Genomic DNA, 51,053 nt, shown 5'->3' with positions numbered 1-51,053 from the left:
GGGCTGCGCAGCAGCCCTGAAAACCCAAGGTAATCCCCAGGACTGCGGCGCAGCCCAACGCGGGGCAAGCCCGCTCGCCACAACTCTCTATCATTTCCCACAGGATTGGGTCCAACCAGCAATGTTGCAGTTGAGCAGGGCCTGCGATGAGGCCAGTACAGGCTTGCTCAGCGCCTGCGCCATCAACTGATACGCGTCCCCAGCACCTTCAAGAACGCCGCCAGCCACGCCGGGTGCGCCGGCCAGGCCGGGGCTGTAACCAGGTTGCCGTCTACATGGGCCTGGTCCACGGCAATGTCGATGAAGGTGCCGCCCGCCAGACGCACCTCTGGCGCGCACGCCGGGTACGCGCTGCACTCACGCCCCTCCAGCACGCCCGCCGCCGCCAGCAGCTGCGCACCGTGGCACACCGCAGCAATCGGTTTGCCGGCTTTGTCGAATGCACGCACCAGGCCCAGCACTTTGTCGTTCAAGCGTAGATATTCAGGCGCTCGGCCACCGGGAATCAGCAGCGCGTCGTAGCTTTCGGCGCGCACCTGGACGAAGTCGAAGTTCAGGGCAAAGTTGTGCCCAGGCTTCTCGCTGTAGGTCTGCTCGCCCTCAAAATCGTGGATCGCGGTGCGCACCGTCTGCCCCGCGACTTTGTCCGGGCACACGCTGTGCACGGTATGGCCGACCATGGTCAGGGCCTGGAACGGCACCATCGCCTCGTAATCCTCGACGTAATCACCGACCAGCATGAGAATCTTCTTCGCCATCATCGCATCCACTCCTTCCAGTGCAGGGGAACAACCCAAAGCACCTTAGTCCGCTTTGCCGATTGGCGATATACGCCGCTAGTCGCGTCGGTCCAGCAGGTTCGCGACCAAACGGTCCAGCCAGCCCCACACGCGTTGCTTGACCCGCCGCCACAACGGCCGGGAATTCCAGCGGGCCAGGTCGACCTCAAGGCTCTGCTCGAAATCGCGCGCAAAGCTCGCGGCAACGGCTGCGGTCAGTGCAGGGTCCAGCGCCTCGACGTTGGCCTCCAGGTTGAAGCGCAGGTTCCAGTGGTCGAAATTGCACGAACCCACGCTCACCCAGTCATCCACCAGCACCATCTTCAGGTGCAGGAAACACGGCTGGTACTCGAAGATCCGCACCCCCGCGCGCAGCAGGCGTGGGTAGTAACGGTGGCCGGCGTAGCGTACCGCCGGGTGGTCGGTGCGCGGGCCAGTGAGCAGCAGGCGCACATCGATGCCTTTCTGCGCGGCGCGGCGCAGCGAGCGGCGCACGCTGAAGGTCGGCAGAAAATACGGTGTGGCCAGCCAGACGCGCCGCTGGCCGCTGTTTAGCGCACGTACCAGCGCGTGCAGGATGTCCTTGTGCTGGCGAGCATCAGCGTAGGCCACCCGGCCCAACCCCTGGCCCTCGACCGGGACCCGTGGCAAACGCGGCAGGCCGAAGTTCTCTGGCGGGCGCCAGGCGGTGCGGCGCTGGTTGGCGTGCCACTGGCGGTCGAACAACAGCTGCCAGTCGCTGACGATCGGCCCCTGCATATGCACCATCACCTCGTGCCATTCGCTTACCGGCTGCTGCGGTTGCCAGAACTCGTCGGTAACCCCGGTGCCGCCCACCACCGCCCAGCGCCCGTCTACCAGCAGCAGCTTGCGGTGGTCGCGGTACAGGTTGCGCAAACCGCGCCGCCAGCGCAGGCGGTTGTACCAGCGCAAGTACACGCCAGCTGCGCTCAGGCGCTCGCGCAAAAGTGCCGGGAAGGCCAGCGAACCGTAGTCATCGAACAGGCAGCGCACCCGTACGCCACGGCGCGCCGCCTGCTCCAGCGCTTCGACCACCGCCTCGGCGCACGCTCCACCTTCGACCAGGTACAGCTCAAGGTCCACCTGGACCTCGGCAGTGGCGATGGCCTGCAGCATGCGCGGGAAGAATTCAGGGCCGTCGATCAGCAGTTCGAAGCTGTTGCCATCGCGCCACGGGAAGATCGGCCCCGGCATATCAGCGGGCGTTGAAGATCAGCACCGCATTGACCGGCACCGACGGGTTGATCGACTTGAGCCCGGCCAGCTTGCGCAGCTCGGCAAGCCCCGGCAGCAGGCCGAAGTCTTCGGCGCGCAGCACCAACGGTTCCAGGGTCACTACCTGGAAGCGCCGCTCATCGAGCCGGGTCGCCAGCAGCAAGGTGCTGTAGCTGTGGGTCTGGCCATGGAGGGTGACGCTCACCGGCAGGCGCAGCTCCAGCTGGGCGCCGTCGGCCAGGTCGTTGATCGGGCGCAGGTCGATCTGTGCCTGCACCTTGCCTTCGGCAAAGCGCTCTACTTCGAACAGGTTGTCGCGCATGCGCTCATCGCGCAGCGGGATACCGCTGCTCACCGAGTCCATCTCGATGCTGAGCTCGGCCGCGCCTTTGCGGTCTACCTTGCCATGCAGCACCAGGAAGCGGTTGACCTCGGCAATTTCGCCGTTCTTGCCAGTAATAAAGGAGAGCCGCGACGACTCACCGTCCAGGTGCCAGTTGGCCTGGGCAGGCGAACCGGCAAGCATGAACAGCGGCAGCAGCAATGCGGGTAACAGACGGGACGGCTTGAACATGTGAAATCCTGTGACACAAGGCCGCCAACATTACCCGCACGGTTTCACGGCAGCAAGCTGCCGATCCTGCGCCGAGGGCCTGTCACGCAAGCATCACCAAAGGTTCACGGGGGTGACACCGGGTCTACCTAGGCTGACTTTGCACAACGAAGCCGACCGGCCGCACCCCTTTGGCTGGCCCATGGAGACTCGCAATGACTCGGATCGCTCGCTCTGGCGACAACAGCCCTGAACGCCGTCTGCAAGCCGAACGCCTGGTCGGCGTAGACGCGCTGCAGGAAGCACAAGCACTGCGCTTCAACGTATTCAGTGGTGAATTCAAGGCCAGGCTCAAGGGCGCAGAACTGGGCCTGGACATGGATGACTACGACATCCACTGCCGCCACATCGGGGTGCGCGACTTGGCCAGCGGCCAACTGGTCGCCACCACCCGTCTGCTCGACCACCAGGCCGCCAGCAGCCTGGGCCGCTTCTACAGCGAAGAAGAATTCAGCCTGCATGGCCTGCGCCAGTTGCAAGGGCCGATCCTGGAACTGGGCCGCACCTGCGTGCACCCGGACTACCGCAACGGCGGCACCATCGCGGTGCTGTGGGGCGAGTTGGCCGAGGTGCTCAACGAAGGCTGCTACAGCTACCTGATGGGCTGCGCCAGCATTCCGATGCAGGACGGCGGCATCCAGGCCCACGCGATCATGCAGCGCCTGCGCGACCGCTACCTGTGCAACGAGCACCTGCGCGCAGAGCCGAAAAAACCGCTGCCTACCCTTGCCCTGCCCGGCAATGTCATCGCCGAGATGCCGCCGCTGCTCAAGGCCTACATGCGCCTGGGCGCGAAGATTTGTGGCGAGCCGTGCTGGGACGAAGACTTCCAGGTGGCCGACGTGTTCATCCTGCTCAAACGCGACGAACTCTGCCCGCGCTACGCCCGCCACTTCAAGGCGGCGGTCTGATGCCGGGCCTGCGGGCCTGCGCCCGCCTGCTGCGTTTGTTTGCGGTACTCAGCTTGGGTACCGGCATGGCCAGTTGCATCGCCATGGGCGAGCGCCTGGGCCTTAAAACCCCATTTGAACGGCGCCAACGCTGGAGCCGCTGGTTCATGCAACGGCTGGTGGCGGCGCTGCCATTCGAGGTGAGCGTGCACGGCGCGCTGCCGCAACGGCCAATGCTGTGGGTCAGCAACCACGTGTCGTGGACCGACATCCCGCTGCTCGGCATGCTCGCCCCGCTGTCGTTTCTGTCCAAGGCTGAAGTGCGCCAGTGGCCGTTGGCCGGTTGGCTGGCGGAAAAAGCCGGCACGCTGTTCATCCGCCGGGGCGGTGGCGACGGGCAGCGCCTGCGCGAGCAGATCAGCGCGCAGCTAGCCGAGCAACGCCCGCTGCTGATATTCCCTGAAGGCACCACTACCGACGGCCGCTCCCTGCGCACTTTCCATGGCCGCTTGCTGGCAGGCGCCATCGACCAGGGCATCGGCGTGCAGCCGGTGGCCATCAGCTACCTGCGCGATGGGCAGAGCGACCCGATCGCTCCGTTCATTGGCGATGACGACCTGGTCTCGCACCTGCTCAGGCTGTTCGCCCAGCCCCGTGGCCAGGTGCGCATCGAACTGCTGCCCGCGCTCGCCAGTGCCGGCAAGGAACGTGCGGTGCTGGCCTTGCAGGCACAGCAGGCCATTGACCAGGCGCTGTTCGGTGCCGAGCAGCTGGCACCGCGGCCGCGCAGTCACGCCAAGGCGGCGTGACGCGCCGCCGCAAATGCCTGCAACTGCGGGTAGAACTCGCGAAAATCCCCCAGCAAAGGCTGGTACAACCGCTCAAGCTCGGCCATCACCCCGGCCAACCCTTCAGGCCGCGACAGCCGCCGGGCAATGCCACGGAACACCTGCTCAAGCGTTGCAAAATCGCCGTAGGCGCCCAACCAGTCATCCGCGGCCATATAGGGCGCAATACGCGCCAGGCGCTCTGGCAACTGCGGTTCGGCAAGCAGCACCCGGTAAAAGCGCCCAGTAAAATCCGCCAGCGGCTGGTCGGCGTAATCGTGCCAGTGCCGTGCAAGGCAGTGGTCAAAAAACACATCCAGCACAATACCGGCAAACCGCCGCCGCTCACTGGGGAAGCGCGCCAGCGCTGCCAGCACCAGCGGGTGGCTGTCGGTGTAGCTGTCGATATGCCGATGCAGGCGGATAGCCGCTTCTAGCTCTGGGGTAAAACGCCCCTGCAGCGTGCCTTTGACGAAATCGCCATACAGGCTGCCGAGCAGTTGTTGCGGCGCCGGGCCGCCGAGGTGCAGGTGTGCGAGGTAATTCATGGGCGCAGTCTAGCATCGCCATCGACTATATCGTTATAACGCGATATACCGATTGAAGCTGAGATCAGAACCTCTGGGTATTTGTATATCGGCAACCATCGATATAGATTTCGCCTTATCGCGATATACCGCACCCCACGAGCCGCACGTCATGGCACCCGATCTCGACGAAATCATCAAAGCGCTGGCCCACCCGCTGCGCCGCGAAATCCTAAGTTGGCTGAAAGACCCAGCCACGCAGTTCCCCGACCAGTACCACAGCACCGAAAACGGCGTCTGCGCCGGCCAGATCGACCAACGCTGCGGGCTCTCGCAATCGACCGTATCGGCGCACCTTGCGACCTTGCAGCGTGCCGGGCTGATCAGCAGCCAGAAGGTCGGCCAGTGGCACTTCTTCAAACGCAACGACGACACCATCCAGGCGTTTCTCGAACAACTGCGCCAAGCGCTTTGACAAGGCAGGTAACCGTAATGACCACGCTTTTCGACCCGATCAAGATTGGCGACCTCGAACTCCCCAACCGCATCATCATGGCGCCGCTCACCCGCTGCCGTGCCGACGACGGCCGCGTGCCCAACGCGCTGATGGCCGAATACTATGTGCAGCGCGCCAGCGCCGGGCTGATCCTCAGCGAGGCCACTTCGGTGACGGCGATGGGTGTGGGTTACCCCGACACGCCGGGTATCTGGAACGACGAGCAGGTGCGCGGCTGGCACAACGTGACCAAGGCGGTACACGCAGCGGGCGGGCGGATCTTCCTGCAGCTGTGGCATGTGGGGCGTATTTCCCACCCTTCGTACCTGGGCGGCGAATTGCCGGTGGCGCCTAGCGCGATCCAGCCCAAGGGCCATGTCAGCCTGGTGCGCCCGTTGAGCGATTACCCAACGCCCCGTGCGCTGGAAACCGAAGAAATCGCCGATATCGTCGAGGCTTACCGCAGTGGTGCCGAAAACGCCAAGGCGGCGGGTTTTGATGGCGTCGAGATCCACGGCGCCAATGGCTACCTGCTTGATCAGTTCCTGCAAAGCACCACCAACCAGCGTACTGACCGCTACGGCGGCTCGCTGGAAAACCGCGCACGCCTGCTGCTGGAGGTGACCGATGCGGTCATCGATGTGTGGGGGGCCGGGCGAGTCGGCGTGCACCTGGCGCCACGCGCCGATGCCCATGACATGGGCGATGCGAACCGCGCCGAGACCTTTACCTATGTGGCGCGCGAGCTGGGCAAGCGTGGCATTGCGTTTATCTGCTCGCGCGAGAAACAGGCAGACGACAGCCTTGGCCCGCAGCTCAAGGCGGCGTTTGGCGGGGTTTATATCGCCAATGAGAGCTTCGACAAAGCCCGTGCCAATGCCGCGTTGGCAGCAGGCACGGCAGATGCCGTGGCCTTTGGCGTGCCGTTTATCGCCAACCCGGACTTGCCAGCGCGGCTTGAGGCTGATGCGCCGCTGAACCAGGCCCGACCGGAGACGTTTTATGGGCGCGGGGCTGTGGGGTATATCGATTACCCGCGGTTGTGATCACGGGCGTCACGGGTTTGCCGCCTGGGTTCTGCGCCTCCTGAAACACCGGAAGCTCGGCCTTCGTGGCAAGCGGGCTTTGTGGCGAGCGGGCTTGCCCCGCGTTGGGCTGCGAAGCAGCCCTGATGGCTGCAGAAAAACATCCAGCGGCTACGGGATACAGCAGTTCGCAGCGTTTGTGCGCACGCTTTGAAGATGATGGGTTTCAGGGCTGCTGCGCAGCCCAACGCGGGGCAAGCCCGCTCGCCACGAGAAGATGTGTCGGAGTGCGAAACGGTGTAGATACCTATGCCGCGATCAGGCAAGCAGGCCGAGTTGGGTTGCCTGATCTGGCAAAAACGCGGTGTTTCGGCACTCCGAGCAAGCCAGCCCTCAAGGCCGTGCGTTGATCTGCTGCTGAAGGTTCTGGATCTGGCTCTGCAGCGTGCTGATATTGCGCGTCGTCTGCCCACGGAATGCATCGAACTCCTGCACCGAAGCGCCGCTGGCGTTGGCCGCAGGGCGGTTCTCCAGTTGCGTCTTGAGCACCAGCACATCCTGCTCGAGGCTTTCGATCGCCGCAGTCGGGTTGCTCTTCTTCAACGCCGCCAGCTCAGTGCTCAGGCTCTTTACCTGGCCATCGAGCTTGCCGCCATCCAACTGCCCGGACTTGAGCGCCGCAAGCTCGGCATTCACTGCCTTGAGTTGGGCCTGCAACTGGCTTTGCAGCTCAGTCACCGCTTTTTGCTGCGCACGGGTATCAGCCAGCACCTGCTCCAGGCGCTTGCCCAGGTCACCGGCCTGACCAGCAACGCCCTGCTGCTGCTTGTTCTGCTCGGCAAGGCTGGCCTGCAATTGGCGGATTTGCAGCTTCAACGCTTCGCTGCCGGTGCTGCTGCTCGACTCACTGGCTTCGACCTTGCCACTGATCGCTTGCAAGCGCCCGGCGGCGTCTTCGCTGATACGGGCAAAACTCTCCTGGGTGGCAACCAGCTGCTGCTCCATCAGCGAAATCTGCTGAAAGCTCCACCAGCCAAGCCCGCCCAGGGCGATGAACGCTGCGCCCAGCAACGCCCACAGCGGGCCGTTGCTGCGCGGGCGCGCCGCTTGCTGGCGGCTGCGCGCAACGTGGGCAGGCAGCAACTCGTCGTCATCGGGGGTGCCGGCACGCAGCGCAGGCACATCGTCAAAATCGTCTCGGGCGTCGTTACGCATGGGCATTCAACCACGGTGATAGCAAAGAGGCATAAGTATAAACCGCCGAAGCGGCGCACTTATGAACATCATCCAGGCAGGTGGTTCAGCGCCTGCCCGCCTGCGCCTGCCACCAGGTGCAGAATTCATCCACCGCGGCCCAGATATCGGTACGCGGACGATAGTCCAGATGCTGCCGGGCGCGGCTGATATCAAGGGTGAAATCGCGGCTCATGACCTGCATGGCGGTGCGGCTCAGGGACGGTTGCGGGCGCCCAGGCCAGAGCATGCACGCCGCCTCGTTGAGCGCCGCAAGGCTGTAGCCCAGCCCGTAGCTGCGGTAACGCGTGACCTGGGGCAGGTTCATGCGCCGCATCACGTAATTGACCACGTCCCACAACGGCAACGGGTGGCCGTTGCTGATGTTGTAGGCCTGGCCCAACGCCTGTTCATCGGCGAACAGCGCGCTGAGCAAGGCATCGTTGAGGTTATGAATACTGGTGAAATCGACCTTGTTCAGGCCATTGCCGATGATCGCCACACGGCCCTTCTGCTGCATCTGCAACAGCCGCGGAAAAATGCTCGCATCGCCTGCGCCGGTCACCAGCCGCGGGCGCAGCGCCAGCACCTCAAGGCCGAACTCCTGGGCACCGAAGACTTTCTGCTCGGCCAGGCGCTTGGTCAGCGCGTAGTGGCCGTGAAAGCGCCGTGGCAGTTGCTCCTCGGCAATATCCGTGTGTGAGCGGCCGGTGAAATACACCGAAGCCGATGACAGGTGCACCAGGCGCCGCACATGCTCCTTTATGCAGCCTTCGACGACGTTCTCGGTCACCACCACGTTGCCCTGATGGAAATCCTGATAGCGCCCCCAGGTGCCCACCGCACCGGCACAATGCACCACCGTGTCGACGCCCTGGCACAGGCGCCGGGCAAGCTCGGCATCGCCAAGGTCGCCTGGGATGAACTGCGCGCCACGCTTGACCAGGTGCTCGACAGCCTCCGTGCGGCGGCCGTTGACCCGCACCTCAAGGCCCTGCTCCAGGGCAAAACGCGCAAAGCGCCCGCCAATGAAGCCGCTTGCGCCGGTGACCAGAATTCGCATGTACCACTCCGCCTTGCCAGATTTCAGATGCTACTGACGCCGGCTACGCCTGCAACGGCACCAGCCAGTCGCGCGCGGCGTGGCGCAGGTGTTCGGTCAGTTGCGCGAGCAATTGCCCGCCGTTGCGCCAATGATGCCAGTACAACGGCACATCGATGGGGGTATCGCGGCAGATTTCCACCAGTTGACCACTGGCCAACTGCTCACGGGCCTGCAACTCCGGCACCAGCCCCCAGCCCAGCCCTGCCTCGGTCATGCGCAGAAAACCTTCGGAGGACGGGCACAGGTGATGCAGGAAACCGTCCTCGATGCCCAGCGACGCCAGGTAGCGGTGCTGCAGGAAGTCGTCCGGGCCGTAGACGATGGCCGGGGTACGCGCCAGCCGGGCAACGTCGAACCCCTTTGCAAAATGCCGCGCCATGAACGCCGGGCTGGCCAAGGCGCGATAACGCATCGCCCCCAGTGCCAGGCTACGCGCACCTGCCACAGGCCGCTCGCTGCCGCACAGGCACGCCGCCACTTCACCGGCGCGCATGCGCCTGAGGCCGACGTCCTGATCCTCGACCACAAGGTCGGTGAGCAGGCGCTGTTCGGCGCAGAACGCACCCACCGCCCCCGCCCACCAGGTGGCCAGGCTGTCGGCGTTGAGGGCGATGCGCAGGCGTTCCGGCATGCCCTCCTCGTCCAGCGCCGGCACCTGGCGCTGCAGGTCGCGTTCGAGCAGGCGCACCTGCTGGACGTGGTTGAGCAACTGCCGGCCGACGTCGGTCGGGCTGGGCGGGGCGGCGCGTACCAGCACCGGCTGGCCGACCCGGGCTTCGAGCAGCTTGATGCGTTGGGAGATCGCCGACTGCGAAAGCCCGAGCACCTGGGCGGCACGCTCGAAGCCGCCTTGTTCGATCACCGCAGCCAAGGCGGCGAGCAACTTGTAGTCAAACATTAATTTCTCTAATGCCGGATCAGCTCTATTTGTTTTTCTTATACAGGCCGCCCCGCCACAATGGCCAGCATCTTTTGTGGAGTATTTCGCCATGTGGCAAAGCTATTTGAACGGCATGCTGGTGGCCTTCGGCCTGATCATGGCCATCGGCGCGCAGAACGCCTTCGTGCTGGCGCAAGCCTTGCGCCGTGAACATCATTTGCCGGTGGCTGCGCTGTGCATCATCTGCGACGCCATTCTGGTAGCGGCCGGGGTGTTCGGCCTGGCCACCGTGCTGGCGCACAACCCGACCTTGCTGGCCGTTGCCCGCTGGGGCGGCGCGGTGTTCCTGATCTGGTACGGCGCCAAGGCGCTGCGCAGCGCCTGCTCGAAACAGAGCCTGCAGCACCAGCAAGGCCAGGGTGTGCGCTCGCGCAGGGCGGTGTTGTTGAGCGCGTTGGCGGTCACCCTGCTCAACCCCCACGTCTACCTGGACACCGTGCTGCTGATCGGCTCGCTCGGTGCCCAGCAGAGCATGCCGGGGGCCTATGTGGCGGGCGCCGCCAGCGCCTCGCTGGTGTGGTTCTCGACCCTCGCCCTGGGCGCTGCCTGGCTCGCGCCGTGGCTGGCGCGTCCCACCACCTGGCGGCTGTTGGATTTGATGGTGGCGGTGATGATGTTCGCGGTAGCAGCGCAACTGATCTTCTCGTGACCTGCAAGCTTCAAGCGGCAAGCCCCGGCGAACGCGCGTGCAACGTGCAGCTAGCCGCTTGCCGCTCGCATTAATCCCTATAGTTGTTGCGTGGTTATGCGCCTACCCCGGTGCTATGATCGGGCACTTGCGTCGCAAAGAGTACAAACTCGCCGACGTTCATACAGGCCACCCGTGAGGCCTGGCGCAACCCGCAAACAGACCTGAATCAGGAGAGACACCATGGCTTTTGAATTGCCGCCGCTGCCGTACGCCCACGATGCCCTGCAGCCGCACATCTCCAAGGAAACCCTGGAGTTCCACCACGACAAGCACCACAACACCTACGTCGTGAACCTGAACAACCTGGTCCCGGGCACCGAATTCGAAGGCAAGACCCTGGAAGAAATCGTCAAGACTTCTTCGGGTGGCATCTTCAACAACGCAGCCCAGGTCTGGAACCACTCGTTCTACTGGAACTGCCTGGCCCCGAACGCTGGCGGCCAACCAACTGGCGCCCTGGCTGAGGCCATCAACGCCGCCTTCGGTTCCTTCGACAAGTTCAAGGAAGAGTTCACCAAGACTTCGGTTGGCACCTTCGGTTCCGGCTGGGGCTGGCTGGTCAAGAAAGCTGACGGTTCCCTGGCCCTGGCCAGCACCATCGGCGCTGGCTGCCCGCTGACCAGCGGCGATACCCCGCTGCTGACCTGCGACGTCTGGGAACACGCCTACTACATCGACTACCGCAACGTCCGTCCGAAGTATGTCGAGGCGTTCTGGAACCTGGTCAACTGGGCGTTCGTCGCCGAGCAGTTCGAAGGCAAGACCTTCAAAGCCTGACGCACAGCGTGCCATGCAAAAACCCGGCTTCGGCCGGGTTTTTTTTCGCCCTTTATCCACCTTCAAAGGCTTGCTCAGCGCGCAGAGCGCGCTAACATCAATTTTCTGGAAAGCTGACGCAGCGCACTCAAGTCGCACGGCCACTCAACCGATACAGAGCCAAGGGCAACGCCGCCGACGGGCGAGTTGCCCGCAAGCGCAATCGGTCGATACCCTGATGCCACAGTTAATGGCAAAATAATGGCATGCGCATGGATTAAGGAATCCCCTTTGAAGCTGGAATTTCGCAACAGCTTGTCGGTGAAGTTGCTCAGGGTGGTGTTGCTCTCGGCATTGGCAGTCGGCGTGGTGCTTAGCTGCGCGCAGATCGTCTATGACGTCTACAAGACCCGCCAGGCAATCAACAGCGACGCGCAGCGTATCCTCGACATGTTCCGCGACCCGTCTACCCAGGCGGTGTACAGCCTCGACCGCGAAATGGGCATGCAGGTCATGGAAGGCTTGTTCCAGGATGAGTCGGTGCGCATGGCCTCCATTGGCCACCCCAACGAAACCATGCTGGCCGAAAAATCCCGCCCGCTGCGTGACATGTCCATGCGCTGGCTCACCGACCCGATTCTGGGCCAGGAACGCACCTACACCACGCAACTGGTCGGCCGTGGCCCTTACAGCGAGTATTACGGCGACCTCAGCATCACCCTGGACACCAGCGCCTATGGCGAGGGCTTCTTGATCAACGCCGTGATCATTTTCGTCTCTGGCGTGCTGCGCGCCCTGGCCATGGGCCTGGTGCTGTACCTGGTGTACCACTGGCTGCTGACCAAGCCGCTGTCAAAGATCATCGAGCACCTGACCAACATCAACCCGGATCGCCCCAGCCAGCACCAGATCCCGTTGCTCAAAGGCCACGAACGCAACGAACTGGGCCTGTGGGTAAACACCGCCAACCAGTTACTGGCCTCGATCGAGCGCAACACCCATTTGCGCCACGAAGCCGAAAACAGCCTGCAACGCATGGCCCAGTACGACTTCCTCACTGGCCTGCCCAACCGCCAGCAACTGCAGCAGCAACTGGACAAGATCCTCACCGACGGCGGCCGCCTGCAACACCGGGTGGCGGTGCTGTGCGTCGGGCTGGACGACTTCAAAGGCATCAACGAACAATTCAGCTACCAGGTGGGCGACCAACTGTTGCTGGCCCTCGCCGACCGCCTGCGCGCCCACAGCGGCCGCCTCGGCGCCCTGGCCCGGCTGGGCGGCGACCAATTCGCCCTGGTGCAGGCCAACATCGAGCAGCCCTACGAGGCCGCAGAGCTGGCGCAAAGCATTCTTGACGACCTCGAAGCGCCGTTCGACCTCGACCACCAGCAAATTCGCCTGCGCGCCACCATCGGTATCACGCTGTTCCCCGAAGACGGCGACAGCACCGAAAAACTGCTGCAAAAAGCCGAGCAGACCATGACCTTGGCCAAGGCCCGTTCGCGCAACCGCTACCAGTTCTATATCGCCAGCGTCGACAGCGAAATGCGCCGGCGCCGCGAGCTTGAAAAAGACCTGCGCGAAGCCTTGCCGCGCAACCAGTTGTACCTGGTGTACCAGCCACAGATCAGCTACCGCGACCACCGCGTGGTCGGCGTCGAGGCCCTTCTGCGCTGGCAGCACCCGCAGCTTGGCCTGGTGCCGCCGGACCAGTTCATCCCACTGGCCGAGCAGAACGGCAGCATCATCGGCATTGGCGAATGGGTCCTCGACCAAGCCTGCAAGCAACTGCGCGAATGGCACGACCTGGGTTTCAGCGAGCTGCGCATGGCAGTCAACCTGTCCACGGTGCAACTGCACCACAGCGAGCTGCCACGGGTGGTCAACAACCTGTTGCAGGCTTATCGTCTGCCGCCGCGCAGCCTGGAGCTGGAAGTCACCGAAACCGGCCTGATGGAAGACATCAGCACCGCAGCGCAGCACCTGCTGAGCCTGCGCCGCTCCGGGGCGATGATCGCCATCGACGACTTCGGCACCGGCTACTCGTCGCTGAGCTACCTGAAATCGCTGCCGCTGGACAAGATCAAGATCGACAAGAGCTTCGTCCAGGACCTGCTCGACGACGATGACGACGCCACCATCGTTCGCGCCATCATCCAGTTGGGCAAGAGCCTGGGCATGCAGGTAATCGCCGAGGGCGTCGAAACCAGCGAGCAGGAAACCTACATCATTGCCCAGGGCTGCCATGAGGGTCAGGGCTACCACTACAGCAAGCCGCTGCCGGCGCGCGAGCTGACTGCGTTCCTGCGCCAGGCGCAACGCAACCAGGTTTCGGTCCTGTAACCCCCCGTCCTTATTGCCCTTGGTGTAAACGGGCGTTTGCGTGAAATGCGCCAGCGCCCCTTTACAGCAAATGCAAATCTTTCGCATGATGTTGTAGTTTCGCGTGCCAAGGCGCACGGCCCAACCCTCTGGTCCAACCACACGACGCAGGAAACCCACAATGATTCGTATGCCTCTGGCCTCCGCCAGTCTGCTGGCCATCGCCATCGCCCTCGCCGGTTGCGGCGAGAAGGACGACAAGGCTGCTGCCCCGCAAGCCCAGGCCCCTGCTGCTGCCAGCACCACCGCTGCAGCCCCTGGCGCGGTCGATGAAGCCGCTGGCAAGGCCGTGGTCAAGCATTACACCGAGATGGTCTACGCCGTTTACAGCGACTCGCTGAGCACAGCCAAGGCCCTGCAAAGCGCAGTGGACGCCTTCCTCGCCAAGCCGAGCGAAGAAACCCTGAAAGCCGCCAAAGAGGCTTGGGTCGCTGCCCGCGTACCGTACCTGCAAAGCGAAGCGTTCCGCTTCGGCAACACCATCATCGACGACTGGGAAGGCCAGGTTAACGCCTGGCCCCTGGACGAAGGCCTGATCGACTACGTCGACAAGAGCTACGAGCACGCCCTGGGCAACCCGGCGGCCAGCGCCAATATCATCGCCAACACCCAGATCCAGGTGGGCGAAGAGAAGGTCGACGTCAAGGACATCACCCCTGAAAAACTGGCAAGCCTGAACGAGCTGGGCGGTTCGGAAGCCAACGTTGCGACCGGCTACCACGCCATCGAATTCCTCCTCTGGGGCCAGGACCTCAACGGCACCGGCCCTGGCGCTGGCGCACGCCCGGTGTCTGACTACCTCGAAGGCAAAGGCGCAACTGGCGGGCACAACGAACGCCGCCGCGCCTACCTGAAGGCGGTCACCGAGCTGCTGGTCAAAGACCTCGAAGAGATGGTCGGCAACTGGGCACCGAACGTCGCCGACAACTACCGCGCCACCTTGGAAGCGGAGCCTGTCAACGACGGCCTGCGCAAGATGCTGTTCGGCATGGGCAGCCTGTCGCTGGGCGAACTGGCCGGCGAGCGCATGAAGGTCTCGCTGGAAGCCAACTCGCCAGAAGACGAGCAGGACTGCTTCAGCGACAACACCCACTACTCGCACTTCTATGACGCCAAGGGTATCCGCAACGTCTACCTGGGCGAATACACCCGTGTCGACGGCAGCAAGCTGACCGGCCCGAGCCTGTCGTCGCTGGTGGCCAAGGCCGACCCTGCGGCAGACGCCACGCTGAAGGCTGACCTTGAAGCCACCGAGGCGAAGATCCAGGTCATGGTCGACCACGCCCTCAAAGGCGAGCACTACGACCAACTGATCGCCGCCGACAACACTGCTGGCAACCAGATCGTGCGCGACGCCATCGCTTCGCTGGTCAAGCAGACCGGTGCCATCGAACAGGCCGCAGGCAAGCTGGGCATCTCCAACCTGAACCCGGACACCGCTGATCACGAGTTCTGATCCACGCGGTGGTGGTTTAACCACAGAGGCGGCCTTCGGGCCGCCTTTTTTGCGCTCAGCGGCCACGCGGATGCCATGTAGGAGCGGCCTTGTGCCGCGAAAGGGCTGCGCAGCGGCCCTAAGGATTTCGGCTTCATGCAAAATCGTCGGGGCTGCTGCGCAGCCCTTTCGCGGCACAAGGCCGCGCCTACGCAGTGGGCCAATCGCTAGCGATTTCATCCAGCAATTGCAAATTGCTCTTATTCAACGCCCCCCACTTTGCTAAGCTTGCACGCCGGTTTTTCGCCCTCGCCCAGGATCACCGATGTCCTTGCTCCGCCTAAGCCCCCTGCTACTGGCACTCGCCCTCGCCGCCTGTGACGACGCGCCGCGTTTCACCCAGGCCGAGCCCGGTGAAGCCCTTTCCGGTGGCCAGGCAACGGTGCAGCGCAGTGATCGCAATGCCTATTCATTGCCTTCTGCCAACCTGTCGCCAGAACGGCGCCTGGATTTTTCCGTGGGCAACAGCTTCTTTCGCAGCCCTTGGGTGATCGCCCCGAGCACCACCACCGCCCGCGATGGCCTGGGGCCGCTGTTCAATACCAACGCCTGCCAGAACTGCCACGTGCGCGATGGCCGTGGCCACCCGCCAGCGCCTGACGACAGCAACGCGGTATCCATGCTGGTGCGCCTGTCGATCCCCGACCAGCCCTACCTCGCCCGCGAAATCGAACGCATCGGCGTGGTCCCCGAGCCGGTCTATGGCACCCAGTTGCAGGACATGGCCATCCCAGGCGTGGCCCCTGAAGGCAAGGTGCGGGTGAGCTACGACAGCCTTACGGTCACCTTCAAGGATGGCCATAACGTCGAACTGCAACGCCCGACCCTGCAGATCACCCAGCTCGGCTATGGCCCGATGCACCCCGACACGCGCTTTTCGGCCCGGGTAGCGCCACCGATGATCGGCCTTGGCCTGCTGGAAGCCATCCCCGAAGCAGACCTGCTGGCCAACGAAGACCCGGACGACCGCAACCACGACGGCATCCGTGGCCGCGCCAACCGGGTGTGGGATGACGCCCAAGGCAAGACCGTGGTCGGGCGTTTCGGCTGGAAGGCCGGGCAACCCAACGTCAACCAGCAGAACGTGCACGCCTTCGCCGGCGACATGGGCCTGACCAGCACGCTGCAACCCAAGGACGACTGCACCCCGGCGCAGACTGACTGCCTGGCAGCGCCCAACGGCGACGGGCAGGATGGCGAGAAGGAAGTCAGCGACAACATCCTGCGCCTGGTCACCTTCTATACCCGCAACCTGGGTGTTCCGGCCCGGCGCAACGTCGACGCGCCGCAAGTGCTGGCTGGCAAGAACCTGTTCTTCGAGGCCGGTTGCCAAGGCTGCCACACCCCGCAGTTCACCACCGCTGCCGACGCCCGTGAGCCAGAACTGGCCGGCCAGGTGATCCGCCCGTACAGTGACCTGCTGCTGCACGACATGGGCCCGGGCCTTAGCGATGAGCGCACCGAATTTGCCGCCAATGGCCAGGACTGGCGCACCGCCCCGCTGTGGGGTGTGGGCCTGTCCGAAACCGTAAGCGGGCACAGCCGTTTTCTGCATGACGGGCGCGCCCGCAACCTGCTCGAAGCCGTGCTCTGGCACGGCGGCGAAGCCCAGGCGGCGCGCGACCAGGTTCTGACGTTCAATGCCGAGCAGCGCGCCGCGCTGCTGGCGTTTCTGAATTCACTTTAAAACGCACAAGGAGCCGGGCATGTTCCGACCCAAGCTGTTGTTCACCAGCCTCGCCGCCCTCGCCCTGGGCGCCTGCTCGCCGCAGGACCCGCAGGCCGTCACCTCCTCGGCCATCGCCAAGCAGGTGATCCTGCCGACCTACAGCCGCTGGGTCGAAGCCGACCGCGCCCTGGCCGCCAGCGCCCTGGCCTATTGCGAAGGCAAGACCACGCTGGACAGCGCCCGCGCCGACTTCCTCAACGCACAGAAAGCCTGGGCCGAGCTGCAGCCGCTGCTGGTGGGCCCGCTGGCCGAAGGCAACCGCGCGTGGCAGGTGCAGTTCTGGCCCGACAAGAAAAACCTGGTGGGCCGCCAGGTCGAGCAACTGGTCAACGGCGACAAGCCGGTCGACAAGGAATCGCTGGGTAAAGCCAGCGTGGTAGTGCGCGGCCTGTCGGCCTACGAGTACATCCTGTTCGACAGCAAGCCCGACGTCGCCAGCGCCGAGCAAAAGGCTCGCTACTGCCCGCTGCTGGTGGCCATCGCCGAGCACCAGCAAGCCCTGGCCGAAGAGATTCTCAAAGGCTGGAACAGCACCGACGGCATGCTCTCGCAGATGACCAAGTTCCCCAACCAGCGCTATGCCGACTCCCACGAGGCCATCGCCGACCTGCTGCGTGCCCAGGTAACTGCGCTGGACACCCTGAAGAAAAAGCTCGGTGCCCCCATGGGCCGCCTGAGCAAGGGCATCCCACAGCCGCTGCAAGCCGAAGCCTGGCGTAGCCACTCGTCGCTCAAAAGCCTGGAAGCTTCGCTCAAAGCCGCCCAGGCCGTTTGGGTCGGAGTCGACAACCAGGGCCTGCGCGGCCTGCTGGGCAAAGACCAGGCGCCACTGGCGCAGAAGATCGACGACGCCTACGCTGCGGCCTTCAAACTGCTCGATGCCAACCAGCAGACCCTCGGCGAGCTGTTGGCCGATGACGTCGGCCAGCAGAAACTCACGCAAATCTACGATAGCCTCAACGTCGTCCATCGCCTGCATGAAGGTGAACTGGCCAAGGCGCTGAATATCCAGCTGGGCTTCAACGCCAACGACGGTGACTGATGATGCTGCGACGCCAGGCGATCAAACTCGGTAGCGTTGTGCTCAGTGCCCTGACCCTGGGGGGCTGGAGCCTGCTGCGCAACAAAGGCAGCGAGCCCCTGCTGCTCTCGGCGCGGGACGATGCCGACGGCAAGCACTACGCCGTCGGGTTTCGCCTGGACGGCAGCCAGGTGTTCAGCACCGAGGTCGGCCAGCGTTGCCACGCGATCATCAACCACCCCACGCAGCCCATCGCGTTGTTCGTGGCCCGCAGGCCTGGCACAGAGAGCTACCTGCTCGACCTGCGCGACGGCCGCCTGCTGCAGACTCTCACCGCGCAACCGCAGCGTCACTTCTACGGCCATGCCGTTATCCACAAGGATGGCGAATGGCTGTACACCACCGAGAACGACACCACCGACCCCGGGCGTGGCGTGCTGGGTGTGTACCGCTTCGAGGGAGAGCGCCTGGTGCACAGCGGCGAGCTGTCGACCCATGGCATAGGCCCGCATGAACTGGCCTGGCTGCCCGACGGCGAAACCCTGGTAGTGGCCAACGGCGGCATCCGCACCGAGGCCGAGAGCCGGGTGGAAATGAACCTCGACGCCATGCAGCCGAGCCTGGTGCTGATGCAGCGTGATGGCACGTTGTTGAGCAAAGAGACGCTGGCCCAGCAGATGAACAGCGTGCGCCACCTTGCGGTGGGCACTGATGGCACCATCGCCGCCTGCCAGCAGTTCATGGGCGGTGCGCACGAAACGGCCGAGTTGCTGGCGATCAAGCGCCCGGGCGAGCCGTTCAAGGCCTTCCCGGTGCCCGAGCGGCAGTTGCAGGCGATGGCCCAGTACACCGCCAGCGTCGCCATCCACAGCGACCTGCGCCTGGTGGCGCTGACTGCGCCACGGGCCAACCGGCTGTTTATCTGGGACCTGGACAGCGGCGCGGTGAAGCTTGATGCACCGATGCCCGACTGCGCCGGGGTGGGGGCGGTGAAAGATGGTTTTGTCGTTACCTCCGGGCAAGGGCGCTGCCGCTACTATGATTGCCGCAAGCCTGAGCTGGTCGGGCAACCGCTGAACCTGCCTTCGGGGTTCTGGGATAACCATCTGCATCTGGCTTGATGGCAACACCGCAACCGCTGGGGCCGCTCTGCGACCCTTTCGCGGCACAAGGCCGCTCCTACACCGACCGCGTGGCCTGACCGGCCTTATTTCGCGAACGCCAGCAACGCCCTCCCCTTTTCCTGAATCTGGACAATACTTGCCCCATCACCCGTGGGCAGGACGCCCCGTGCTCGTGCCTCGCCCATAGCAATTCCATCGCCAAGGAACCGGACCATGCTGCGCCGGCGCATGCTGATCATGTTGGCCATCGTCGTGCTGATCGTGTTGATTCTGGGGGCCATCAAGGGCTTCTCCATCTACCAGCAGATTCAGCAGTTCTCCCAGCCCAAGCCGCCGGTGAGCGTGGCTGCGGGCGAGGCGCAGTTGCGCCAGTGGCAGCAGCGCCTGCCGGCGGTGGGTAGCCTGAAGGCCTATCAGGGCGTGGAACTGAGCCTGGAAGTGGCAGGCACGGTCAAGTCACTGCATTTCGAGTCCGGCCAGCAGGTCAAGGCTGGCCAGTTGCTGTTGCAACTGGACAACGAACAGGAAACCGCGCTGCTGGGCACCGCCCAGGCCGACCTGGGGCTGGCCAAGGTCGACTACGGGCGCGGCAGCCAACTGGTCGGCGACTCGGCCATCTCCCGCGGCGAGTTCGACCGCCTCAGCTCCCAGTACCGGCGTAACCAGGCCGTGGTCGACCAGCTCAAGGCGTCGCTGAAGAAAAAGAGCATCAGCGCGCCGTTCAGCGGCACCATCGGCATCCGCCAGGTCGACGTCGGCGCCTACCTTGCCAGCGGCACGGTGATCGCCACCCTGCAGGACCTGTCGAGCCTGTACGTCGACTTCAACGTGCCCGAGCAAGCCCTGCCGCAACTGAGCCTGGGCCAACAGATACAGGTGCAGGTGGCCGCCTACCCCGGCCAGACCTTCCCGGCCAGCCTCAGCGCGATCAACCCCAAGGTCGAGGAAAGCACGCGTAACCTGCTGCTGCGCGCCACCCTGGCCAATCCCGATGGCAAGCTACTGCCCGGTATGTTCGCAAGCCTGCAGGTGCTGCTGCCCGACCCACACCCGCAAGTGGTGGTACCGGAAAACGCCATTACCTACACCCTGTATGGCAATTCGGTCTATGTGATCGGCGCTAAAAAGGACAAGGACGGCAAGCCAGACACCAGCGCCGACGGCCAGGGGCAACTGGTTGCCGAGCAGCGCACCGTGCAAACCGGCGAGCGCCGCGATGGCTGGGTGGTGGTAACCAAGGGCTTGCAGGCCGGCGACCGGGTGGTTACCGCAGGCCAGCTCAAGCTGACGCCTGGGGCCGCCATTCGTATCAGCGACCAGCCCGCTCTTGAACCCGCCGCGCCTGGCGCCAACTGAGGAGCCCCGGCATGGCGTTCACTGACCCGTTCATCCGCCGCCCGGTGTTGGCCTGCGTGGTCAGCCTGCTGATACTGCTGCTGGGGTTGCAGGCCTGGAGCAAGCTGCAGATTCGCCAGTACCCGCAAATGGAAAACGCGCTGATCACGGTGACCACCGCCTACCCCGGCGCCAACGCCGAAACCATCCAGGGCTATATCACCCAGCCGCTGCAACAGAGCCTGGCCAGTGCCGACGGCATCGACTACATGACCTCGGTAAGCCGGCAGAATTTTTCGGTGATTTCGGTCTACGCACGGGTCGGCGCCGACAGCGACCGCCTGTTCACGCAACTGCTGGCCAAGGCCAACGAGGTGCGCAACAAACTGCCGCAAAATGCCGAAGACCCCGTGCTGAGCAAAGAGGCTGCCGATGCTTCGGCGCTGATGTACGTCAGTTTCTACAGCACCGAAATGAGCAACCCGCAGATCACCGATTACCTGTCGCGGGTGATCCAGCCCAAGCTTGCCACCCTGCCCGGCATGGCCGAGGCAGAGATTCTCGGCAACCAGGTGTTTGCCATGCGCATCTGGATCGACCCGGTAAAGCTTGCAGGCTTCGGCCTGTCGGCGCTGGATGTCACCGATGCAGTGCGCCGTTACAACTTCCTTGCCGCCGCCGGCGAGGTCAAAGGCGAGTACGTGGTCACCAGCGTCAACGCCACCACCGAGCTGAAATCCGCCGAGGCGTTCGCCGCGCTACCGGTCAAGACCCGCGGCGACAGCCGCGTGTTGCTGGGCGATGTAGCACGCATAGAAATGGGCGCCGAAAACTACGACACGGTCAGCTCGTTCGACGGCACGCCGTCGGTGTACATCGGCATCAAGGCCACTCCGGCCGCCAACCCGCTAGAGGTGATCAAGGAAGTGCGGCGGATCATGCCGCAACTGGAAGAACAGCTACCGTCGAGCCTGAAAGTGTCGATTGCCTACGACGCCACGCTGTTCATCCAGGCCTCCATCGACGAGGTCATCAAGACCCTGGGCGAGGCCGTGCTCATCGTCATCGTGGTGGTGTTCCTGTTCCTCGGCGCGCTGCGCTCAGTGCTGATCCCGGTGGTGACCATTCCGCTGTCGATGATCGGCGTGCTGTTCTTCATGCAGATGATGGGCTATTCGCTGAACCTGCTGACGTTGCTGGCCATGGTGCTGGCTATCGGCCTGGTGGTGGACGACGCCATCGTGGTGGTGGAGAACATCCACCGCCATATCGAGGAGGGCGAGCCACCCTTGGAGGCCGCGCTGCACGGCGCCCGGGAAATTGCCGTGCCGGTGGTGTCGATGACCATCACACTGGCTGCGGTGTATGCGCCCATCGGTTTTCTGACCGGGCTCACCGGTGCGCTGTTCAAGGAGTTCGCCTTGACCCTGGCGGGCGCGGTGGTGATTTCCGGCATCGTGGCGCTGACCCTGTCGCCGATGATGTGCGCCCTGCTGTTGCGCCCGGAGCAGTCCGACCACGGCCTGGCACACCGCCTGGACCGCATTTTCGACAGCCTCAAGGGCCGCTACCAGCGGCTGCTGCACGGCACGCTGAACAGCCGCCCGGTGGTGCTGGTGTTCGCCGTGTTGATCCTGTGCCTGATCCCGGTGTTGCTGATGTTCACCCGCAACGAACTGGCGCCGGATGAAGACCAGGGGGTGATCTTCATGATCAGCAGCGCGCCGCAGACCGCCAACCTGGACTACCTGAACGCCTACACCGACCAGTTCACCCCTATTTTCAAGCGCTTCCCCGAGTACTACTCTTCGTTCCAGATCAACGGGTTCAACGGCGTGCAGAGCGGCATCGGTGGTTTTCTGCTCAAGCCCTGGAACGAGCGTGAGCGCACGCAAATGGAGCTGCTGCCACAAGTGCAGGCGCAGCTTGAGCAGATTGGCGGGCTGCAGGTGTTCGGTTTCAACCTGCCGTCACTGCCGGGCACCGGCGAAGGCCTGCCGTTCCAGTTCGTGATCAATACCGCAGGCGACTACCCGGCGCTGCTTGAGGTGACCCAGCGCATCAAGGAACGCGCCCAGGCCTCGGGCAAGTTCGCCTTTCTGGATATCGACCTTGCCTTCGACAAGCCTGAGGTCATGATCGACATCGACCGCGCCAAGGCCGCACAGATGGGCGTTTCGATGGATACCCTCGGCAGCACGTTGGCTACGCTGCTGGGCGAGGCGGAAATCAACCGTTTCACCCTGGAGGGACGCAGCTACAAAGTGATTGCCCAGGTCGAGCGGCCCTACCGCGCCAACCCCGGCTGGCTGAACAGCTACTACGTGAAAAACGAACAGGGCCAGCTGTTGCCGCTGTCGACGCTGATTACCCTCAGCGACCGCGCCCGGCCACGGCAACTCAACCAGTTTCAGCAGCTCAATTCGGCGATCATCCAGGGTTTCCCGCTGGTCAGCATGGGCGAAGCCCTGGAGACCGTGCGCAGCATCGCGCGCGAGGAGGCGCCGGAAGGGTTCTCCATGGACTATGCCGGCACGGCACGGCAATTCGTGCAGGAAGGCAGTGCGCTGTGGATGACCTTTGCCCTGGCCCTGGCGATGATCTTTCTGGTGCTGGCGGCGCAATTCGAGAGTTTCCGCGACCCGCTGGTGATTCTGGTCACGGTACCGCTGTCGATCTGCGGGGCCTTGCTGCCGTTGTTCCTCGGGGTGTCGAGCATGAACATCTACACCCAGGTGGGGCTGGTGACGTTGATCGGGCTGATTACCAAGCACGGCATTCTGATCGTCGAGTTCGCCAATCAACTGCGTGAAGAGAAGGGCCTTGAGGTACGTGCGGCCATCGAAGAAGCGGCAGCGATTCGCTTGCGGCCGGTACTGATGACGACCGCCGCCATGGTATTCGGCATGGTGCCGCTGATTCTGGCCAGCGGTGCGGGGGCGGTGAGCAGGTTCGATATCGGCGTGGTGATTGCTACGGGGATGTCGATCGGGACGTTGTTCACGCTGTTTGTGTTGCCTTGTGTGTATACGGTGCTTGCGCATCGGGGGCGCAGTGCAGGCGAGCCTGGCATTGGCTGATGGGTTTGCTGCCAGGGCCCCATCGCAGGCTGGCGCCAGCTCCCACAGAAGCCGCGCACAGGCTCACTCTAGAGGTGTGACCCAGATCCCTGTGGGAGATCAGCCAGCCCTTCGGGCTGCGCTGTTGCGCAGACAACTGGGCGTGGGAGCGAGCTTGCCCCGCGATGCGATGTTGGCAGTGCTGTCGCTATCGCGGGGCAAGCCCGCTCCCACGTTTCGATGTAAATCAGTCAGTTAGCGTTTGTTCTGTGGGAGCTGGCGCCAGCCTGCGATGAGGCCCTCGGGTCAACCGAACGGCCGCAGGCCTTGCCGCATGCCGAAGAGGAACAACAGCAGGTCGTGGTCAGGTTCGGACCGGACCTGCTCGACCTTGGCCAACCGGGGCATCGCGCATTCACCGGTGATGTCGGCCTTGCTGAACACCGTAAGCCCAGGCTGTTCCCAGGCAGCAAAGGCTACCGTCGTGACGGCCAGCGCCCCGACCAGAAACAAACCTCGAGCGATTTCTAGTTTCATTGCTCTAACCCTTTGACCGCGCTGCCAAACGCCATCTGGTAAAAGTAGAGCAAGGTCTGCCACTGCGCGTCGTCGAACGACGAATGGCGGCGCAATTGGCGCAAGTCGTTATAGGCCGCCCGCTGGCAACTGATGCGCCGACGGCACTTCTCAAGGTCCAACAACGCCACTTCGACCTGAGCCTGCTCACCTTCGCCGATCACCTTGACGAACACATGCTTGCCATACAGGCAGCCATGCTGCCAGTGGCCCAGGTGCATGCGCGCAAGGTTCTCGGCCAGGTCCTTGAGCATGCGCTCATGCACGAGCTGCGGGTAGCGTTCGCGCGCGCCTTCGGCAAACCAGGTGTCAAGGTCGACAAAGCCGTCGAGCGCCTCACTGACCAGCAAGGCATACCACTGGTGGTCGGCATCGTCGCGCTCGGCGCCCGCAAAAACGATACGCGGCACCCGCACGCCGAGCTGCTCGAAGCTTTGCAGGGCATCCAGTTCACGCAGCACAGTGGGGCGGCCAAAGGGGTGCAAAAAGCTGCGGTAGATATGCCCGACCTGGCGCTTGGCATACAGCACCTGGCCCGTGACGTCGCACAGGCGCTGCACACCGCTTTCGCCACCACGGCGCTGGTTGGGTTCTTCTACCCATTCACCCTGCTGTTGCCAGTAATACTCGAACTGCTTTGATCGACTCTGGGCCGCGGCCATCGGTTTCTACCCCTTGCGTAATACATAGACTCGCCACATGGCATAGAACGGCAGGAAGTCCAGGCGTTCCTGAATTCTGAAACCGGCTGACACAAATTCTTGCTCTACTGTGTCGGCGGGTAACACGAAACGGTTCTGGTAACTGCCTGGCTCTTGTTTGGTGCTGCGCCGGGCCTCCAGCTTGCGCCGGCGCCACGCCTTGAAATTACCATCGACCCACAGCGAAACGATCACGCTATCACGGCTAACACGCTGAAACTCCGAGAGAATCTTCATGCGATGCGCAGCGTCGCCAATATGGTGGAACAAGCGCATGCAGAAAATGCTGTCCACGGCATTGTCGGGCAGGTCGATGGCGAAGGCAGATGTTTGCAAGGGGCGTACCCGTGCGACCACCTCTGGCGGTTGTGCCGCACAGGCTGTCTCGATCATCGCGGCCGAGTTGTCGGCGCCAATAATCACACGGTTGGGCTTCTCGGCCAGCATGGGCCAGAAACGCCCGGCGCCGGACGGCAGGTCCAGCACCAGACCTGGCTCGCCGGCCAGGGCCAGGGCGCGCCGGGCCAGTTGCAAGTCGCGTTGGTGGGACAGGCGGCGGGCCAGGCCATCCTGGTGTTTGATGAAATAGTCGCGGGCGTGGGCCTGGTCGTACTTTTCCGAAAACGCGAGTTTGATGGGGCTACGCATGGGCATCTCCTGAATCCAATGCGCCAACCTTAAGCACCCAAGCGTTGGAAACTGGTCATGCCGATGTGAAAAATCCGTCAGCCATTCAGATGAATGGTTGAAGCCTGGGGCTGCTGTGCAGCCCCAGGCTTACTGGAGCTCACGATCATCGCTGTCGTCGAGCACCAGGCTGCCTTGGCTAAGGTCGACCTGGAACCGGCAGCCATGGGGCAAGGTGGTGGTCAGGGTCACTCGCCAGCCCTGGTCATCACAGATGCGCTGCACCAGCGACAGCCCAAGCCCCAGGCCCTCACCACGGCGCTCGTCACCGCGCACGAACGGCCGGAACATCGCCTCGCGCTGCTCCTCGGGGATGCCCACGCCACTGTCCTCGACGCTGAAGCCATTGCTTTGCAGGCTCAGGCGGATATAGCCGCTGTCGGTGTAATGCGCGGCGTTGCGCAGCAAGTTGCCCATCACCGACTGCAAGAACGTGGCGTTGTACAACACCGAACTGGCACTGACGCGCCCGTCGTAATGCAGCGCCAGGCCCTTCTGCTCGATGGTGTCGCGCCATACGCCGATCAGGTCGTCAGCCACTTCGCGCAGCGTCGCCTGCGAAGCCACCGCCCCCTGGTCGCGCTGGGCGCGGGCAAGCATCAGGAAGGTCTTGACCAGTTCGCGCATTTCCTCGGTAGCACGCGCAATGCGCTCCACCTGGTTGCGTGAACGGGTGTCGAGGGTGGGGTTCTCGATCAGCAACTCGCACGAGGTGGCCAGCACCATCAGCGGCGTGCGCAGCTCGTGGCTGACGTCGCTGGTAAACAGCCGCTCACGGTTCAGGGCATCACGCAGGCGGCCGAGGGTGTCGTCGAAGGCAACCGCCAGCTGGCCCACTTCGTCGGCTGCGTAGTCGGGCGCCAACGGCGGCGCCAGGCCAAGCAACTGGTCGCGATGGCGCACCTGGCGCGCCAGGCGAATCACCGGTGCCATCACCCGCCGCGCCAGCAACCAACCAAGCAAGGTCGCCAGGGCCAGGCTGAGGACAAAGCCCACCACCACCACTGCAAACAGCAGCCGTTCGCGCTCCTCGAAGTCGCTCTGGTCTTGCAGCAGCACGTAGCGACGCCCGTCGACCACCTCGACCATGGCGTGGTACGAGAGCTGGTCGCGGAATACCTCATGGAAGCCTGCGTCGAGGTGGCGCAGGTCCTTGGGCAGTTCGAACTCGTCACGCCCGCCGCTGAAGTAGAACAGTTGGTCCGGGCGCGGGCGATGGCTCCAGTCGCTGACGCTGTCCATGCGCAGCAGGCGCTGCAGGTCGCCGCCCAGCACCGACGAGATAAGACGCTCTTCGACAAGGTGTACGGTTGCGACAATGCCAAAGGCGAAGGCCCCGGCCACCAGCGCGCTCATCAACGCAAAGGCGATGATGATGCGCTGGGCAAGGCTCTGCTTAAACTCCATCGCGGCCCTCGGCGAGGCGATAGCCGACGCCATGGACGGTATGCAGCAGGGGCTTTTCGAACGGTTTGTCGATCACTTGGCGCAACTGGTGCACATGGCTGCGCAGGCTGTCGCTGTCAGGGCAGTCATCACCCCACAACGCCTCTTCGAGCACCTCGCGGCGCAGCACGTGGGGGCTTTTCTGCATCAATACGGCGAGCAGCTTGAGGCCGACCGGGTTGAGCTTGAGCAACTTGCCCTGGCGGGTGACTTCGAGGGTATCGAGGTCGTAGTCAAGGTCGGCAACCTGCAGCGTACGCCGCCCGCCACCTTGGGCACGGCGCAATACCGCTTCGATGCGCGCGGCAAGTTCGGACAGCGCAAAGGGTTTGAGCAGGTAATCGTCAGCGCCGGAACGGAAGCCCTGCAAGCGGTCGTCCAACTGGTCGCGGGCGGTGAGCATGATCACCGGGGTGTCGCGGCGGGCGTCTTCACGCAGGCGTTTGCACAGCGTATAGCCGTCGATGCCGGGCAGCATGATGTCGAGCACGATCAGGTCGTAGTGTTCGGTGGCGGCCAGGTGCAAGCCCGACAGGCCATCCTGGGCGCAATCAACGGTGTAGCCTTTCATGCCGAGGTAGTCGGCAAGGTTGGCGAGAATATCGCGGTTGTCTTCAACCAAAAGAATGCGCATCGGGGTCTCCTGTGCGGCACTTCGCAGGGCGCGGCAGGCGCAGCTTAAGGCCAATGCCGGGGCTGTGCCAGCCCTGGATGGATATCTGCGAAGTTGACGGATTTTTCACTGATCCTTCACGCACACAGAATAGCGGCCGGCTGACAATGCACGCCCTTTTTTATGCTTTCTGGAGCCGCCATGGCGCAAACCCTCCGCCCTCGCCCACTGAACCTGTGGCTGTATCTGGGCATCCCTCTGGCCACTGTGGTGGCGTTGTTGCTGCTTGAGATGACCTCGCTGGACATGAATGTGGCCGACTTGTTCTTCGACCAGAGCGCCGGCCAGTTCATTGGCCGGCACAGCTATGTGCTGGAGAACATTCTGCATGATCGGGTCAAACAGGGCGTGATCCTGTTCGGCCTGCTGTCGATCGTCGGGTTTGCCGCAAGCTTCGTGTTCAAAGGCCTGTATGGCTGGCGTCGGGAGCTGGGCTACCTGGTGTTGGCACTGGGCCTGTCCACCGCGTTCGTCACCCCCCTCAAGCAACTGACCCAAGTACAGTGCCCGTGGAGCCTGACCGAATTTGGCGGCAAGGAAACCTACAGCAAGCTGCTCGACGTGCGCCCGGCTACCGACAAACCTGGCCTGTGCTGGCCCGGCGGGCATGCTGCAACCGGTTTCTGCCTGTTCGCGCTGTTCTTCGTGCTGCGTGATCGCAAGCCCCGCGCTGCCCGTGCGGCACTGGTGCTGGCGTTCGCCGCAGGCTCGCTGCTGTCGCTGGGGCGCATGATGCAAGGGGCGCATTTTCTGTCGCACAACATCTGGACAGCCGTGTTCTGCTGGACGATCGCTCTTAGCTGCTATTACCTGGTGCTGTATCGCCCGGCCATGGCGCACGCCCCCGGCAGAACAGGCGCCGGCCTTGCCCAAAGCCGCTGAACAAAGCCTAATAAAAAAAGCCCCGCACTAGGCGGGGCTCTTTGTTACAGCTGGGGGTAAGGCTGGCTTACATCATGCCGCCCATGCCACCCATGCCGCCCATGTCTGGCATGCCGCCAGCGGCCTTGTCTTCCGGCAGGTCGGCAACCATGGCTTCGGTGGTGATCATCAGGCCACCAATCGAAGCTGCAGCTTGCAGAGCCGAACGGGTGACTTTGGCTGGGTCCAGGATGCCCATCTCGATCATGTCGCCGTATTCGCCGGTAGCGGCGTTGTAGCCGTAGTTGCCCGAACCTTGCTTGACCTTGTCAGCGACAACGCTTGGCTCGTCGCCGGCGTTGGCAGTGATCTGGCGCAGCGGCGATTCGACAGCGCGACGCAGCAGGGCGATACCGACGTTCTGGTCTTCGTTGTCACCTTTGAGGTCAACGATGGCCGACAGGGCGCGCACCAGGGCAACACCACCGCCAGGTACCACGCCTTCTTCGACGGCTGCACGGGTAGCGTGCAGGGCGTCTTCAACGCGGGCTTTCTTCTCTTTCATTTCAACTTCGGTGCCAGCACCGACCTTGATCACGGCAACACCGCCAGCCAGCTTGGCCAGACGCTCTTGCAGCTTCTCACGGTCGTAGTCCGAAGAGGTCTCTTCGATCTGGGCACGGATCTGCTTGACGCGACCCTGGATGTCGTCTTCGCTGCCAGCACCGTCGATGATGATGGTGTTTTCCTTGGACAGGGTGACGCGCTTGGCGTTGCCCAGGTGTTCCAGGGTAGCGGTTTCCAGGGACAGGCCGATTTCTTCGGAGATGACCTGGCCGCCGGTCAGGACAGCGATGTCCTGCAGCATGGCCTTGCGACGGTCGCCGAAGCCCGGTGCCTTGACCGCTGCAACCTTGACGATACCGCGCATGTTGTTGACTACCAGGGTCGCCAGCGCTTCGCCTTCGACGTCTTCGGCAACGATCAGCAGAGGACGGCCGGCCTTGGCAACGGCTTCCAGAACAGGCAGCAGTTCACGGATGTTGGAGATTTTCTTGTCGACCAGCAGCAGCAGCGGGCTTTCGAGCTCGGCAACCATGGTGTCTGGCTTGTTGACAAAGTACGGCGACAGGTAGCCACGGTCGAACTGCATGCCTTCTACGACGGACAGTTCGTTTTCCAGGCCCGAGCCTTCTTCAACGGTGATGACGCCTTCTTTGCCTACTTTTTCCATGGCTTCGGCGATGATTTCACCGATGGAGCTGTCGGAGTTGGCAGAGATGGTACCGACCTGGGCGATGGCCTTGGAGTCGGTGCATGGCTTGGCGAGGTTCTTCAGCTCGGCAACCACAGCAGCGGTGGCTTTGTCGATACCGCGCTTGAGGTCCATCGGGTTCATGCCGGCAGCGACGGCTTTCAGGCCTTCGTTGACGATGGACTGAGCCAGAACAGTGGCGGTGGTGGTGCCGTCACCGGCAGCGTCGTTGGCCTTGGAAGCAACTTCCTTGACCAGCTGGGCGCCCATGTTCTCGAAGGCGTCTTTGAGTTCGATTTCCTTGGCGACGGAAACGCCGTCCTTGGTGATGGTCGGGGCGCCGAAGCTCTTGGCCAGGACCACGTTACGGCCTTTCGGGCCGAGGGTCGCTTTAACGGCGTCAGCCAGTACGTTCACACCAACCAGCATTTTCTTGCGAGCGGAGTCGCCGAATTTTACGTCTTTAGCAGCCATGATCGTTTAATCCTTGGAATTCTTTGGAGTAACGGGAAGTCGGGGAAATCAGCCTTCAACAACGGCGAGGATTTCGTTTTCGGCCATGACCAGCAGGTCTTCGCCATCGACTTTCACGGTGTTGCTGCCCGAGTAAGGGCCAAAGACCACTTTGTCACCGACTTTAACGGCCAGCGCACGGACTTCGCCGTTGTCCAGAATGCGACCGGTGCCGACGGCGACGACTTCACCGCGGTTTGGCTTTTCAGCGGCCGAACCTGGCAGAACGATACCGCCAGCGGTTTTCGATTCTTCTTCGCTGCGACGGATAACGACGCGGTCATGCAGAGGACGAAGCTTCATTGTCGATCTCTCCCAAATAGTGGTTTTCATCGGCCGGTGTCGACACCGGCGGGTTAATGCAGTCCGGCGTTGCCGGGGTGGCCCGCTTGCGGCGAACCACCTGTGTAATGACTGGTGAAAACACCAGAAACCTTGCGGTGACCACATACATGAGGCCGCCGCTTCCGATTACAAGGTTTGCTACAGAAAATTTTTTTAGCACACAGAACGGCGCGCAGCGTTTACTTGTCGCGGCGCTCGTACTCGCCTTCGATCACATTGGGGCGCTGACCCGAGTCACGCGGCTGGGCCTGGAACGGGTCGTCCTGGAACGCACGCTGGCGCATGGCCTGTTCTTCGGCGCGGCGGCGCAGCCGGTTGGCAACCAGTTTGCGGGTGAACGGCAGCAGGCACAGCAGGCCCAGCACGTCGCTGATGAAGCCGGGTATAAGCAGCAGGCCGCCACCGACCGCCAGCATCAGGCCCTGGAACATTTCTTCGGCAGGCAACTCGCCGCGCTGCAGGCTCTCGCGGGCACGCAGGGCCGTGGCAAACCCGGCCACGCGCATGACCAGCACGCCAAGTGCGGAGCCGGCGATGATCAACAGCAGCGCCGGGAAGAAGCCGATGGCCGAGCTGACCCGCACAAAGACGAACAGCTCAAGCACTGGAAAAATCAGTAACAGCAGTAGAAAAGCACGCATCAAGGGTTCCTCGACGGAAGATAACCTTCCTGTAAGACCATCACATGGATGCGTGTTCGCGCTTTTTCAACCCTCACCCACCTGAGCGGCCGGCCACTGCTGCGCGCGGGCAAGCAGCACAAGGGCTTCGCGCACTTGTGTCGGCGTATTGCAGGGTTCGGGGAAGGCTAGCCAGTGAATACCTTGGCCGATACGCAGGTGCATGCCCTCGCTGTCGATACCCACCAGCTGTGCGGGGGCGCTGCGCGACAGCCCGGCAAGCTCGACGTAGTGGGCGATAGCGTTGGCGTGATCGCTGTTCATGTGCTCGATCATGCTGGCTTCGGACGCCCCGGCGAACGGGTTGGCCAGGGTCACCTGATCGAGCCAGTGGATGGCGCCGAAGCCGCCAATATAGCGGTGGCGCACAGGCTGCAATACCCAGAAATCGAAATCGTGGGCCTTGTGGTAGTTGGCGGACTCCGGGAAAAAGCGGTAGTAGCGTGCAGCAGCAGCGTCTATTGCCTCAGGTTCGGCGAGCTTGTGCGCTTGGGCCATCAACGTCAGGCGCCCGACAGCTTGCACGTCGTCGGCGTCGCGTTCACCCACCAGTAGCGAGCACTTCGGGTCTTTGAGCAGGTTGTGGGTGTGCTGGGCGATGCGGCTGATGAGCAGCACCGGGTGGCCGTCGGCGTCGAGGCAGTACGGCACCACCGAGCCAAACGGGTAGCCGGGCATCGACTTGGAATGGGTGGACAACACCCCGCGGTATTCCTTGAGCAGCAGTTCCCGGGCGGGGCGAAGGGCTTTGGTACTCATGGGGGCTAGGTTCCTGGCAATGGCACGATGGCTGACAAGATAAACAGGATCGTCAGCGGGGGCTATCTATCCAGATGGGGCGGTGCGCAGTCTGAGTAGGAGCGGCCTTGTGTCGCGAAAGGGCTGCGCAGCAGCCCCGGCGATTGCGCGTGAGGCCAAGATTCTGGGGCCGCTGCGCAGCCCTTTCGCGACACAAGGCCGCTCCTACACAATCAAAAGCGATTTGCCTAAAAAACCGCGCACAGTCCCAAGACTGAGGTTTTGCCCCGCAACCCGCCCTACCAGGCGACGCCGAAACCTGCGGTATAGCGGGTTTTGGACAGGTCGCTGTCGCTGGTGCCCTCAATCAGGTTTTTCTCGGCCTTGAGGTTCAGCGACGCCCAGTCGGTCACCTTGTAACGCAAGCCCAACTCGGCATCGAGGGTGTAATCGGCAACACCACCGAACGGTCGGCCCACTTCGCCGTTGGTGAAGAACTCGACCTTCTTGCCGATCAGGTAGCGGTTGTAGTCCCATTTCAAGGACGCGGCATAGAAGTTGTCCTTGCCGCCGTCACGGTACTCGTAGTCGCTGCGGTTGATCAGCGAACTCAGCGAGAACGCGCCCAGTTCGTCATCCCAGAACTGGTAACCCGGGCCGGTACCCACGGTGCGCTGACGAGCCAGGTCTTCGATCTGGTCACGCTTGTATTCCAGCCTGCCCTGCCAGAACCACTTTTCGGTCAGGAAGCGGTCCAGCGCGTACTCCGCCGCCCAGTTATTGGTGGTGGTGATGTCGTCCTTGGTCTCGCGGTTGTATTCGGCTTCGGCGTTGTGCCGCCAGCGGCCATGACGGGCCTTGGTCTTGAAGCCGACGTCGTAGTCGTCGGTGTCGTTTTCGGCACGCTTGTAGTCCAGCGCCACATCGACGTTGCCTTTCCACATGAAGTCCTCGACCAGCGGGCGCGGTTTCATGATCTGCTCGATGCTTGCAAGCTCCACGGTCTTGGGCGCTTCACCATTGGCCAGCGTGACCTTGCCGGGCTCCGCCGCCTTGAGCGACTTGGCTTTCTCGCCGCTGTAGGCATCCTGCTTGACCAGCAGTTCCTGGTCGCTCTCCAAGGTCTGGACCTGTTTCCAGTCCAGCGCGATGGCGCCACCGTAGGGCGTTTCGAGCAGCAGCTTGCCGCCGTCGAAAACCTTGATCTTGCCGCTCAGCTTGTCACCGTTCTTCATCCAGACGGTGTCGGCGAGCGCAGGGGCGCAAAGTGTCGCAGCAATCAGGCACAGCAGGGTTCTTGAGGGCATAAGCAGAGTACGGATTCGATTCGGGGAATAAAGCCGGGCATTATTCGCCTGCCAGGCCCTGAGCAAGGACAGACCCAGCTCAGGGCGATGAGTTCCGCTCTCATTTACCGCAACCGCCTGTCTGGTTTCATCCGCAGGCCAGGGATTCGCTGATGTCCGAGCTTTATCCACCGCCGCCGCAAGACGCCGAAGCCCGACGGATGGCGCTGTATTCGGTGCTGGGCCAAGTGCCTTCAGGCAAGGTGGTCAGCTACGGCCAATTGGCTGAACTGGCGGGCCTTGGCCGCGCCGCACGCTGGGTTGGGCGCACCCTGGGGCAGTTGCCGGACGACACCCGCCTGCCCTGGCACCGCGTGCTCGGCGCGGGAGGTCGGCTGAGCCTGGCGCTGGGCACCCCATCTGGCGACGAACAGCGGGCGCGGCTGCGCGCAGAAGGGGTGAATGTAGCCAATAATCGTGTGGATATGGCACGCCATGGCTGGCGTCCGATGGAGCACAGCGGTTAGAGTGCGCGCTTTGTTTTCGCTAACCTGAGGCAGATGTTGGCCCATGCCCCGTAAAACCTGGCGCGCTGCGCTCGCTGCCTATGCCAGCCCGTCAACCCTGGTGCTTCTGCTGCTCGGCTTCGCCGCCGGCATGCCTTACATGCTGGTGTTCTCCACCCTTTCGGTATGGCTGCGCGAAGCTGGCGTGGCCCGTGAAACCATTGGTTACGCAAGCCTGATCGGCCTTGCCTACGCCTTCAAGTGGGTGTGGTCGCCCTTGCTCGACCAATGGCGCCTGCCGCTGCTGGGCGGCATGGGCCGGCGCCGATCCTGGCTGCTGCTGTCGCAGGTGCTGGTGGTGGTAGGCCTGGTCGGCATGGGCTTTTGCGACCCGCAGCAGCATCTGTCGTGGCTGATCGCGCTGGCGGTGCTGGTGGCCTTTGCCTCGGCAACCCAGGACATCGCCGTCGACGCCTACCGCCTGGAAATCGCCGACGACCAGCGCCAGGCCGCGCTGGCCGCCAGCTACATGGCCGGCTACCGGGTTGCTGCCCTGTTGGCCACCGCAGGCGCGCTGTTCTTCGCCGAATGGTTCGGTTCGACCGGCTTCAGCTACCTGCACAAGGCCTGGACCGGCACCTACGTGCTGTTCGGCATCTTGATGCTGCCAGCGCTGTTCACCACGCTGATCATGCGCGAGCCACCGGTGCCGCTGCGTACGCAGTTGTCGGCGGCGCGCTACGGGCTGATGCATCAGTTGGTGTCGGTGTTCGTGCTGATCATCCTGCTGGTATCGGTGCCGGCAAGCTTTACCCAGATGTTCAACACCGACTGGGGCAGCGTCGCATTCGGTGATGCCACCCTGCTTGACCTGCTGCTCGACGACCGCGCCTTCATGCGGCTGATTCTCTACGCCTTGCTGACCTGGGCGTGCCTGTCGTCCATGGGCCGTCGCGGGCTGGCGCCGGTGCTCACGCCGATCAACGATTTCATCGTGCGCTATCGCTGGCAGGCGCTGCTGCTGCTCGGGCTGATCGCCACCTATCGGATGTCGGACACGGTGATGGGCGTGATGGCCAACGTGTTCTACATCGACATGGGCTTTACCAAGGACCAGATTGCCAGCGTCAGCAAGATCTTTGGCTTGATCATGACCCTGCTCGGTGCGGGGGTCGGCGGTTTGCTGATCGTGCGCTTCGGTATTTTGCCGATTCTGTTCATTGGCGGGGCGGCATCGGCGGCTACCAATATTCTGTTCGTGATGCTGGCTGACATGGGCCCGAACATCGAAATGCTGGTGGTCACCATCTCGCTGGACAACCTCAGTTCAGGGTTGGCCACCTCGGCCTTCGTGGCCTACCTGTCGAGCCTGACCAACCTCAAGTTCTCGGCCACGCAGTATGCGTTGCTCAGCTCGATCATGCTGCTGTTGCCGCGGTTGATTGGCGGGTATTCCGGGGTGATGGTGGAGAAGTTCGGCTACCACAACTTCTTCCTGATCACCGCCATGCTCGGGGTGCCGACGCTGATCCTGATAGCCCTGCACTGGCGCCAGGAAGCGGGCCGGGGCAAGCCTGATGCACCGGTTGGCAAGCAGCCTTCCGAGGCTTGATGGGTAGATCTCAGCTCCCACAGAGCTCGCCCATCCCCATATCGATGCCGTCTACGCGGTCAGCGTAGGAGCGGCCTTGTGTCGCGAAAGGGCTGCGGAGCAGCCCCAGGATCTGAGCACCCACCAGAATCGCTGGGGCTGCTTCGCAGCTCTTTCGCGACACAAGGCCGCTCCTACACAATCAAAAGCGACTTGCCCAGCCCCAAGCTTAACGCTGCCAAATGATGGCAACAGGACATAGTGCCCCGCTTCCGGCACCCGTAGCAAGCGGCGTCATCAGGCGTGCCCGCTGCTGTTGACGATCCGCAGGCACAGCGCCTCGTAAGGGTCGAGGTTGATAAGCAACTGGCCGTCTTCAGTCAGGTCGCCCTCGACCGTCTCGTTGATCATGTCAACCACTGGCCCCGGCGTGAAGCCCGCCAACAGCAGCGTTTCGCTGATCGGCTCGGCACCGAAGTTCAGCGCGCTGATCTGCGTGCCACGCCCCGCTGGCAGCTCGTGCACCATCACCAGCAGCCCAGGGCTGACCACCTCTGGCACCAGCACCTGACGGCTGGCAGCAATCCCGTAGGCCTGGCGCACGGCCAGCAGCTTTTTCACCTGGCTGGCAAACGAATCGGGCCGCTCCAACTGTTCTTCCAGGCTGCCGTACAGGCTTTGCGCGCGCGGCATGCCGCGCAGCGAGGCTTCGGCCTCTGGCGCAAGGTTTGCCAGGTCATAGCCGCCGCGGTGGATCCAGCGCGTATCGCCATCAGCCATGCGCTCGGCCACCGCCTGCGCCGGCAAGGGCAGGGCGCCTACCAGGTCCCAGCCCGACAGCGCGACCACACCCGGCTGCATGGCGTTGTACATCACCAGCAGCAGGTGCACCTTCTGGATGAGGTCGCGGTCAGCGGCGCTGATCTGGTCAAGGTCGCGGATGCCCAGGGCTGCGGTGATCAGGCTGGCCGTGGTACAGGAGATGCCGTTGGTCACGAAACGCAGGTTGTAGGGTGCGTGCTCGCCCGACAGGCGCTCGTAGATTTCCTCGCGCACGTGCTCGCGCAGCACGCTGCCGGGAAGGCTTTGGCCCTTGTAGAGGTACATGTCGTGGGCGTGCAGGGTCCAGAAGTGCACCAACTCGACGGTCAGTTCGTCATGGTTTTGCAGCGCATGGATCAACGAGGCGGGGTCGATGCCAAAGCTGTGCATCTCTTTGAGCATCAGGCGCAGGAACTCGGTATCACCGGTCAGCAGGGCATGTTGATAGGCCGGGCGGGTAATAAAGTCGTAGGACAGGTCGGCGCCGCCCTTGGACATCTGGGCGATGTCATCCAGGGTCAGGTTCAGTTCCTGGAAGCTGAAGCCGCCGGCCTTGCGGATCATGCCGCCAATCAGCTGGTTGCCGGTGATCGACAGCGGATGGCTCTCGGACCACGCCGGGCCGTTGGCACGCGCCTCGACGCCCAGAAAGCCGTTGGCGTCCAGGCGCAGCCCGCGGGCGCCGAGGCAGTCCAGGGCATGCAGGGCATCGCCGATGATCATCTGCTGGGCGCTGAAGGTCGGGTCGAGCCAGTTCAGCGAGGGCTGGCCCTCCTTGAAATAGTGCAGGTACACCCAGCGCCGGGTCTTGCCATCGACGCCGACGATGGGCGGCGTGGCGCTCCAGTCGGTGTCCTTGATGCCGGGTTCGAAGAAAATCACCCGTTGCAACTGGCCGACGATGTAGTGGCGCAGCTTGAGCTCGTCGCAGGTGGCCGGTGGCAGGTTTACCGCATCGCGCCCGGCGGGTACGTCTGGCAGCAGGGGCCAGTCTTCCTCACGGATTTCGACCATGTGGTAGAGCCCGGGGTAACAACCATGGGCGAGTTCCGCCAGGCGAAAATCGGCGCCCTTGCCGGTGTGCGAGGGGATCAGGTCGTCGATGGTCACGGCGTTGTGCGCTGCGGCCAGGCGGCTCATTTGCACCAGTTCCTGTTCGCTGCCGTAAAGCGGGTCGATGTCAAAGCTGATGCGGTCGAAGTTGCCGTCGATGCTTGGCGTGGTCTGGCGCCCGCTGATGCCCCCGGATTGCTTGATCGGCCCGGTGTGTACGCCCTGTATGCCCAGCTCCGACAGCCGCTTCCACAGCGTTTCATTGCCGAGGGCCGCCAGCACGCTGCTGCCTGCTGGCGCGATGATGGCGTCTGGGTAGACCGTCAGCCACACCGAGGCGATTTCGGTGGCGCGGCGCGGCTGGGCCTCGGCATAGGCGTTCTGCCACAACCGCGGCTGGCCGGCGTAGGTGAGGGCGCGTTGCTGCGAGGCACGCAGCATCGAGCGCGCTTCGAGCCATTCGATATAGGCGTCATCGGGTCGGGTCATGCGGGATACCTCGGCATCGTCCGTGGGCTGTGTGGTTATGATGGCCTGGCGCTGGAATCGTTCTGCCGGCGCGTGGTCTTCATGCGCCTCGAAGCGCTTTGAACCACTCCCCCGGGCGACGCCTCCAAACTGAACACCAGCAGGAGGATTGCACCATGCAGCCCAAAACCGAAGGCCTTGAAGAGCAGGGCCCCAGTGGCGTGCCTTATATCAACGACCCGCAAAAACCCACCTCGCCGCCGCTGAATGATGCAGATGCCACCGAGGCGGCAGAGGCCGAGGAGGGCATCGAGGAGGATGGTGATGTGCTGTAACACTGGTAGCCGGTATCGCGTCGGCCAGGGCAGCCTAACGCCGCCCGCCGGCCTCATCGCGGGGCAAGCCCGCTCCCACAATCATCTAAGATCGCTGCGCGATTCTTGCTTCTAAGCGCGCAAATGCCCACAAAACAAAAGGGGCCCTCACGGCCCCTTCAGTTGATTCAACTTCAACCCTCAGTTAACAGCCACCTTGGCACTTTCCCTGCGGCTTGCCTCATACGCCTCGCGCTCCATTGGCTTGGCTTTAGGGTTACCGAGGTCTTCCATGGCCAGCCGATGGGTCTCCGGCGCCAGGTATGCCGCAAGCGCGCATACGCAGGTAATGAAGAACGCCAGCCCACCCACCACCAGTGGAATGTTGTCCGAGCCAGGCGGTGCAACCGCGGCGAACAGCGCCGGCAGCATGGCGGTGAACATGGTGCCGATGTTCTGCGCAATGGCCATCGCCGAAACCCGGTAGCGGGTCTGGAACAGCTCAGGGTAGAAGCTTGGGAACACCGCGTTGTACCCCTGGTACACCAGGCCCCACATCACTATCGAAGCCGCGAATGCCAGTGGCACGCTCTGAATGCTGATCGCGTAGAGATAGACGAACGCCAGCAGCCCAGAACCCAGGCAGCCGGCGATCATGGTCGGCCGGCGGCCAATCTTGTCCGACAGGTTGCCAACGAACGGAATCACCAGCACCGCGACGATGTTGCCCACCACCGGGATCCACAGGTACACGCTCTTGTCGAAGCCGATGCCATAGGCCGGCTGCACCGCGTAGGCTGCGCCGAAAATGGTCGCCACCACCGGGATCACGTTCATCAAGGCCATGAACATCACCAGCACCATGTGCCGGCTGCTGTGTCGCAGCGCTTCGCTGACCGGCGACTTGGCCACCTTCTCCTGCTTCTCCTCTTTGACGAAGGCCGGCGTCTCGTGCACTTCCTTACGGATGATGAAGCCTGCAATCAGCACCACCGCGCTCATCAGGAACGGAATGCGCCAGCCCCAGTCGTTGAACGCCTCGCTCGGCATGAAGTAGGCCAACGGCAGGAACACCGCCGCCGCCATCACTTGGCCGGCCTGAACACCCTGCAAGGTGAAGCTTGCGTAGTAGCCACGGCGCCCGAACGGCGCGTGCTCCATGATCATGGAGCTGGCCCCGGAAATCTCGCCGGCCACCGCAAAGCCCTGCACCAGACGCAGCACAACCAACAGCGCTGGGGCCAGCAGGCCGATGTCCTTGTAGGTCGGCAGCAAGCCAACCGCCATGGTCGAGATGCCCATCAGGAACATGCACAGCAGCAGTACGTTCTTGCGTCCGCGGGTATCACCCCAGTGGCCGAGCACGATGGCGCCAACCGGGCGGGCCAGGTAGCCCACGCCGTAGGTGGCCAGCGAAGCGATGATGGCCATTTTCGGGTCAGTGGAGGGGAAGAAGATCTGCGGGAAGATCAGCGCCGCCGCCTGGGCGTAGATAAAGAAGTCGTAGTACTCGAGGGCAGAGCCGATCCAGCCGCTGGCAGTGGCTTTCTTGGCTTGGGAGCTTGATTTGGCCATGTTGTCTCCGTTGTTCTTGTCAGGTTCCGGGTATCAGCGGGCGCGTCGGCTGTGCGGCGCGGCTGGGCCCGGGCTGTGGGGAGAAGACGAACGAGGCGAGGCGAAGCGCAGGGCGAGGGAGGTGTGCATAGGTCGGTACCCGTTTTTATTGAACTTATTATGTGGTGAAACTGGGCCTTGCGTCACAGGCCCTGCCCAGTACCTGCGTGGCAGCAAATTGGGCGAGGGGCCTGCAACTGGTGATCATGGTTGTTCACGGGGATGAGTGAATCAATTCGTTGAAACCGGTTTTGTGCGGTTATCGAACAAAAACTAACTGTTTCGTACAAAGTACATTGCGAGGGTGACTTTACCTGCGAATAATCGATCTTGCCAGGTGACAAGGCCCGGTCCGCGCGCAGGTGTGCGGCGCCGTGCGACTCCCAATAACAAGGAACTCCCCCATGCAGCGTTCGATTGCCACCGTTTCCCTCAGCGGCACCCTGCCAGAGAAGCTCGAAGCCATCGCCGCCGCAGGCTTTGACGGCGTCGAGATCTTCGAAAACGACCTGCTGTACTACGCCGGCAGCCCTCGCGAAATCCGCCAGATGTGCGCTGACCTTGGCATCGCCATCACTTTGTTCCAGCCGTTTCGTGACTTCGAGGGTTGCCGGCGCGACCGCCAGCAGAAAAACCTCGACCGCGCCGAACGCAAGTTCGACCTGATGCAGGAGCTGGGCACGGACCTGGTGCTGGTGTGCAGCAACGTGCAGCCCGATGCCCTGGGCGATGAACAACTGTTGGTGGATGACCTGCGTCTGCTGGGCGAACATGCCGGCAAGCGCGGCCTGCGGATTGGCTACGAAGCGCTCGCCTGGGGCCGCCACGTCAATACCTACCAGCAGGTGTGGAACCTGGTGCGCCAGGCGGACCACCCGGCGCTGGGGGTGATTCTGGACAGCTTCCACACCTTGTCGCTCAAGGGCGACCCGGCGGCCATTCGCGACATCCCCGGCGACAAGATCTTCTTTGTGCAGATGGCCGATGCGCCGATCCTGGCCATGGACGTGCTGGAGTGGAGCCGGCATTTCCGCTGCTTCCCTGGCCAGGGCGAAATGGACCTGGCGGGCTTTTTGGCGCCGATTCTGCAAACCGGCTACCGCGGGCCGCTGTCGCTGGAAATCTTCAATGATGGTTTCCGTGCCGCGCCCCCTCGGCAAAATGCCGCCGACGGCTTGCGCTCGTTGCTGTACCTGGAAGAAAAGACCCGTTTGCAACTGCAACGCGAAGCCCATCAGGTCGAGGCGGGCGTGCTGTTCGCCCCGGCTGCGGCCAGCAGTTACGACGGCGTCGAGTTTCTGGAGTTTGCCGTCGATGAGGCGGTGGGTGCGCGGTTGGGGTCATGGCTCAAGCGCCTGGGCTTTGCCGAGGCCGGCGGGCACCGCAGCAAGGCCGTGAGCCTGCTGCGCCAGGGTGATATCAATATCGTGCTCAATGCAGAACCCTATTCGTTTGCCCACAACTTCTTCGAAGCCCATGGCCCGTCGCTGTGCGCCACCGCCTTGCGGGTCAAGGACGGCAACGCCGCGCTGCAACGTGCGACTGCCTACCGGGGGCAGCCGTTCCGGGGCCTGGTTGGCCCTAACGAGCGTGAGATCCCAGCAGTGCGTGCCCCGGATGGCAGCCTGTTGTACCTGGTGCAGCCTGACGGCAGTGGCCCGACCATCTACGACACCGACTTCCGCCTGGACACCGCAGCCCCTGCAAGCGGCGGGTTGCAGCGTATCGACCATATGGCGCTGGCGCTGCCTGCTGAAGCGCTGGACAGTTGGGTGCTGTTCTACAAGAGCCTGTTTGACTTCACCGCCGACGATGAAGTGGTGCTGCCTGACCCGTACGGGCTGGTAAAGAGCCGAGCCCTGCGCAGCCACTGCGGCACGTTGCGGGTGCCGCTGAACATTTCGGAGAACCGCAATACCGCCATCGCCCACGCGCTGAACAGCTACCGGGGCTCGGGCGTACACCATATCGCCTTCGATTGTGCTGATATCTTCCGCGAAGTGGCACGGGCCAAAGAGGCCGGGGTGCCGTTGCTGGAGATCCCGCTGAATTACTACGATGACCTGGCCGCACGCTTTGATTTCGATGACGAGTTTCTCAGCGAACTGGCGTACTACAACGTGCTGTATGACCGTGACGCCCAAGGCGGCGAGCTGTTCCACGTCTATACCGAGCCGTTCGAGGGGCGGTTCTTCTTCGAGATCTTGCAACGTAAAGGCGGGTATGCGGGTTATGGGGCGGCCAACGTAGCGGTGCGCTTGGCCGCCATGGCCAAGGCACGCAGTGGGGCTGCGCGCTCGACCAAGCTCTGACAGGCCCTTTCAGCCCTGGGGCGAGCGGCGCAACATCGCCCCGGTGAAGTTGAACAGCCGCAGGTCATCCAGGTGCCCGAGGCTGTGCTCGACCCGCCCGATCAGCGCCGCGCGCTGGCGAACCGGGTCGAAGCCCCTGCGCAGTAGCGGCGTGCAGGCATCCTGCGCCCGCTGCCACAGGCCTTGATCGGCATACAACTGCGCAGCGGCCTTGGCCAGCCCTTCGGCGGTGCCTTCGATGCTGCCAGGCCATGCTTGCTGGCCGCCAAAACCCTGCGCCCCAAGTGGGGTGGTCACGCTCGGCGTCGCGCAGCGCAACGCCTCAAGTAATTGCCTGTCAACTCCGGCGCCAAAGCGTAGCGGCGCCAGGCACACCTTTGCCTGGCTCATGACGTCGGTTGCATCGGCCAGCGGGCCCAGCACATGCAAGCCATCATCGGGATGATGCAGCGCCAGTGCCTTGGCGGATGGATTGGCGCCATATAGATGAAGCTGCGCCTGCGGCAACTGCCTGCGCAGCATCGGCCACAGGTTGTGGCGGATCCACAACAGGGCATCAAAGTGCGCAGGGTCGGCGAAGTCGCCCACGCTGACGAAATTCGCCCGCTCGGCATACGGGCGAGGGTTGGCAGACGCTTCAACCACCGGTGGGCAGTGGTGCAGCAGGTATTCCGGTACGCCAAAGCCGTTGATCAGCAGGTCGATCTCGACCTCGCTGCCGACCAGTGCAAGGTCGCAACGCCAGACCGCCGCCAGCTCGCGCTGGGTGGTCGCAGAGGGCGCCATATGCCGGTACAGCTCGGGCCCTGGGGTTGCGAACAGGGTGCGGAAATCATTCGGGTCCAAGCCTTCGACCAGGCGCGTGCGCAGCAACTGCTGGCGCGCCTGGCACAGGCTTTCAAGGCCGCTGGTCAGCAGCATGCCCAGTGCGTTGGGGTATTGTTGGCGCACCTGCTGGCCGAAGCGCTCTTCGCCTGAGAAGCGGTCGAACAGTACCGCATCAGCAGCCGGTAAGCGGGCCCAAGCGCTGTCATCCATGCGGTTTTGCGTGCTGATGCCCAGCTCTGCGAGGCTCACGTGGTGTGCCGCAGGCTCGGCGGGGCAGGCAAAGCTTACGTGCCAGCCTTGGGCGATAAAGCCTTTGAGGATGTCGAGCAAGTGCCCGCTTGCACTGCAAGCCTGCAGCTCGGGCCAACGATGGCCGATGGCCAGAAGATGGGGCATGTAGAAGGGCCTCGCGCGAAAAGGCCCTTATTTAAGCATGAGTTTGCGGCGTCAGGCCGCGGCGAGAATACCGACCACCTTGTCGCGCAGCTGATCGATGGTGAAAGGTTTGCCGATGACGTGCATACCATCGGCAGCATTGACGTTCTCGGCATAGCCGCTGGCAAACAGTACAGGTAGCGACGGCCGCAGCTGGCGTGCCCGCGCGGCCAGCTCGTGGCCGGACATGTCGGGCAACCCGATGTCTGTCATCAGCAAGGCCAGTGGCTGGTCCGGGTCCTGCAGAATAGTCAGCGCCGCGCCCGCATTTTCAGCCTCAAGCACCGTGTAGTCCAGCTCTTCAAGCACTTCGACAATCAGCATGCGAACGATGTCGTCATCCTCGACTACCAGTAGAAGCATGTTTGGGTCCTGTATCAATGAATGGTCTCTACTCTGTGCACACCGCGCGGGCATAAGTTCCCAAGCTTACCGGGCCATGCAAATAGATGGAACGATTGCCTCACACCACATTCAAATACTGGCTAAATGCCCTGTCAGCGCCGGCAAAGCTGGTTAAACTCGCTGTATTCACCGGCCGGTGTGGCGTGGGGCAATTCATACAAGAAGTAACCGCCAACACTGTTCAACGGACTTTTTTCGCTCGGGCGTCAATCAGATGATTCAAGCAGCCTCGATGGATCAACGCAGCTTTCGCAAGCTGCTCAGCCGCAACGTCGGCCTGCCCCTGGGAGTGGGGCTTCTGGGGGCCGTGGCGTTTGTCGCGGTCATCAACTACCTGCTGTCGGCCATGCAATGGGTCGAGCATACCGATCGAGTGATCGGCAATGCCAACGAGACGGTCAAGCTGTCGATCGATATGGAAACCGGCATGCGTGGCTTCCTGATTACCGGCGACGAGCGCTTTCTCGACCCCTACGAGGTGGCCAAGCCGCGTATTTTCAGCAGCCTCGACAGTTTGCGCGGTCTGGTTATCGATAACCCGCAGCAGGTCGACCGTATCGACCGCCTGGTGGCGTTGCAGCGCGCCTGGAACGAATTTGGCAGCGAGATGATCGCCCAGCGCCGCACCAACGGCGATTATCAGGCGTCCATCGGCAATGGCCGCGGCAAGCGCATTACCGATGAAATCCGCAAGGAGTTCGACGGCCTGATCGATACCGAGCAACAGCTGCGCATGTCGCGCAACCAGACGGTAAACAACGTCACCGTCACCGCCATGACCGGTTTCGTGCTGTTTATCGTTACGCTGAGTGCTTTGCTGGCTTACCTGGGCCGGCGCGACTTGCTGGCGCTGTCCGACAGCTATGTGGCGAACATGCAGGCCCAGCAGCGCGCAGCCGAGCGCCTGGAGCACCAGGCCTGGCTGCGCGCCGGGCAAACCCAGCTTGCCGAGCAGGTACTGGGCCAGCAGACCCTGCCGTTGCTGGGCGAAAGCGTGCTGCGGTTCTTTGCAAGCTACCTGGGCAGTGTGGTCGGTGCGCTGTATGTGCGTGACGACCACGGCAAACTGGTGCGGGTGGCCAGTTACGGCCTGGACCCCGAACAGCAGACGCGCAACCAGCAAGTGGGTGAACACGCAGGCCTGTTGGGCCAGGCAGCAACGCAGGGGCGCCTGCTGCGCCTGGAGAACCTGCCAGAAGATTACTACCGCCTGAGCACGGGCCTGGGGTCGGGCCTGCCACGCAGCGGCTTGCTGATGCCGGTGCAGGAAAACGGCCGCATCAACGGTGTGTTGGAACTTGGCCTGTTGCGCCCGCTGCACGAGCGCGATGGCGAGCTGCTTGAGCGGGTTTCCGACAACATTGGCCTGTCGATAGAAAGCGCGCGCTACCGCCAGCGCCTGCAAGAAGTGCTCGCCGAAACCCAGCAGCTCAACGAAGAGCTGCAAGTGCAGCAGGAAGAGCTCAAAACTGCCAACGAAGAGCTTGAGGAACAGTCGCGGGTGCTCAAGGAATCTCAAGCCTACCTGGAAACCCAGCAGGCCGAGCTTGAGCAGACCAACGAGCAACTGGCCGAGCGCACCGAGGCGCTGGACCGCAAGAACAGCGAGCTGAACAGCGCCCAGGTCGAGCTGCAGGCCCGCGCCGACGACCTGCAACGCTCCAGCAAGTACAAGTCTGAATTCCTTGCCAACATGTCCCACGAGCTGCGCACGCCGCTCAACAGTTCGCTGATTCTGGCCAAGCTGCTGGCCGAGAACGGCGAGGGCAACCTGAGCCAGGAGCAGATCAAGTTCGCCGAGTCCATCTATTCGGCAGGCAACGACCTGCTCAACCTGATCAACGATATTCTCGACATTGCCAAGGTCGAAGCCGGCAAGCTTGAGGTACGCCCCGAAACCACGCCGTTGCAGCGCCTGGTCGAAGGCCTGCAGAGCATGTTCCTGCCGCTGGCCCGCGACAAAGGCCTGAATTTTGCCGTGCAGCTTGAACAGCCGCTGCCGGCTACCTTGTTCACCGACCGCCAGCGCCTGGAGCAGATCCTCAAGAACCTGCTGTCCAACGCCATCAAGTTCACCGAGCGTGGCCAGGTCAGCCTGCATATCAGCCACCAGGTTGGCCACGGCCTGGTCTTTGCCGTGCGCGACACCGGCATTGGCATCGCAGCCGACCAGCATGAAGCCGTGTTCGGCGCTTTCCACCAAGTCGATGGCACCAGCAACCGCCGTTATGGCGGTACCGGCCTCGGCCTGTCGATCTCCCGAGACCTCGCGCACCTGCTGGGCGGGCAGATCAACGTCGACAGCAGCCCCGGCCAAGGCAGTGTGTTCAGCCTGGTATTGCCAGAACGCTACGAAGCTGGCGATGAAGCCAACGAGGTGCTGAGCCTGCGCCCAGCAGTGGACACGCTGCCGCCGGCGCCGCAGGTCACCCAGCCTGCGCGCACCGAGCGAGTGGCCCCAGCCTTTGCCGATGACCGGGAACTGGCGCCTTTCAGCAACCGCTGCATCCTGGTAATCGAGGACGAGCCGAACTTTGCCCGCATCCTCTACGACCTGGCCCACGAACTGGGCTACAGCTGCCTGGTGGCGCACGCCGCCGACGACGGTTTCGAGCTGGCCGCACAATACCTGCCTGATGCGATCCTGCTCGATATGCGCCTGCCGGACCACTCCGGCCTGACCGTGCTGCAACGTCTGAAAGAGCAGGCCGGCACCCGGCACATTCCGGTGCATATCATCTCGGTCGAGGACCGCGTCGAGGCCGCCATGCACATGGGCGCGGTCGGCTATGCGGTCAAGCCCACCAGCCGCGAAGAGCTCAAGGAAGTGTTCGCGCGTCTGGAAGCCAAGCTTACCCAGAAGCTCAAGCGTATCCTGCTGGTCGAGGACGATGACCTGCAGCGCGAAAGCATCGCCCGCCTGATTGGCGACGATGACATCGAGATCACCGCCGTGGGCATGGCCCAGGACGCGCTGGACCTGCTGCGCGAGAACATCTACGACTGCATGATCATCGACCTCAAGCTGCCGGACATGCTCGGCAACGAGCTGCTCAAGCGCATGACGGCCGAAGACATCCGCAGTTTCCCGCCGGTCATCGTCTATACCGGGCGCAACCTGACCCGTGAAGAAGAAACCGACCTGCTGAAATACTCGCGGTCGATCATCATCAAGGGCGCACGCTCGCCTGAGCGGCTGCTCGATGAAGTGACGTTGTTCCTGCACAAGGTCGAGGCGCAGTTGTCCAACGAACGCCAGCGCATGCTCAAAACCGCGCGCAGCCGTGACAAGGTGTTTGAAGGGCGCAAGATTCTGCTGGTGGACGACGACGTACGTAACATCTTCGCCCTGACCAGCGCGCTGGAGCACAAAGGCGCTATCGTCGAAATCGGCCGTAACGGCCGCGAGGCTATCGAAGTGCTGGAGGCCAATGATGATATCGACCTGGTGCTGATGGATGTGATGATGCCGGAAATGGACGGCTACGAGGCCACCCGGCTTATCCGCCAGCAACCGCGCTGGCGCAAGCTGCCGATCATCGCGGTGACCGCCAAGGCGATGAAAGACGACCAGCAACGCTGCCTGCAGGCTGGCGCCAATGATTACCTGGCCAAACCGATCGACCTGGACCGCTTGTTCTCGTTGATCCGCGTGTGGCTGCCGCAATTGGAGCGAATTTGAAATCTTGACCAGTGAACGCAATACCGACATTGAAATCCGGCTGTTGATCGAGGCGATCTACCTCAAGTACAGCTACGATTTTCGCGATTACTCCGGCGCTTCGATCAAGCGCCGGATCCTTCACGCCCTGCGCCAGTTCGATTGCCGCACAGTGACTGCGTTGCAAGAGAAGGTGCTGCACGACCCGGGCATGTTCATGGAGCTGCTGCAGTACCTGACGATCCCGGTCAGCGAGATGTTCCGCGACCCTGGGCATTTTCTGGCGCTGCGCAACGAAGTGGTGCCGCTGCTGCGCACCTGGCCTTCGATCAAGGTGTGGATTGCCGGCTGCAGCACGGGCGAGGAGGTGTACTCGATGGCCATCCTGCTGCGCGAGGAAGGGCTGCTCGAACGCACCATCATCTATGCCACCGACATCAACCCGCACTCGCTGGAGCGTGCCAAGCAAGGCATCTATTCACTGGAGCGCATGGGCGAGTACGAGGAAAACTACCGCAAGGCCGGCGGCCGTCGCGACTTTGCCGAGTACTACACGGCCGCTTATGGCAACGCCATCATGGACAGCACGCTGCGCGAAAACGTGACCTTCGCCGACCACAGCCTGGCCACCGACAGCGTGTTTTCCGAAACCCAGTTGGTGTCGTGCCGCAATGTGCTGATTTATTTCAACAAGACGTTGCAGGACCGCGCGTTCGGGCTGTTCCATGAATCGCTGTGCCACCGAGGCTTTCTGGTGCTGGGCAGCAAGGAGTCGGTGGATTTCTCGGCTTATGGCGAGCGCTTCGAGCCGCTGGTCAGGCCTGAGCGGATCTACCGCAAGTCATGAACGGCATTCGAGCGGTTGTGATCGGGGCCTCGGCCGGGGGCGTCTCGGCGCTGTTCAGCGTGCTCGGCGCGCTGCCCCAGGGTTTCAGCCTGCCGGTGCTGTGTGTGCTGCACCTGCCTGAGGGCCGCGACAGCCAGCTTGCCGAGGTGCTGCAGCGGCGCCTGGCGCGACCGGTGCTTGAGGCCGTGGACAAGGCACGTATTGAAAACGGTGTGGTCTATGTAGCCGGGCCGGGTTATCACCTGTCGGTGGAGCGTGACTTCACCCTGTCGCTAAGCCAGGAAGACCCGGTGCATTTTTCGCGACCGGCGATTGATTTTCTGTTTGAATCCGCAGCCGACGCGTATGGTCCAAGCCTGCTTGGCGTGCTGCTGACCGGGGCCAACGAAGACGGCGCCCGAGGGCTTTTATACATCAAACAAAGCGGCGGCCGGACTATCGTCCAGGACCCCCGCGACGCACAGGTTGCGCTGATGCCGGAGGCCGCACTGGCCCTGCACAGCCCGGACCACATACTTTCATTGAGCGGTATCGGGCAGTTGCTCGCTACTCTGGACCCAAGCGCATGCTGAGTCATACTATCGCCAAACTGCTGATCGTCGACGACCTGCCAGAGAACCTGCTGGCCCTCGACGCCTTGATCCAGGGGCCTGACCGCGAAGTGCACCAGGCCCTGTCGGCAGAGCAAGCGCTGTCGTTGTTGCTCGAGCACGAGTTCGCCCTGGCCATCCTTGATGTGCAGATGCCGGGCATGAACGGCTTCGAGCTGGCAGAGCTGATGCGTGGCACTGAGAAAACCCGCAACATCCCCATCGTGTTCGTCAGTGCTGCCGGGCGCGAAATGAACTACGCGTTCAAAGGCTACGAGAGCGGCGCGGTCGACTTTCTGCACAAGCCCCTGGATACCCTGGCGGTGAAGAGCAAGGTATCGGTGTTCGTCGACCTGTTCCGCCAGCGCAAGGCCCTTGACCGTCAGTTGCAAGACCTTGAGCGCAGCCGCGCCGAGCAGGAAAAGCTGCTGGCCCAGTTGCAGACCGCCCGTGGTGAGCTGGAGCGTGCGGTGCGCATGCGCGACGACTTCATGTCGATCGTCTCGCACGAGGTACGTACGCCGCTCAACGGGCTGATTCTGGAAGCCCAGCTGCGGCGCATGCACCTGTCGCGGGGCAATCTGGCGGCGTTCAGCGAGGACAAGCTGCGGGCCATGGTCGAGCGTGACGAGCGGCAGATCAACAGCCTGATTCGCCTGGTCGAGGACATGCTCGATGTGTCGCGCATCCGCACTGGCAAGCTGTCTATCCGGCCCAAGGCGTTCGACCTTGCCCAACTGGTAAAAGGGCTGGTGGCCAACTTCGCCGCCCAGGCCGGCGCGCTGGATACCTACATCGAGCTGACCCAGTGCGAGGCGTTGCAGGGCGAGTGGGATGAATTTCGCATCGAGCAGGTGCTCGCCAACCTGTTGTCCAACGCCCTGCGCTATGGCGACCGCAAACCTGTGCAGGTGCGCGTGTTCGAAGAGGGTGGCATGGCCTGCGTTCAGGTCAAGGATTCGGGCATTGGCATCAGCGCGCACAACCAGCAGCGGATTTTCCAGCAGTTCGAGCGGGTTGCCGCCCATCAGGCCAGTGGCGGGCTGGGCCTGGGCTTGTACATTTCCGAGCAGATCGTGCTGGCACACGGCGGCCGTATTCAGGTGGACAGCGCTGAGGGGCAGGGCTCCACGTTCAGTGTCTACCTGCCGCGGCCGGTGTTGCTGCAGCAAAGCGACCAGGCCCAGGCAACCTCTGTGTAAGCCTGGGGTCTGATAGCCATCCTTTTGAATTCGAAGGCGTTGTCATGAGTGAAGATGCACAAGATGTGGTCCTGATCGTCGAGGACGAGCCAGCGATACGCATGATTTTGCGGGATTACCTGGCGGGTGAGGGTTACCACGTGCTGGTGGCCGAAAACGGCGAAGAAGCGTTCGCCATTCTGGCCAGCAAGCCGCACTTGGACCTTATGGTCACCGACTTTCGCTTGCCAGGCGGTATTTCCGGGGTCGAGATTGCCGAGCCTGCGGTCAAGTTGCGCCCAGACCTCAAGGTGATTTTCATCAGCGGTTACCCGGCTGAAATCCTTGAGTCCGGAAGCCCCATTGCCAAGCGTGCGCCCATTCTGGCCAAGCCGTTCGACCTGGATACGTTGACGGCGAAAATCCAGGAACTGCTGCGCTAGTCCTTTGTTCAGGCGGCCCGCTCCAGCACGTCCAGCAGTTGCACGAACTCCAGGGCCAGGCGGTGCCGTGGCGCCAGATGCACCAGCGGTACGCCGGCCTCGTGCGATTCGCGCATCTTGATCGAGCTGCTCAGGTACACCGGCAGTACCGGCAGCCCCTCGGCACGTAGCTGCTCGACCAAGGTCTTGTGCAGGGCGGTGCGCGCGGCGAACTGGTTGACAACGATGCCTTCTACCTCAAGCGCCGGGTTGTGGTCCTGGCGCAGTTCCTCGACCTCGCTCATCACGCTGAGCAGGGCCTGGCGCGAGAAACTGTCGCAGTCGTAGGGGATCAGCAAGCGCTCGGCGGCAACCAGCGCACTGAAGGTATAGAAATTCAGCGCTGGCGGGGTGTCGATGTAGATGCGTTCGTAGTCCGCCGACAACTCCACCAGCAGCTTGCGCAGCTTGTTGATCTTGTATTTGCTCTCAAGCTTGCCTTGCAGGTCGGCAAGCTCGGCGCTGGCGCTGATCAGGTGCAGGTTGGCGTAGCGGGTTTCGGTGATTACCGCGCGGTGCTTCTTGCCGGTGGCGGGGTTCGGCGCAAGCGTCTGGCGGAAGAAGTCGGCAATGCCAGGGCCAATGGCGTCGGCGCCGAGGCCTGTCAGGTAGTAGCTGGCGTTGGCTTGTGGGTCGAGGTCCACCAGCAGGGTTCGATAGCCCTCGGCTGCACTGGCGGCTGCCAGGTTGCAGGCGATGCTGGACTTGCCTACACCGCCTTTCTGGTTGAATACGACGCGACGCATGGGGCAGTCATCCTTGAAGAAAATGTCAGATCAAGGTCAATCCTATGACTGCAACATGACATTAATAAGACACTGGCTCCCTTTCCCGACCTGATTAGCGTAGGAGCGGCCTTGTGTCGCGAAAGGGGCGCGTAGCGGCCCCGGCGATGTCAGCCTGATGTCAGATCCTGGGGC

At 63.0% G+C, this 51,053-nt stretch carries 46 protein-coding genes; 23 read left to right on the top strand and 23 right to left on the bottom strand.

From position 1 onward, the window contains the following. Positions 1-182: 182 nt before the first annotated feature. From HU720_RS11195 to HU720_RS11185, 3 genes are all read right to left on the bottom strand, one after another. Entirely contained in the window at positions 183-761 is a 579-nt protein-coding gene (locus HU720_RS11195) for a DJ-1/PfpI family protein (RefSeq protein WP_186519991.1), read from the bottom strand. A gap of 75 nt (positions 762-836) precedes the next feature. Then, positions 837-1,994, bottom strand: coding sequence for a phospholipase D-like domain-containing protein (locus HU720_RS11190; protein ID WP_186519990.1), 1,158 nt, complete (start codon positions 1,992-1,994; stop codon positions 837-839). 1 nt (position 1,995) lies between these two features. Further along, positions 1,996-2,589 (bottom strand): YceI family protein, encoded by a 594-nt coding sequence (locus HU720_RS11185; protein ID WP_186519989.1) that lies wholly within the window; start codon positions 2,587-2,589, stop codon positions 1,996-1,998. A gap of 194 nt (positions 2,590-2,783) precedes the next feature. Between HU720_RS11185 and olsB the strand changes: the two genes are divergently transcribed. Both olsB and HU720_RS11175 read left to right on the top strand, forming a co-directional pair. Beyond that, positions 2,784-3,539 (top strand): L-ornithine N(alpha)-acyltransferase, encoded by a 756-nt coding sequence (gene olsB / locus HU720_RS11180; RefSeq protein ID WP_186519988.1) that lies wholly within the window; start codon positions 2,784-2,786, stop codon positions 3,537-3,539. After that, on the top strand, positions 3,539-4,327 hold the full coding sequence (locus tag HU720_RS11175; RefSeq protein WP_186519987.1) for a lysophospholipid acyltransferase family protein: 789 nt from the start codon (positions 3,539-3,541) through the stop codon (positions 4,325-4,327). Before olsB ends, HU720_RS11175 begins: the two co-directional genes overlap by 1 nt. On the opposite strand, the gene HU720_RS11170 is transcribed toward HU720_RS11175, so the two are convergent. Continuing rightward, positions 4,309-4,893: an ACP phosphodiesterase gene (locus HU720_RS11170; RefSeq protein ID WP_186519986.1), complete on the bottom strand. Its 585-nt coding sequence runs from the start codon at positions 4,891-4,893 to the stop codon at positions 4,309-4,311. The genes HU720_RS11175 and HU720_RS11170 overlap by 19 nt on opposite strands. A gap of 151 nt (positions 4,894-5,044) precedes the next feature. Between HU720_RS11170 and HU720_RS11165 the strand changes: the two genes are divergently transcribed. Together HU720_RS11165 and HU720_RS11160 are read left to right on the top strand one after the other, a co-directional pair. Then, complete coding sequence (locus HU720_RS11165; RefSeq protein WP_186519985.1) at positions 5,045-5,347, top strand: helix-turn-helix transcriptional regulator; 303 nt, start codon at positions 5,045-5,047, stop codon at positions 5,345-5,347. A 17-nt stretch (positions 5,348-5,364) separates the two neighbouring features. Beyond that, a complete protein-coding gene (locus HU720_RS11160; RefSeq protein WP_186519984.1) occupies positions 5,365-6,414 on the top strand; it encodes an alkene reductase in 1,050 nt (349 codons plus the stop codon). A 372-nt stretch (positions 6,415-6,786) separates the two neighbouring features. On the opposite strand, the gene HU720_RS11155 is transcribed toward HU720_RS11160, so the two are convergent. From HU720_RS11155 to HU720_RS11145, 3 genes are all read right to left on the bottom strand, one after another. Next, a complete protein-coding gene (locus tag HU720_RS11155) occupies positions 6,787-7,608 on the bottom strand; it encodes an ATPase (RefSeq protein ID WP_186519983.1) in 822 nt (273 codons plus the stop codon). Between the two features lie 85 nt (positions 7,609-7,693). Further along, positions 7,694-8,689, bottom strand: coding sequence for an NAD-dependent epimerase/dehydratase family protein (locus HU720_RS11150; RefSeq protein WP_186519982.1), 996 nt, complete (start codon positions 8,687-8,689; stop codon positions 7,694-7,696). Positions 8,690-8,732: 43 nt separating this feature from the next. After that, positions 8,733-9,629: a LysR family transcriptional regulator ArgP gene (locus HU720_RS11145; protein WP_186519981.1), complete on the bottom strand. Its 897-nt coding sequence runs from the start codon at positions 9,627-9,629 to the stop codon at positions 8,733-8,735. A gap of 91 nt (positions 9,630-9,720) precedes the next feature. On the opposite strand from HU720_RS11145, the gene HU720_RS11140 reads away from it, so the two are divergent. From HU720_RS11140 to HU720_RS11100, 9 genes are all read left to right on the top strand, one after another. After that, on the top strand, positions 9,721-10,320 hold the full coding sequence (locus HU720_RS11140; protein WP_186519980.1) for a LysE/ArgO family amino acid transporter: 600 nt from the start codon (positions 9,721-9,723) through the stop codon (positions 10,318-10,320). 222 nt (positions 10,321-10,542) lie between these two features. After that, on the top strand, positions 10,543-11,139 hold the full coding sequence (locus HU720_RS11135) for a Fe-Mn family superoxide dismutase (protein ID WP_186519979.1): 597 nt from the start codon (positions 10,543-10,545) through the stop codon (positions 11,137-11,139). A 270-nt stretch (positions 11,140-11,409) separates the two neighbouring features. Continuing rightward, on the top strand, positions 11,410-13,461 hold the full coding sequence (locus HU720_RS11130) for a GGDEF domain-containing phosphodiesterase (RefSeq protein WP_186519978.1): 2,052 nt from the start codon (positions 11,410-11,412) through the stop codon (positions 13,459-13,461). A 160-nt stretch (positions 13,462-13,621) separates the two neighbouring features. Then, the gene (locus HU720_RS11125; RefSeq protein ID WP_186519977.1) at positions 13,622-14,956 is read left to right on the top strand and encodes an imelysin family protein; all 1,335 of its coding nucleotides are present in this window, start codon (positions 13,622-13,624) and stop codon (positions 14,954-14,956) included. Positions 14,957-15,260: 304 nt separating this feature from the next. Further along, positions 15,261-16,682: a di-heme oxidoredictase family protein gene (locus HU720_RS11120; RefSeq protein ID WP_186519976.1), complete on the top strand. Its 1,422-nt coding sequence runs from the start codon at positions 15,261-15,263 to the stop codon at positions 16,680-16,682. Positions 16,683-16,701: 19 nt separating this feature from the next. Then, positions 16,702-17,766, top strand: a complete 1,065-nt coding sequence (locus HU720_RS11115; protein ID WP_186519975.1) for an imelysin family protein — start codon at positions 16,702-16,704, stop codon at positions 17,764-17,766. A gap of 2 nt (positions 17,767-17,768) precedes the next feature. After that, positions 17,769-18,866: a DUF1513 domain-containing protein gene (locus tag HU720_RS11110; RefSeq protein ID WP_186519992.1), complete on the top strand. Its 1,098-nt coding sequence runs from the start codon at positions 17,769-17,771 to the stop codon at positions 18,864-18,866. A gap of 216 nt (positions 18,867-19,082) precedes the next feature. After that, complete coding sequence (locus HU720_RS11105) at positions 19,083-20,225, top strand: efflux RND transporter periplasmic adaptor subunit (protein WP_186519974.1); 1,143 nt, start codon at positions 19,083-19,085, stop codon at positions 20,223-20,225. Positions 20,226-20,236: 11 nt separating this feature from the next. Continuing rightward, entirely contained in the window at positions 20,237-23,284 is a 3,048-nt protein-coding gene (locus tag HU720_RS11100) for a multidrug efflux RND transporter permease subunit (protein WP_186519973.1), read from the top strand. A 285-nt stretch (positions 23,285-23,569) separates the two neighbouring features. Here HU720_RS11100 and HU720_RS11095 read toward each other — a convergent pair whose 3' ends face one another. The 5 genes from HU720_RS11095 to colR form a co-directional block, all read right to left on the bottom strand. After that, a complete protein-coding gene (locus tag HU720_RS11095; protein ID WP_186519972.1) occupies positions 23,570-23,800 on the bottom strand; it encodes a hypothetical protein in 231 nt (76 codons plus the stop codon). Further along, complete coding sequence (locus HU720_RS11090; protein WP_186519971.1) at positions 23,797-24,501, bottom strand: lipopolysaccharide kinase InaA family protein; 705 nt, start codon at positions 24,499-24,501, stop codon at positions 23,797-23,799. The genes HU720_RS11095 and HU720_RS11090 overlap by 4 nt, the downstream gene beginning before the upstream one ends. A 6-nt stretch (positions 24,502-24,507) precedes the next feature. Continuing rightward, positions 24,508-25,188 (bottom strand): class I SAM-dependent methyltransferase, encoded by a 681-nt coding sequence (locus tag HU720_RS11085; RefSeq protein WP_186519970.1) that lies wholly within the window; start codon positions 25,186-25,188, stop codon positions 24,508-24,510. A gap of 129 nt (positions 25,189-25,317) precedes the next feature. Continuing rightward, positions 25,318-26,634, bottom strand: a complete 1,317-nt coding sequence (locus HU720_RS11080) for a HAMP domain-containing sensor histidine kinase (RefSeq protein WP_186519969.1) — start codon at positions 26,632-26,634, stop codon at positions 25,318-25,320. After that, the gene (colR, locus tag HU720_RS11075; protein ID WP_186519968.1) at positions 26,624-27,307 is read right to left on the bottom strand and encodes a two-component system response regulator ColR; all 684 of its coding nucleotides are present in this window, start codon (positions 27,305-27,307) and stop codon (positions 26,624-26,626) included. Before colR ends, HU720_RS11080 begins: the two co-directional genes overlap by 11 nt. A 180-nt stretch (positions 27,308-27,487) precedes the next feature. Between colR and HU720_RS11070 the strand changes: the two genes are divergently transcribed. Then, the gene (locus tag HU720_RS11070) at positions 27,488-28,228 is read left to right on the top strand and encodes a phosphatase PAP2 family protein (protein ID WP_186519967.1); all 741 of its coding nucleotides are present in this window, start codon (positions 27,488-27,490) and stop codon (positions 28,226-28,228) included. A 67-nt stretch (positions 28,229-28,295) separates the two neighbouring features. Here HU720_RS11070 and groL read toward each other — a convergent pair whose 3' ends face one another. The 6 genes from groL to HU720_RS11040 form a co-directional block, all read right to left on the bottom strand. Further along, positions 28,296-29,936: a chaperonin GroEL gene (gene groL / locus HU720_RS11065; protein WP_186519966.1), complete on the bottom strand. Its 1,641-nt coding sequence runs from the start codon at positions 29,934-29,936 to the stop codon at positions 28,296-28,298. Positions 29,937-29,984: 48 nt separating this feature from the next. After that, positions 29,985-30,278 carry a co-chaperone GroES gene (locus tag HU720_RS11060; RefSeq protein ID WP_016488938.1) on the bottom strand — a complete coding sequence of 98 codons (294 nt, stop codon included), beginning with the start codon at positions 30,276-30,278 and terminating at the stop codon, positions 29,985-29,987. Then, positions 30,256-30,429 (bottom strand): hypothetical protein, encoded by a 174-nt coding sequence (locus tag HU720_RS11055; RefSeq protein ID WP_186519965.1) that lies wholly within the window; start codon positions 30,427-30,429, stop codon positions 30,256-30,258. The genes HU720_RS11060 and HU720_RS11055 overlap by 23 nt, the downstream gene beginning before the upstream one ends. Before the next feature lie 70 nt (positions 30,430-30,499). Further along, positions 30,500-30,961 carry an FxsA family protein gene (locus tag HU720_RS11050; protein ID WP_186519964.1) on the bottom strand — a complete coding sequence of 154 codons (462 nt, stop codon included), beginning with the start codon at positions 30,959-30,961 and terminating at the stop codon, positions 30,500-30,502. A 66-nt stretch (positions 30,962-31,027) separates the two neighbouring features. After that, a complete protein-coding gene (locus HU720_RS11045) occupies positions 31,028-31,759 on the bottom strand; it encodes a HugZ family protein (RefSeq protein WP_186519963.1) in 732 nt (243 codons plus the stop codon). A gap of 278 nt (positions 31,760-32,037) precedes the next feature. Further along, the gene (locus HU720_RS11040; RefSeq protein ID WP_186519962.1) at positions 32,038-33,045 is read right to left on the bottom strand and encodes a DUF481 domain-containing protein; all 1,008 of its coding nucleotides are present in this window, start codon (positions 33,043-33,045) and stop codon (positions 32,038-32,040) included. Positions 33,046-33,197: 152 nt separating this feature from the next. Between HU720_RS11040 and HU720_RS11035 the strand changes: the two genes are divergently transcribed. Together HU720_RS11035 and HU720_RS11030 are read left to right on the top strand one after the other, a co-directional pair. Then, the gene (locus HU720_RS11035; protein WP_186519961.1) at positions 33,198-33,551 is read left to right on the top strand and encodes an MGMT family protein; all 354 of its coding nucleotides are present in this window, start codon (positions 33,198-33,200) and stop codon (positions 33,549-33,551) included. A 43-nt stretch (positions 33,552-33,594) separates the two neighbouring features. Continuing rightward, positions 33,595-35,142 carry an AmpG family muropeptide MFS transporter gene (locus tag HU720_RS11030; RefSeq protein ID WP_186519960.1) on the top strand — a complete coding sequence of 516 codons (1,548 nt, stop codon included), beginning with the start codon at positions 33,595-33,597 and terminating at the stop codon, positions 35,140-35,142. 276 nt (positions 35,143-35,418) lie between these two features. On the opposite strand, the gene treS is transcribed toward HU720_RS11030, so the two are convergent. Continuing rightward, positions 35,419-37,485 (bottom strand): maltose alpha-D-glucosyltransferase, encoded by a 2,067-nt coding sequence (gene treS, locus HU720_RS11025; protein WP_186519959.1) that lies wholly within the window; start codon positions 37,483-37,485, stop codon positions 35,419-35,421. Between the two features lie 155 nt (positions 37,486-37,640). Between treS and HU720_RS11020 the strand changes: the two genes are divergently transcribed. Beyond that, positions 37,641-37,799, top strand: a complete 159-nt coding sequence (locus HU720_RS11020; protein WP_186519958.1) for a hypothetical protein — start codon at positions 37,641-37,643, stop codon at positions 37,797-37,799. A gap of 180 nt (positions 37,800-37,979) precedes the next feature. Here HU720_RS11020 and HU720_RS11015 read toward each other — a convergent pair whose 3' ends face one another. After that, on the bottom strand, positions 37,980-39,353 hold the full coding sequence (locus HU720_RS11015) for an MFS transporter (RefSeq protein ID WP_186519957.1): 1,374 nt from the start codon (positions 39,351-39,353) through the stop codon (positions 37,980-37,982). Between the two features lie 443 nt (positions 39,354-39,796). Here HU720_RS11015 and quiC point away from each other — a divergent pair, with 443 nt between their 5' ends. After that, positions 39,797-41,704, top strand: a complete 1,908-nt coding sequence (gene quiC, locus HU720_RS11010; protein ID WP_186519956.1) for a 3-dehydroshikimate dehydratase QuiC — start codon at positions 39,797-39,799, stop codon at positions 41,702-41,704. A 9-nt stretch (positions 41,705-41,713) separates the two neighbouring features. On the opposite strand, the gene HU720_RS11005 is transcribed toward quiC, so the two are convergent. Together HU720_RS11005 and HU720_RS11000 are read right to left on the bottom strand one after the other, a co-directional pair. Beyond that, on the bottom strand, positions 41,714-42,928 hold the full coding sequence (locus HU720_RS11005; protein ID WP_186519955.1) for a glycosyltransferase: 1,215 nt from the start codon (positions 42,926-42,928) through the stop codon (positions 41,714-41,716). Positions 42,929-42,979: 51 nt separating this feature from the next. Then, positions 42,980-43,330 carry a response regulator gene (locus HU720_RS11000; protein WP_186519954.1) on the bottom strand — a complete coding sequence of 117 codons (351 nt, stop codon included), beginning with the start codon at positions 43,328-43,330 and terminating at the stop codon, positions 42,980-42,982. Between the two features lie 256 nt (positions 43,331-43,586). Here HU720_RS11000 and HU720_RS10995 point away from each other — a divergent pair, with 256 nt between their 5' ends. From HU720_RS10995 to HU720_RS10975, 5 genes are read left to right on the top strand one after another with little or no spacing between them, the layout of a single operon-like run. After that, the gene (locus HU720_RS10995; protein ID WP_186519953.1) at positions 43,587-47,054 is read left to right on the top strand and encodes a response regulator; all 3,468 of its coding nucleotides are present in this window, start codon (positions 43,587-43,589) and stop codon (positions 47,052-47,054) included. A gap of 4 nt (positions 47,055-47,058) precedes the next feature. Beyond that, positions 47,059-47,880 (top strand): protein-glutamate O-methyltransferase CheR, encoded by an 822-nt coding sequence (locus tag HU720_RS10990; RefSeq protein WP_186519952.1) that lies wholly within the window; start codon positions 47,059-47,061, stop codon positions 47,878-47,880. Beyond that, positions 47,877-48,452 carry a chemotaxis protein CheB gene (locus HU720_RS10985; protein ID WP_186519951.1) on the top strand — a complete coding sequence of 192 codons (576 nt, stop codon included), beginning with the start codon at positions 47,877-47,879 and terminating at the stop codon, positions 48,450-48,452. The genes HU720_RS10990 and HU720_RS10985 overlap by 4 nt, the downstream gene beginning before the upstream one ends. Further along, entirely contained in the window at positions 48,446-49,672 is a 1,227-nt protein-coding gene (locus HU720_RS10980) for a hybrid sensor histidine kinase/response regulator (protein ID WP_186519950.1), read from the top strand. The genes HU720_RS10985 and HU720_RS10980 overlap by 7 nt, the downstream gene beginning before the upstream one ends. A 44-nt stretch (positions 49,673-49,716) precedes the next feature. Then, a complete protein-coding gene (locus HU720_RS10975; RefSeq protein WP_186519949.1) occupies positions 49,717-50,094 on the top strand; it encodes a response regulator in 378 nt (125 codons plus the stop codon). 8 nt (positions 50,095-50,102) lie between these two features. Here HU720_RS10975 and HU720_RS10970 read toward each other — a convergent pair whose 3' ends face one another. Then, positions 50,103-50,879, bottom strand: a complete 777-nt coding sequence (locus tag HU720_RS10970) for a ParA family protein (RefSeq protein ID WP_186519948.1) — start codon at positions 50,877-50,879, stop codon at positions 50,103-50,105. Between the last annotated feature and the right edge of the window lie 174 nt (positions 50,880-51,053).

Source organism: Pseudomonas sp. SWRI51 (assembly GCF_014268825.1).
GTDB lineage: Bacteria > Pseudomonadota > Gammaproteobacteria > Pseudomonadales > Pseudomonadaceae > Aquipseudomonas > Aquipseudomonas farsensis.
This window is presented reverse-complemented; position numbering and strand designations above follow the sequence as displayed.

Excerpts from the sequence above, each read along its gene's own strand:
- HU720_RS11115 (WP_186519975.1), top strand. The coding sequence starts at position 16,702 with ATGTTCCGACCCAAGCTGTTGTTCACCAGCCTCGCCGCCCTCGCCCTG.
- HU720_RS11035 (WP_186519961.1), top strand. The coding sequence starts at position 33,198 with ATGTCCGAGCTTTATCCACCGCCGCCGCAAGACGCCGAAGCCCGACGG.
- HU720_RS11095 (WP_186519972.1), bottom strand. The coding sequence starts at position 23,800 with ATGAAACTAGAAATCGCTCGAGGTTTGTTTCTGGTCGGGGCGCTGGCC.
- HU720_RS11120 (WP_186519976.1), top strand. The coding sequence starts at position 15,261 with ATGTCCTTGCTCCGCCTAAGCCCCCTGCTACTGGCACTCGCCCTCGCC.
- HU720_RS11170 (WP_186519986.1), bottom strand. The coding sequence starts at position 4,893 with ATGAATTACCTCGCACACCTGCACCTCGGCGGCCCGGCGCCGCAACAA.
- HU720_RS11030 (WP_186519960.1), top strand. The coding sequence starts at position 33,595 with ATGCCCCGTAAAACCTGGCGCGCTGCGCTCGCTGCCTATGCCAGCCCG.
- HU720_RS10970 (WP_186519948.1), bottom strand. The coding sequence starts at position 50,879 with ATGCGTCGCGTCGTATTCAACCAGAAAGGCGGTGTAGGCAAGTCCAGC.
- HU720_RS11175 (WP_186519987.1), top strand. The coding sequence starts at position 3,539 with ATGCCGGGCCTGCGGGCCTGCGCCCGCCTGCTGCGTTTGTTTGCGGTA.
- groL (WP_186519966.1), bottom strand. The coding sequence starts at position 29,936 with ATGGCTGCTAAAGACGTAAAATTCGGCGACTCCGCTCGCAAGAAAATG.
- quiC (WP_186519956.1), top strand. The coding sequence starts at position 39,797 with ATGCAGCGTTCGATTGCCACCGTTTCCCTCAGCGGCACCCTGCCAGAG.
- HU720_RS11050 (WP_186519964.1), bottom strand. The coding sequence starts at position 30,961 with ATGCGTGCTTTTCTACTGCTGTTACTGATTTTTCCAGTGCTTGAGCTG.
- HU720_RS11060 (WP_016488938.1), bottom strand. The coding sequence starts at position 30,278 with ATGAAGCTTCGTCCTCTGCATGACCGCGTCGTTATCCGTCGCAGCGAA.
- HU720_RS10975 (WP_186519949.1), top strand. The coding sequence starts at position 49,717 with ATGAGTGAAGATGCACAAGATGTGGTCCTGATCGTCGAGGACGAGCCA.
- HU720_RS11125 (WP_186519977.1), top strand. The coding sequence starts at position 13,622 with ATGATTCGTATGCCTCTGGCCTCCGCCAGTCTGCTGGCCATCGCCATC.
- HU720_RS11055 (WP_186519965.1), bottom strand. The coding sequence starts at position 30,429 with ATGTATGTGGTCACCGCAAGGTTTCTGGTGTTTTCACCAGTCATTACA.
- HU720_RS11080 (WP_186519969.1), bottom strand. The coding sequence starts at position 26,634 with ATGGAGTTTAAGCAGAGCCTTGCCCAGCGCATCATCATCGCCTTTGCG.
- HU720_RS11100 (WP_186519973.1), top strand. The coding sequence starts at position 20,237 with ATGGCGTTCACTGACCCGTTCATCCGCCGCCCGGTGTTGGCCTGCGTG.
- HU720_RS11015 (WP_186519957.1), bottom strand. The coding sequence starts at position 39,353 with ATGGCCAAATCAAGCTCCCAAGCCAAGAAAGCCACTGCCAGCGGCTGG.
- HU720_RS11190 (WP_186519990.1), bottom strand. The coding sequence starts at position 1,994 with ATGCCGGGGCCGATCTTCCCGTGGCGCGATGGCAACAGCTTCGAACTG.
- HU720_RS11160 (WP_186519984.1), top strand. The coding sequence starts at position 5,365 with ATGACCACGCTTTTCGACCCGATCAAGATTGGCGACCTCGAACTCCCC.
- HU720_RS11145 (WP_186519981.1), bottom strand. The coding sequence starts at position 9,629 with ATGTTTGACTACAAGTTGCTCGCCGCCTTGGCTGCGGTGATCGAACAA.
- HU720_RS10980 (WP_186519950.1), top strand. The coding sequence starts at position 48,446 with ATGCTGAGTCATACTATCGCCAAACTGCTGATCGTCGACGACCTGCCA.
- HU720_RS11110 (WP_186519992.1), top strand. The coding sequence starts at position 17,769 with ATGCTGCGACGCCAGGCGATCAAACTCGGTAGCGTTGTGCTCAGTGCC.
- HU720_RS11040 (WP_186519962.1), bottom strand. The coding sequence starts at position 33,045 with ATGCCCTCAAGAACCCTGCTGTGCCTGATTGCTGCGACACTTTGCGCC.
- HU720_RS11085 (WP_186519970.1), bottom strand. The coding sequence starts at position 25,188 with ATGCGTAGCCCCATCAAACTCGCGTTTTCGGAAAAGTACGACCAGGCC.
- HU720_RS11020 (WP_186519958.1), top strand. The coding sequence starts at position 37,641 with ATGCAGCCCAAAACCGAAGGCCTTGAAGAGCAGGGCCCCAGTGGCGTG.
- HU720_RS11150 (WP_186519982.1), bottom strand. The coding sequence starts at position 8,689 with ATGCGAATTCTGGTCACCGGCGCAAGCGGCTTCATTGGCGGGCGCTTT.
- HU720_RS11005 (WP_186519955.1), bottom strand. The coding sequence starts at position 42,928 with ATGCCCCATCTTCTGGCCATCGGCCATCGTTGGCCCGAGCTGCAGGCT.
- HU720_RS11155 (WP_186519983.1), bottom strand. The coding sequence starts at position 7,608 with ATGCGTAACGACGCCCGAGACGATTTTGACGATGTGCCTGCGCTGCGT.
- HU720_RS10985 (WP_186519951.1), top strand. The coding sequence starts at position 47,877 with ATGAACGGCATTCGAGCGGTTGTGATCGGGGCCTCGGCCGGGGGCGTC.
- HU720_RS11195 (WP_186519991.1), bottom strand. The coding sequence starts at position 761 with ATGATGGCGAAGAAGATTCTCATGCTGGTCGGTGATTACGTCGAGGAT.
- treS (WP_186519959.1), bottom strand. The coding sequence starts at position 37,485 with ATGACCCGACCCGATGACGCCTATATCGAATGGCTCGAAGCGCGCTCG.
- HU720_RS11135 (WP_186519979.1), top strand. The coding sequence starts at position 10,543 with ATGGCTTTTGAATTGCCGCCGCTGCCGTACGCCCACGATGCCCTGCAG.
- HU720_RS11045 (WP_186519963.1), bottom strand. The coding sequence starts at position 31,759 with ATGAGTACCAAAGCCCTTCGCCCCGCCCGGGAACTGCTGCTCAAGGAA.
- HU720_RS10995 (WP_186519953.1), top strand. The coding sequence starts at position 43,587 with ATGATTCAAGCAGCCTCGATGGATCAACGCAGCTTTCGCAAGCTGCTC.
- olsB (WP_186519988.1), top strand. The coding sequence starts at position 2,784 with ATGACTCGGATCGCTCGCTCTGGCGACAACAGCCCTGAACGCCGTCTG.
- HU720_RS11140 (WP_186519980.1), top strand. The coding sequence starts at position 9,721 with ATGTGGCAAAGCTATTTGAACGGCATGCTGGTGGCCTTCGGCCTGATC.
- HU720_RS11070 (WP_186519967.1), top strand. The coding sequence starts at position 27,488 with ATGGCGCAAACCCTCCGCCCTCGCCCACTGAACCTGTGGCTGTATCTG.
- HU720_RS11185 (WP_186519989.1), bottom strand. The coding sequence starts at position 2,589 with ATGTTCAAGCCGTCCCGTCTGTTACCCGCATTGCTGCTGCCGCTGTTC.
- colR (WP_186519968.1), bottom strand. The coding sequence starts at position 27,307 with ATGCGCATTCTTTTGGTTGAAGACAACCGCGATATTCTCGCCAACCTT.
- HU720_RS11000 (WP_186519954.1), bottom strand. The coding sequence starts at position 43,330 with ATGCTTCTACTGGTAGTCGAGGATGACGACATCGTTCGCATGCTGATT.
- HU720_RS11090 (WP_186519971.1), bottom strand. The coding sequence starts at position 24,501 with ATGGCCGCGGCCCAGAGTCGATCAAAGCAGTTCGAGTATTACTGGCAA.
- HU720_RS11165 (WP_186519985.1), top strand. The coding sequence starts at position 5,045 with ATGGCACCCGATCTCGACGAAATCATCAAAGCGCTGGCCCACCCGCTG.
- HU720_RS11105 (WP_186519974.1), top strand. The coding sequence starts at position 19,083 with ATGCTGCGCCGGCGCATGCTGATCATGTTGGCCATCGTCGTGCTGATC.